The sequence below is a fragment of the Phormidesmis sp. 146-33 genome (assembly GCF_052939515.1).
Genome location: NZ_JBJPHU010000003.1, coordinates 1 through 56944, shown reverse-complemented (window position 1 = coordinate 56944; position 56944 = coordinate 1). Strand labels below are relative to the sequence as shown.

General features: G+C 49.5%; 59 protein-coding genes, 1 tRNA gene and 1 other annotated feature (1 of these 61 cut by a window edge). Of the genes, 35 read left to right on the top strand and 25 right to left on the bottom strand.

What is annotated here, in order from left to right:
• From ACJ2PR_RS02240 to ACJ2PR_RS02210, 7 genes are all read left to right on the top strand, one after another.
• On the top strand, positions 1-81 hold the 3' portion of the coding sequence (locus ACJ2PR_RS02240) for an O-antigen ligase family protein (RefSeq protein WP_446859102.1). Its footprint begins 1272 nt before the window's first position; only the last 81 of its 1353 coding nucleotides appear in the window; its start codon lies off the left edge, out of view; its stop codon occupies positions 79-81.
• Positions 82-132: 51 nt separating this feature from the next.
• Complete coding sequence (locus ACJ2PR_RS02235) at positions 133-1071, top strand: hypothetical protein (RefSeq protein WP_446875748.1); 939 nt, start codon at positions 133-135, stop codon at positions 1069-1071.
• Positions 1072-1523: 452 nt separating this feature from the next.
• Complete coding sequence (locus ACJ2PR_RS02230) at positions 1524-2096, top strand: YdcF family protein (protein WP_446875747.1); 573 nt, start codon at positions 1524-1526, stop codon at positions 2094-2096.
• Between the two features lie 637 nt (positions 2097-2733).
• Positions 2734-3651: a hypothetical protein gene (locus tag ACJ2PR_RS02225; RefSeq protein WP_446875746.1), complete on the top strand. Its 918-nt coding sequence runs from the start codon at positions 2734-2736 to the stop codon at positions 3649-3651.
• Positions 3652-4011: 360 nt separating this feature from the next.
• Entirely contained in the window at positions 4012-4767 is a 756-nt protein-coding gene (locus tag ACJ2PR_RS02220) for a glycosyltransferase family 2 protein (protein WP_446859098.1), read from the top strand.
• Positions 4764-5738 carry a UDP-glucose 4-epimerase family protein gene (locus ACJ2PR_RS02215; RefSeq protein ID WP_446875745.1) on the top strand — a complete coding sequence of 325 codons (975 nt, stop codon included), beginning with the start codon at positions 4764-4766 and terminating at the stop codon, positions 5736-5738. Before ACJ2PR_RS02220 ends, ACJ2PR_RS02215 begins: the two co-directional genes overlap by 4 nt.
• A 21-nt stretch (positions 5739-5759) precedes the next feature.
• Complete coding sequence (locus ACJ2PR_RS02210; protein WP_446869962.1) at positions 5760-6776, top strand: MraY family glycosyltransferase; 1017 nt, start codon at positions 5760-5762, stop codon at positions 6774-6776.
• Positions 6777-6944: 168 nt separating this feature from the next.
• Here ACJ2PR_RS02210 and ACJ2PR_RS02205 read toward each other — a convergent pair whose 3' ends face one another.
• Together ACJ2PR_RS02205 and ACJ2PR_RS02200 are read right to left on the bottom strand one after the other, a co-directional pair.
• A complete protein-coding gene (locus ACJ2PR_RS02205; RefSeq protein WP_446859095.1) occupies positions 6945-7817 on the bottom strand; it encodes an alpha/beta fold hydrolase in 873 nt (290 codons plus the stop codon).
• A gap of 213 nt (positions 7818-8030) precedes the next feature.
• Complete coding sequence (locus ACJ2PR_RS02200; RefSeq protein ID WP_446859094.1) at positions 8031-8756, bottom strand: hypothetical protein; 726 nt, start codon at positions 8754-8756, stop codon at positions 8031-8033.
• A 256-nt stretch (positions 8757-9012) separates the two neighbouring features.
• Here ACJ2PR_RS02200 and ACJ2PR_RS02195 point away from each other — a divergent pair, with 256 nt between their 5' ends.
• Entirely contained in the window at positions 9013-9531 is a 519-nt protein-coding gene (locus ACJ2PR_RS02195; protein WP_446859093.1) for a GNAT family N-acetyltransferase, read from the top strand.
• Positions 9532-9620: 89 nt separating this feature from the next.
• Here ACJ2PR_RS02195 and ACJ2PR_RS02190 read toward each other — a convergent pair whose 3' ends face one another.
• From ACJ2PR_RS02190 to guaA, 3 genes are all read right to left on the bottom strand, one after another.
• Positions 9621-10097, bottom strand: coding sequence for a DUF4332 domain-containing protein (locus tag ACJ2PR_RS02190; RefSeq protein ID WP_446875744.1), 477 nt, complete (start codon positions 10095-10097; stop codon positions 9621-9623).
• Between the two features lie 95 nt (positions 10098-10192).
• Positions 10193-10345 (bottom strand): hypothetical protein, encoded by a 153-nt coding sequence (locus ACJ2PR_RS02185; protein WP_446875160.1) that lies wholly within the window; start codon positions 10343-10345, stop codon positions 10193-10195.
• A gap of 79 nt (positions 10346-10424) precedes the next feature.
• Positions 10425-12053 (bottom strand): glutamine-hydrolyzing GMP synthase, encoded by a 1629-nt coding sequence (gene guaA, locus ACJ2PR_RS02180; protein WP_446859091.1) that lies wholly within the window; start codon positions 12051-12053, stop codon positions 10425-10427.
• A gap of 83 nt (positions 12054-12136) precedes the next feature.
• Between guaA and ACJ2PR_RS02175 the strand changes: the two genes are divergently transcribed.
• Together ACJ2PR_RS02175 and ACJ2PR_RS02170 are read left to right on the top strand one after the other, a co-directional pair.
• A complete protein-coding gene (locus ACJ2PR_RS02175) occupies positions 12137-12292 on the top strand; it encodes a hypothetical protein (protein WP_446875743.1) in 156 nt (51 codons plus the stop codon).
• 270 nt (positions 12293-12562) lie between these two features.
• Positions 12563-12994: an STAS domain-containing protein gene (locus ACJ2PR_RS02170; protein ID WP_446875742.1), complete on the top strand. Its 432-nt coding sequence runs from the start codon at positions 12563-12565 to the stop codon at positions 12992-12994.
• A gap of 130 nt (positions 12995-13124) precedes the next feature.
• Here the strand turns inward: ACJ2PR_RS02170 and ACJ2PR_RS02165 are convergent, their stop codons facing one another.
• Positions 13125-13790, bottom strand: a complete 666-nt coding sequence (locus ACJ2PR_RS02165) for an O-methyltransferase (RefSeq protein WP_446869959.1) — start codon at positions 13788-13790, stop codon at positions 13125-13127.
• Positions 13791-13899: 109 nt separating this feature from the next.
• On the opposite strand from ACJ2PR_RS02165, the gene ACJ2PR_RS02160 reads away from it, so the two are divergent.
• On the top strand, positions 13900-14346 hold the full coding sequence (locus ACJ2PR_RS02160; RefSeq protein ID WP_446875741.1) for a hypothetical protein: 447 nt from the start codon (positions 13900-13902) through the stop codon (positions 14344-14346).
• Positions 14347-14349: 3 nt separating this feature from the next.
• Here ACJ2PR_RS02160 and map read toward each other — a convergent pair whose 3' ends face one another.
• The 6 genes from map to ACJ2PR_RS02130 all read right to left on the bottom strand — a co-directional run bounded on the left by map (position 14350) and on the right by ACJ2PR_RS02130 (position 21551).
• On the bottom strand, positions 14350-15162 hold the full coding sequence (map, locus tag ACJ2PR_RS02155; RefSeq protein WP_446859087.1) for a type I methionyl aminopeptidase: 813 nt from the start codon (positions 15160-15162) through the stop codon (positions 14350-14352).
• 102 nt (positions 15163-15264) lie between these two features.
• Entirely contained in the window at positions 15265-18054 is a 2790-nt protein-coding gene (locus ACJ2PR_RS02150) for a M16 family metallopeptidase (protein WP_446875740.1), read from the bottom strand.
• A 327-nt stretch (positions 18055-18381) separates the two neighbouring features.
• Complete coding sequence (locus ACJ2PR_RS02145; RefSeq protein WP_446875739.1) at positions 18382-19236, bottom strand: energy-coupling factor ABC transporter ATP-binding protein; 855 nt, start codon at positions 19234-19236, stop codon at positions 18382-18384.
• A gap of 358 nt (positions 19237-19594) precedes the next feature.
• Positions 19595-20374 (bottom strand): cobalt ECF transporter T component CbiQ, encoded by a 780-nt coding sequence (gene cbiQ, locus ACJ2PR_RS02140; protein WP_446869955.1) that lies wholly within the window; start codon positions 20372-20374, stop codon positions 19595-19597.
• A gap of 35 nt (positions 20375-20409) precedes the next feature.
• On the bottom strand, positions 20410-20772 hold the full coding sequence (locus tag ACJ2PR_RS02135) for a PDGLE domain-containing protein (protein ID WP_446875738.1): 363 nt from the start codon (positions 20770-20772) through the stop codon (positions 20410-20412).
• Between the two features lie 35 nt (positions 20773-20807).
• The gene (locus ACJ2PR_RS02130; protein WP_446875737.1) at positions 20808-21551 is read right to left on the bottom strand and encodes an energy-coupling factor ABC transporter permease; all 744 of its coding nucleotides are present in this window, start codon (positions 21549-21551) and stop codon (positions 20808-20810) included.
• Between the two features lie 225 nt (positions 21552-21776).
• Here ACJ2PR_RS02130 and rplS point away from each other — a divergent pair, with 225 nt between their 5' ends.
• From rplS to ACJ2PR_RS02085, 9 genes are all read left to right on the top strand, one after another.
• A complete protein-coding gene (rplS, locus tag ACJ2PR_RS02125; protein WP_446875736.1) occupies positions 21777-22139 on the top strand; it encodes a 50S ribosomal protein L19 in 363 nt (120 codons plus the stop codon).
• Positions 22140-22255: 116 nt separating this feature from the next.
• Positions 22256-22328: transfer RNA gene (locus ACJ2PR_RS02120), tRNA-Trp, on the top strand.
• 221 nt (positions 22329-22549) lie between these two features.
• Positions 22550-22777 (top strand): preprotein translocase subunit SecE, encoded by a 228-nt coding sequence (secE, locus tag ACJ2PR_RS02115; RefSeq protein ID WP_446859080.1) that lies wholly within the window; start codon positions 22550-22552, stop codon positions 22775-22777.
• On the top strand, positions 22774-23412 hold the full coding sequence (nusG, locus tag ACJ2PR_RS02110) for a transcription termination/antitermination protein NusG (protein WP_446859079.1): 639 nt from the start codon (positions 22774-22776) through the stop codon (positions 23410-23412). The genes secE and nusG overlap by 4 nt, the downstream gene beginning before the upstream one ends.
• A gap of 25 nt (positions 23413-23437) precedes the next feature.
• Positions 23438-23863 carry a 50S ribosomal protein L11 gene (gene rplK, locus ACJ2PR_RS02105; RefSeq protein ID WP_446859078.1) on the top strand — a complete coding sequence of 142 codons (426 nt, stop codon included), beginning with the start codon at positions 23438-23440 and terminating at the stop codon, positions 23861-23863.
• 56 nt (positions 23864-23919) lie between these two features.
• On the top strand, positions 23920-24636 hold the full coding sequence (gene rplA, locus ACJ2PR_RS02100; protein ID WP_446859077.1) for a 50S ribosomal protein L1: 717 nt from the start codon (positions 23920-23922) through the stop codon (positions 24634-24636).
• Positions 24637-24708: 72 nt separating this feature from the next.
• Positions 24709-24855, top strand: a sequence feature (ribosomal protein L10 leader region).
• A gap of 53 nt (positions 24856-24908) precedes the next feature.
• Positions 24909-25457 carry a 50S ribosomal protein L10 gene (rplJ, locus tag ACJ2PR_RS02095; protein WP_446859076.1) on the top strand — a complete coding sequence of 183 codons (549 nt, stop codon included), beginning with the start codon at positions 24909-24911 and terminating at the stop codon, positions 25455-25457.
• Between the two features lie 142 nt (positions 25458-25599).
• The gene (gene rplL / locus ACJ2PR_RS02090) at positions 25600-25992 is read left to right on the top strand and encodes a 50S ribosomal protein L7/L12 (protein ID WP_446859075.1); all 393 of its coding nucleotides are present in this window, start codon (positions 25600-25602) and stop codon (positions 25990-25992) included.
• 301 nt (positions 25993-26293) lie between these two features.
• The gene (locus tag ACJ2PR_RS02085; protein WP_446869951.1) at positions 26294-26827 is read left to right on the top strand and encodes an alpha/beta hydrolase; all 534 of its coding nucleotides are present in this window, start codon (positions 26294-26296) and stop codon (positions 26825-26827) included.
• 32 nt (positions 26828-26859) lie between these two features.
• Here the strand turns inward: ACJ2PR_RS02085 and ACJ2PR_RS02080 are convergent, their stop codons facing one another.
• The 3 genes from ACJ2PR_RS02080 to ACJ2PR_RS02070 form a co-directional block, all read right to left on the bottom strand.
• A complete protein-coding gene (locus ACJ2PR_RS02080; RefSeq protein WP_446859073.1) occupies positions 26860-27084 on the bottom strand; it encodes a hypothetical protein in 225 nt (74 codons plus the stop codon).
• A 202-nt stretch (positions 27085-27286) separates the two neighbouring features.
• Positions 27287-27961 (bottom strand): low-complexity tail membrane protein, encoded by a 675-nt coding sequence (locus tag ACJ2PR_RS02075; protein WP_446875735.1) that lies wholly within the window; start codon positions 27959-27961, stop codon positions 27287-27289.
• A gap of 151 nt (positions 27962-28112) precedes the next feature.
• A complete protein-coding gene (locus tag ACJ2PR_RS02070) occupies positions 28113-28322 on the bottom strand; it encodes a hypothetical protein (RefSeq protein WP_446869949.1) in 210 nt (69 codons plus the stop codon).
• A gap of 257 nt (positions 28323-28579) precedes the next feature.
• On the opposite strand from ACJ2PR_RS02070, the gene thrC reads away from it, so the two are divergent.
• On the top strand, positions 28580-29647 hold the full coding sequence (gene thrC, locus ACJ2PR_RS02065) for a threonine synthase (protein WP_446875734.1): 1068 nt from the start codon (positions 28580-28582) through the stop codon (positions 29645-29647).
• A 123-nt stretch (positions 29648-29770) separates the two neighbouring features.
• Here the strand turns inward: thrC and ACJ2PR_RS02060 are convergent, their stop codons facing one another.
• Positions 29771-30220: a hypothetical protein gene (locus tag ACJ2PR_RS02060; RefSeq protein ID WP_446875733.1), complete on the bottom strand. Its 450-nt coding sequence runs from the start codon at positions 30218-30220 to the stop codon at positions 29771-29773.
• Positions 30221-30330: 110 nt separating this feature from the next.
• Positions 30331-30669: a cytochrome c6 PetJ gene (gene petJ / locus ACJ2PR_RS02055; protein ID WP_446859068.1), complete on the bottom strand. Its 339-nt coding sequence runs from the start codon at positions 30667-30669 to the stop codon at positions 30331-30333.
• A 119-nt stretch (positions 30670-30788) separates the two neighbouring features.
• Between petJ and ACJ2PR_RS02050 the strand changes: the two genes are divergently transcribed.
• Complete coding sequence (locus tag ACJ2PR_RS02050; RefSeq protein WP_446875732.1) at positions 30789-31286, top strand: sterol desaturase family protein; 498 nt, start codon at positions 30789-30791, stop codon at positions 31284-31286.
• A gap of 759 nt (positions 31287-32045) precedes the next feature.
• Here ACJ2PR_RS02050 and ACJ2PR_RS02045 read toward each other — a convergent pair.
• Entirely contained in the window at positions 32046-33239 is a 1194-nt protein-coding gene (locus tag ACJ2PR_RS02045; RefSeq protein ID WP_446875731.1) for a homospermidine biosynthesis protein, read from the bottom strand.
• A 618-nt stretch (positions 33240-33857) separates the two neighbouring features.
• On the opposite strand from ACJ2PR_RS02045, the gene cobO reads away from it, so the two are divergent.
• Entirely contained in the window at positions 33858-34493 is a 636-nt protein-coding gene (cobO, locus tag ACJ2PR_RS02040) for a cob(I)yrinic acid a,c-diamide adenosyltransferase (RefSeq protein WP_446875730.1), read from the top strand.
• A gap of 39 nt (positions 34494-34532) precedes the next feature.
• Here the strand turns inward: cobO and ACJ2PR_RS02035 are convergent, their stop codons facing one another.
• Complete coding sequence (locus ACJ2PR_RS02035) at positions 34533-34697, bottom strand: hypothetical protein (RefSeq protein ID WP_446875729.1); 165 nt, start codon at positions 34695-34697, stop codon at positions 34533-34535.
• Between the two features lie 387 nt (positions 34698-35084).
• On the opposite strand from ACJ2PR_RS02035, the gene ACJ2PR_RS02030 reads away from it, so the two are divergent.
• Entirely contained in the window at positions 35085-37778 is a 2694-nt protein-coding gene (locus tag ACJ2PR_RS02030; RefSeq protein ID WP_446875728.1) for an FG-GAP-like repeat-containing protein, read from the top strand.
• A 55-nt stretch (positions 37779-37833) separates the two neighbouring features.
• On the opposite strand, the gene ACJ2PR_RS02025 is transcribed toward ACJ2PR_RS02030, so the two are convergent.
• Together ACJ2PR_RS02025 and ACJ2PR_RS02020 are read right to left on the bottom strand one after the other, a co-directional pair.
• Complete coding sequence (locus ACJ2PR_RS02025) at positions 37834-38769, bottom strand: peptidoglycan recognition protein family protein (RefSeq protein WP_446875727.1); 936 nt, start codon at positions 38767-38769, stop codon at positions 37834-37836.
• A gap of 73 nt (positions 38770-38842) precedes the next feature.
• Entirely contained in the window at positions 38843-39175 is a 333-nt protein-coding gene (locus ACJ2PR_RS02020; protein ID WP_446875726.1) for a hypothetical protein, read from the bottom strand.
• A 315-nt stretch (positions 39176-39490) separates the two neighbouring features.
• On the opposite strand from ACJ2PR_RS02020, the gene ACJ2PR_RS02015 reads away from it, so the two are divergent.
• The gene (locus tag ACJ2PR_RS02015) at positions 39491-39652 is read left to right on the top strand and encodes a hypothetical protein (RefSeq protein WP_446859060.1); all 162 of its coding nucleotides are present in this window, start codon (positions 39491-39493) and stop codon (positions 39650-39652) included.
• A gap of 327 nt (positions 39653-39979) precedes the next feature.
• Here ACJ2PR_RS02015 and ACJ2PR_RS02010 read toward each other — a convergent pair whose 3' ends face one another.
• A complete protein-coding gene (locus tag ACJ2PR_RS02010; protein ID WP_446871282.1) occupies positions 39980-41095 on the bottom strand; it encodes a LuxR C-terminal-related transcriptional regulator in 1116 nt (371 codons plus the stop codon).
• 499 nt (positions 41096-41594) lie between these two features.
• Between ACJ2PR_RS02010 and ACJ2PR_RS02005 the strand changes: the two genes are divergently transcribed.
• From ACJ2PR_RS02005 to ACJ2PR_RS01980, 6 genes are all read left to right on the top strand, one after another.
• A complete protein-coding gene (locus ACJ2PR_RS02005) occupies positions 41595-44303 on the top strand; it encodes an HAD-IC family P-type ATPase (protein ID WP_446875725.1) in 2709 nt (902 codons plus the stop codon).
• Positions 44304-44824: 521 nt separating this feature from the next.
• Entirely contained in the window at positions 44825-45142 is a 318-nt protein-coding gene (locus tag ACJ2PR_RS02000; RefSeq protein ID WP_446875724.1) for an Mpo1-like protein, read from the top strand.
• Between the two features lie 45 nt (positions 45143-45187).
• Complete coding sequence (locus ACJ2PR_RS01995; RefSeq protein ID WP_446859056.1) at positions 45188-46588, top strand: amidohydrolase family protein; 1401 nt, start codon at positions 45188-45190, stop codon at positions 46586-46588.
• Between the two features lie 188 nt (positions 46589-46776).
• Positions 46777-48027 carry an FtsX-like permease family protein gene (locus ACJ2PR_RS01990; protein WP_446875723.1) on the top strand — a complete coding sequence of 417 codons (1251 nt, stop codon included), beginning with the start codon at positions 46777-46779 and terminating at the stop codon, positions 48025-48027.
• A gap of 232 nt (positions 48028-48259) precedes the next feature.
• The gene (locus tag ACJ2PR_RS01985; RefSeq protein ID WP_446859054.1) at positions 48260-49066 is read left to right on the top strand and encodes an ABC transporter ATP-binding protein; all 807 of its coding nucleotides are present in this window, start codon (positions 48260-48262) and stop codon (positions 49064-49066) included.
• A 189-nt stretch (positions 49067-49255) separates the two neighbouring features.
• Complete coding sequence (locus ACJ2PR_RS01980; RefSeq protein WP_446871287.1) at positions 49256-49477, top strand: chlorophyll a/b-binding protein; 222 nt, start codon at positions 49256-49258, stop codon at positions 49475-49477.
• Positions 49478-49708: 231 nt separating this feature from the next.
• Here ACJ2PR_RS01980 and ACJ2PR_RS01975 read toward each other — a convergent pair whose 3' ends face one another.
• Positions 49709-50521, bottom strand: coding sequence for an SGNH/GDSL hydrolase family protein (locus tag ACJ2PR_RS01975; RefSeq protein WP_446875722.1), 813 nt, complete (start codon positions 50519-50521; stop codon positions 49709-49711).
• A 517-nt stretch (positions 50522-51038) separates the two neighbouring features.
• Between ACJ2PR_RS01975 and ACJ2PR_RS01970 the strand changes: the two genes are divergently transcribed.
• Positions 51039-51632 (top strand): hypothetical protein, encoded by a 594-nt coding sequence (locus ACJ2PR_RS01970; RefSeq protein WP_446875721.1) that lies wholly within the window; start codon positions 51039-51041, stop codon positions 51630-51632.
• Between the two features lie 225 nt (positions 51633-51857).
• Positions 51858-52367, top strand: coding sequence for a L,D-transpeptidase (locus ACJ2PR_RS01965; protein ID WP_446871289.1), 510 nt, complete (start codon positions 51858-51860; stop codon positions 52365-52367).
• Between the two features lie 165 nt (positions 52368-52532).
• On the opposite strand, the gene ACJ2PR_RS01960 is transcribed toward ACJ2PR_RS01965, so the two are convergent.
• The gene (locus ACJ2PR_RS01960; RefSeq protein WP_446875720.1) at positions 52533-53471 is read right to left on the bottom strand and encodes a DMT family transporter; all 939 of its coding nucleotides are present in this window, start codon (positions 53469-53471) and stop codon (positions 52533-52535) included.
• Between the two features lie 391 nt (positions 53472-53862).
• Between ACJ2PR_RS01960 and ACJ2PR_RS01955 the strand changes: the two genes are divergently transcribed.
• On the top strand, positions 53863-54102 hold the full coding sequence (locus ACJ2PR_RS01955) for a hypothetical protein (protein ID WP_446871743.1): 240 nt from the start codon (positions 53863-53865) through the stop codon (positions 54100-54102).
• 65 nt (positions 54103-54167) lie between these two features.
• A complete protein-coding gene (locus ACJ2PR_RS01950; RefSeq protein ID WP_446875719.1) occupies positions 54168-55574 on the top strand; it encodes a tetratricopeptide repeat protein in 1407 nt (468 codons plus the stop codon).
• Positions 55575-55786: 212 nt separating this feature from the next.
• Here ACJ2PR_RS01950 and ACJ2PR_RS01945 read toward each other — a convergent pair.
• Positions 55787-56944: sensor histidine kinase (locus tag ACJ2PR_RS01945; protein WP_446875718.1), on the bottom strand; the 1158-nt coding region annotated here is incomplete at its 5' end.

Below are 56944 nucleotides of genomic sequence, written 5' to 3'. Positions count from 1 at the left end.
ATTACGTCTATTGGCGTTCTGATTGCTTACTTGCGGCTAGGAAAGAGGGCGATTCAAAACTCCCGCTGGGACGCATCCTAGTTCCTCGTTTGTTGTTTGTTTCACGATCGATGCCCCAATTGTACTATTTCCATGAGCTATTCCCCGATCGCCTTGTTTATCTATAAGCGCCCCGATCACACTCGACAGACGCTGATCAGCCTGATGCAGTGTCCAGAGTTTGCGGAGAGTCCTTTGTTTGTCTTTTGTGATGGAGCCAAAAAGCCAGAGGATGCTGACAAAATTCAAGAAACGCGCAGCCTGGTACGTGAGCTAGTCGGAGAAACTGCCAAGATCATTGAGGCTCCCCAGAATCAAGGTCTGGCAAACTCAATTATTTCTGGAATCAACCTGGTGTTTCGCACCTACGATCGCTGCATCATTATCGAAGACGATCTTGTGGTACATCCGCGCTGTCTAGGCTTTTTGAATGCTGCCCTTGACCAATATGAAGCAGAACCTTCTGTGATGCAAGTCTCGGCTCATATGTATCCGGTGCCCGAATTTACTCAACGCACAGAAGCGCTGTTTCTTCCAATTCATACCTCCTGGGGTTGGGCAACCTGGAAACGAGCCTGGGCGCACTTTGATCCGCAAGCAGTCGGCTGGGAAGCACTGGAACACGATCGCGATCTCCGCACTCGATTCAACTTTGACGGCACGTTTGATTACTTCAACACGCTCAAGATGCAAATGTCTGGGACGCTCGATTCTTGGGCGATCCGCTGGTACTGGAGTATTTTTAAGCAGCGGGGATGTACCTTATTTCCGCCGATTAGCTATATCAACAACATCGGGTTTGATGGAACGGGCACCCACGGTTGGCGATCGGCCCGCCGCTTTTTTAACCGGGCCAACCCTCCGCAACCCCCGATCGCGTTTCAGTTACCTGAAGAAGTGCGGCTATTAGACACTGAATTAGCGACGGTCAAAAAAACGCTGCGAAAGCTTCGTCCCAGAGGATTGGTCATCGTCAAAGGCCTGTTGTTTTTGCGAAAAATGAAACGGGCGCTCATCCCCGCGAGAGCCTGAGCGTGATCAAGCCTGCAAAGTTGCAACGTTCCCCTTAAGAAGCTACTGTGTACACACATCTCTTTCTCGCTTCGTTTCAGTCGGCTTCAGCCCCCTAAATCCCCCAAAATTGGGGGACTTCAAGCCCAGAATCCGAGTTCAAAGTCCCCCAGATTGGGGGATTTAGGGGGCGAAGATCTCGGCAATAAACGATTAAGCAACTTGTGTGTACACGGTAGCCTTAAGAAGGGAGGACTTAAAGAAGTTGCACGTCGCGTTCATTTCGGCTTCCTAAACAACACAAACGCAGCGATCGATGGGTCAATGCCGTATCTCTTTGGTCAAAACTGATGGATAAGTTCATGGAGAACAGAAAATTGCTGGAGGTAGAAATTTGAGGTAGGGTGCTGCCAGACTTCCCTAAACACAGTACAGTAGTCAGGAAAGGTGTCTACCATGATTAAGTTCCTGCTGTGTTTAAGCAACCCCGTCGTTTTTGGTGCGTCAGCGCACTGCTAACTATCGTTTGTGTTGGCTACATTCCTGCAAAACTCGCCCAGGCAAAGCAGCAAGCTCCTGAGCCGCAACTAATTTTATTTTTGGGAGGGGGAGCCGATCGAGAGCGATCGTCTGTGCCCACGATTCAAGCCCATTCTCAATTGGCGGTCTGGGTTTCGACAGGTTCGCCCCAGGCGGCGACGATCTTTGAGAGCGCTGACATTGCTCCGATGCGACTGCACTGGGATTGCCGAGCGACCGATACAGTGACCAACTTTACGACGGTGATCAAAGACTTGCGAAAACGCGACATTCGACATGTTTATGTATTAACGTCGGATTTTCATATGCCCAGAGCAATGGCGATCGCCACGATCGTTTTGGGAAGCCAGGGAATTGCGTTTACTCCGATGGTCGTTCCGTCTCACCGCCCTCCCGAATCAAATCTGCGGATTCTCAGGGATATTGGGCGGTCTTTTGTTTGGTTAGCGACAGGTCGCACGGGTGCCAGTCTAAAGCAGCATTGGGCTTGCCAAGACCAAGAGTAACCCCTACCTTCCGATGCCCTTAAGAGCAGTAGAAGCAAAACGCTGGTCACTTTGAATGACTACATATACGTTTTGTATAACCATTCCGAAAATAACCCCCTAACGCTTCCATCTACTCAGAAATTTGTAGCTCGAATGGTCTAAAGTCCCCCAGATTGTGGGGTTGGGGGGCAGAAGCGCTGAATAACGAAGCGAAGAAATTGAAGCAAATCTCTTTTAGCAGGGTGGCGAAGCGATTGCATATGTTTATACAAACATTCCGAAAATATTCTCACAATTGATTTAAGACTGCTATATCAGTGCTGAGAAATTGATATGAAGACAATTTAATTAGCCCCGTTATTTTAACGTCAGTTCGATGAGAGTGACTCGCTTCGTTTCAATCGGCTTCAGCCCCCTAAATCCCCCAAAATTGGGGGACTTTGAACGAGAGATCTTGTCCAAAAGTCCCCCAGAATTGGGGGGCTGGGGGGCTGAAGTGCTGAGTAACAGAGCGGAAAAACTCTATCGAATTCACGTTATTTTAATTCCAACTGCTTGATGATCGAGGCTCACTCGTCATTGATCAAAATGTAGCAACTATAAGTCACTTAAAGTTTACTGAATGTCACTAACTTCTGGGAATAGAGTGCACATTATGAGGTTTCGCTTCCTACGCCATAAAGCGTTCTGGTTCATCCTGTTTAGCGCTGGATTTCTACTGCCTTTGTTGCTAAACCTTGGTTTCTGGCATTCTTATTTCTACAAGACAACTAATCCTGCTCAACCGCAACCTGTCCAAACAGTCTCAACTTCCTCGTTCAAGGTGTTTGATTCGCTGTTGTATCCTAATAAGCCGTCGATCGGCATGGAGAAAATTTGGGTGACCCACTTAGGCTTTTGGCGAAACTACAAAGACCGGTCATCTCCAGACGAGGCCGCTTGTCGGCAACTAGCTCGCACCGCAGTTCAACAAGGGAATCGCTACTTTGTAGTTAACATTGAGCATTGGCCCTTTGATATTCGCACGGCCTCTACAGCAGACGTGCAGAAAACCATGCAAAAAATCATCCAGGTCATTGATTGGATGAAAAGCGAGCGCCCCTCCTTAAAGATTGGAGTCTATGGGTTTCCGCCTATTCGAGATTATTGGGTTCCTTTAGCTAAAGATGCCAATCGATCGACTAAATGGCAAGCAGCTAATGAATTTCTAAGACCTTTAACGGCAAAGGTCGATTTTATTGCACCTTCTCTCTACACCTTTTACACCGATCAAGATGCCTGGGCAGCCTACGCCCGCGCAAACATTGCGGAAGCTCAACGGTTTGGTAAGCCTGTGCTGCCCTTCCTATGGCCTCGGTATCACATGAGTAATCGACTGCTGGCCTACTCCTACATACCGGGAGATTTTTGGCTTAAGCAGTTACAAACGGTGCGATCGACAGGGGCACAGGGGGCGATTTTGTGGGACTGGAATGGATTTAGTCGTCCAGCCAGCACTGCTTTCAATCCCCAAGATAGCTGGTGGCAGAAAACGATCGAATTTATCCGCCAAAGCTCTAAAGTATCGGCTTAAACCTGACCCTGCAAATCGCAAATTGACGCAACTGTGTGGATCGTCAAACCTCGATTGTTTAAAGCATTCTCGATCACAGACTGAGTTGGAGATTGCTAGGCGGATCTTAAAGCGAGTCACCGACTAAAAATGTTGAGTTGCGATCGACTGAAATTAGTTCTGATGGACATAGGTGCCAGGGTTGCTGAGTTGGTCTGCTGAGTTGATCTAGGGCGTAGTTGATCTATTAAAGCAAAAAGAGTCAGCGTTCTGATTGCCTCGCGTTTTAAGAAAGATCCAGCGTGAGGAAAATCTCTATGCTTCAGAGATCAATTCAATAATGCCCGGATTTTTACACTACTTGTTGTATATGGGATCGTGATGAAAGTCTCTATCATTACCGTTGTCTACAACGGGCGCAAAACAATTGAAGATACAGTAAAGTCTGTGTTATCGCAAGACTATCCAGACATCGAACATATTATTATTGACGGAGCTTCGACAGATGGCACTGTTGCAGTACTCCAATCGTATCGCCATCAGATCGCTCAGTTTATTTCTGAACCCGATCGCGGCATTTACGATGCCATGAACAAGGGCATTAAGCTTGCATCAGGCGAAATCATCGGCATTCTCAACTCAGATGATTTCTACGCAGATACCAACATTATTTCTACCGTTGTTAAACAGTTTGAGCAAACTCAAGCAGATTCGGTCTTTGGGGATCTTGTTTTTGTTAAACCGGATGATTTGAATAAAGTCGTTCGCTACTACAGTTCAGCAAAATTTCATCCCAAAAAGTTTGCAGATGGATGGATGCCCGCTCACCCAACTTTCTTTGTTAAACGGTGGGCTTATGAGCGCTATGGACTGTTCAAAACCGACTACAAGATTGCCTCAGACTATGAACTGCTAACTCGCTTTTTGGCAAAGCACAAACTCTCTTACAGCTACATTCCCCAAGTCATGGTCAAAATGCGAGTGGGAGGGGTGAGTACGACGAGTTTGAAGAGTAATTGGGTGCTCAATCGAGAGATTGTTAGAGGGTGTGCCGAAAATCAGATTCGTACTAACTTAGTCCGGGTGTTTTCCAAATATTTCACGAAGGTTTTTCAACTCATTCAACGCCCGACATGAAAATTTTGGTAACAGGCGCAACTGGCTTTGTAGGGTCAGCACTGTGTCGATCGCCCCACTCAGATACTCAGTTTTTTGGCGTGGTACGCTCGCTCGATCACACATTGCCCAGTGAAGTCAAACCCGTTGTTGTAGAGTCTCTGACGGATCTTGCAACTCGTTCTGAGGTGTTGTCTCAAGTCGATTGCATTGTTCATCTAGCGGCTCGTGTGCATGTCATGCGAGACAAGGTGAGCGATCCTTTAGCTGCGTTTCGGGCTGTCAATACTGAAGCGACTAGAGAATTGGCGATCGCCGCTGCTCGATCGGGAGTGCGTCGATTTGTTTATCTCAGTTCGATTAAGGTCAATGGCGAAGGGCAATTAACCTGTCCTACTCCAGATGCTAAAACCTATTCGGCATCCAGTCAGCCCAACCCTCAAGATCCCTATGGAATTAGCAAATGGGAAGCAGAGTCTGCCCTTGAGCATGTCGCCGCCGAAACTGGATTAGAAGTGGTCATTCTCAGACCGCCACTGGTCTATGGGGCGGGCGTGAAGGCTAATTTTCAGCAACTCATGAAGTTAGTTAAGCAGGGTGTGCCGTTGCCATTTGGTCGAGTTGAGAATGCTCGTAGTCTGGTGTATGTCGGCAATCTGGTGGATGCCATTTTGACCTGTGCCGCTCACCCGGCCGCCAGTGGGCAAACCTTTCTAGTCAGTGATGGCGTGGATGTCTCTACGCCTGATTTAATTCAGCATCTAGCAATTGCGTTGGGGTGTCCTGCCCGCTTGTTGCCTGTGTCGCCAGAAGTACTAAAACGTTTGGGACAAATTACGGGAAAGTCTGCGGAGATCGCTCGTCTGCTCGGCTCTCTCACAGTAGACAGCAGCAAGCTTGGCCATACGTTGAACTGGCAGCCGCCTTTTAGTTTGCAACAAGGCTTAAAAGCGACGGCTGACGAGTATCTGCGATCGAGTTCTCACCTATAGCAATGTTTGCTTGAACCGCTCATGACACATACTTTTCCTAGCTTTCTCATTGCCAGTGGATTGCTTAGTTTTCTGCTGGTTGCGCTTATCCGTAACTATCTGAGTTCTTATTTGTTGGATGTGCCCAACGATCGCAGTTCTCATACAAAACCGACTCCTCGCGGGGGTGGATTAGGATTCGTAATTGCGTTTGCGCTGACGAGTGCAGCATTGCCTTTTCTCACCAATTCAGAGCATTCAATTCTAAAGCCGACGGATGCGCTACATATCTGGTCTGTGTTGTTGCCCTTGGCAATCGTCGGAATTGTTGACGATCGCTACAGTGTGCCTTCTGCGATTCGTTACTTAGTTCAGTTAATGTCCGCCAGCATTGCTGTATTTTGGTTTGGCGCATTTCCTCAACCGTGGCTGACTCCATTAGGACTAGCCGGAACCATCGTTGCAGTAGTCCTCACCATAATTGGGATGACGGCATTGATCAACTTCTACAACTTTATGGATGGCTTAGATGGTCTAGTAGCGGGTGTCACTGTTGTACAGCTTGGCTTTTTGGCTATCGAACTCAATCAGCCGATTCTGCTACTCCTGCTAGTTGCCCTACTAGGATTTTTGTGGTGGAACTGGTCACCCGCCAAGATTTTTATGGGAGATGTTGGTAGTACGGTTTTGGGCGCGACGGTGGCGATCGGGCTACTTGATCAGTCGCACAATGCCGTTCAATCCTGGTCAGCGTTGGCGATTACGTTGCCTCTAGTAGCGGATGCGATCTACACGCTAGTTCGCCGCTTACAACGACGCGAAAATATCTTTAAGCCTCACCGAACTCACATTTACCAAAGATTGCAGCAAGCAGGATGGAGCCATGCATCTGTCGCCTCTAGCTACATTCTGATGACGATGATCATTGCAGCTAACCTACATTTCTTTCATGAAGTCGGCGCTCTGATGAGTCTGATGAGTGGAGTCAGCGCGATCGGGCTTGCCGAAGTCTATCTAACCATGCAAAAAAGAGAGCGAGAAGCGATCGTTACTCAATAATCTCGCTTGTCCTCTACAAAGATTACGAGTCTAAAAACGCTCCCCAAATCCCCTACCCGTGAGAAACTTTAAAGCAAAACCTTGTCTTAAAGTCCCCCAAAATTGGGGGGTTTGGGGGGCAGAAGCGCTGAACAACGCAGCAAGAAACCTCATCGAACCTGCGGTCTACTAGATCTCGTGAACTTGGCTCCCCTGAACGATCGCCCTAATTTGTAGGGCAACGGCTTCTGTCTGCTCCACCATCGCCAAATGTCCGCAGTCAGCAATCTCAAACACGTTTTCTCCGCAGTCCCCAAAGAGAGCATGAAAGCTGGCTAGATGCCGGACATATTTTGGCTCCATGATCGGATCTTTTGACCCCGCAATGAAGTAGACGGGCTGCCGAAGTCGAGCCACCACTTGAGGAAGAGAATGCACTTCTGCCTCCGTCGTAGAATCTAACAGCGTCCCCAAAGCCGCCTCCGAGTCAGCCACCACAAAATCGATCAAGCGCTGTTTTGCCCAATGGCGATCGATAGCCTTGACCACACTCGCCCGCACAAACAACCGATCGATCAAGGGCATCCGACTCAGCCAGCGCGGCCGCATCTTGACAATTTGCTTCCCAGCGTTGCGAAACCGCTCAAACTCTTCTTTGAGGTAGATGCCGCCTCCCGCATTCACACAGATCACACCGCTGACTCGATCGCTCATCTGATCCGCCGCCCATAGCGCGATACTGCCACCCAGCGAATGACCCACTAGCCAAACGTTAGAAAGATTGAGCGCTTCTAGTAACAGTCCCAAATCCCTCGCGTAGGCTTGAAGGCTATAGAGCGCTGTCGAATGCTCCCAATCGAGCGAGCGACCCGGCTGAGATTCTCCAAAACCGCGCAAATCGTAGGTGAGACATTGATAGTCGATCGCCAGTTTCTGAGTCAGCGGTTGCCAATAATGACGACTCAAAAGCCAGCCGTGGACAAAAACCAAAACTTCACGCGAATCGGTGGGAGCCGTCAAGTCATAGCGATGCAGCACTCCCAAAACAGAGATGGTAGACATGTTTCTATCCTACCGTGAAGGCGATCTCAAAAAGTTTTGAGCTTTAAAACTTGGCTAAGGAATGAAGAAGGCACTCTCAAAAAGATGAACCTGACGAATCGCGACGATCGGAACAAAATCTGCCGCAGGTTAAACCGCTTTCCTGATGGTCGAAGGTAGACTTCGTTTTTGTAAGCGCTGATTGGAATCGCCAGCCAAAATCACAGAAATTCCCTAAAATCTGCGTCCCAGAAGTCTCTGTTTCACGCCTTCAGCAATTTTTTGCCCCAGATACTCTGGGATCAGACTCTCGTTGGGGCCTAATAGATAGAGAATCAGTCGCGTTCGCCCGCGCCACACCAGCAAATTGGCATTCACCACCAGCAGATCTTCTTGCCAGATGGCGTACATTACTTTGTAGAATAAACCTGGCTGGTTATCCGCTTCGATCAACAAGGCGGGCAGATGGAAAACGGGATCAACGTAAAATTCAGTCTCAACCTGCTCTAAGCCCGCATCTAGATTGAATTCGACCGCCAACATTTCCTCAACTTCAAACCGTCCCGCCAGCGCCTCTCGAACCGCCCGACAGACATTTTCTGCGGTCTTGTCTGTTAGCGCCTTGCCGCTGCGAGACACAATCAGCTTGATAAACACCAGCATCGGTGGGTAAATTTGCCCATATAAGCTGAGACTATGAATCGTCAGACCATAGGCCGCCAGAACGCCAAAAATATCGCTTAACAAAAAAGACTGATTTCGGTAAGCAAAATGCAGCGCACTCTTGCTTCCTTCCGCCTTTAACTCAATCACTGCCTGTCGAGTTTTGTAAAGCTGGTAGGCCAGCCTGAGATTTTGAAGCTGAATTTCGCTACTGACAAATTGCTCATAAAACTGAGGAAACGCCCGGTTGAAGCGCTTTAACAGTTCTAACGTCGTTGGTTTTAAACCCAGGGCCATATGCGTGAAGAGGGGACTTTCTCGTAAAATGAAGTTATGAATGAGACGATTAGGGTCGTCGATCGCAGAAGCTACTTAAGTTTTTCGACTACAAATTTGATATTGATAATATCTTCTTAGTTGATAACTAGTTAATAAATTGGGCGCTGAGTCCATTTGCTACCTGGGCGAATGCCTGAGAGAATGAAGATGCGAGAGAATCTGAGAGAGATACTCGCTATACTGATTTCACCTTTACTACCTCCACCACGTTTGCATGGGTTTTTGGAAAAGCTTATTCAGTGGTTCTGATGCCCCCTCTGCCGCCAAGGCAGCCCCATTAGAAAGATACGTTGCTGATGGTGCCGACGATCGCGCCAATCGCATATTTTTCAGCACCGAACGGGAAATCGACCTGTACGAGCTAGAAGAACTGTGTGATGCGGTGGGCTGGTCTCGCCGTCCCTTGCGAAAGGTGAAAAAAGCGATTCAGCACAGCTTCTTGGTTGTCTCCATGTGGGAGCAACGGGGCGTTCAACGGCGATTGATTGGGTTTTCCCGCGCCACCTCCGACCACGCTTTCAACGCTACCATCTGGGACGTTGTGGTTCATCCTGACTTCCAGGGGAAGGGGATGGGCAAAGCGCTGATGAAATTTATGATCAAGAAGCTACGGAGCGAAGATATTAGCAACATTACTTTGTTTGCTGACCCGCATGTGGTGAACTTCTACCGAAATTTGGGGTTTATGTCTGACCCAGAGGGGATCAAAGGGATGTTTTGGTATCCAGATTAACTCAAGGTTCCCTAGTCGGGGCTTTGAGATACCCAACTGAGACAAATCGTTAGGGGAAAAGGGCTATCAATCGATCGCCTTCATACCGCTCATTTTCCCTGATGACTCAGTAAACGGGCCTGCTGGCTCCACTGCTCAACGTCGGCAAAGGTCGGACACAGATCGCGCCGCTGAAGGTTGGTGACTTGTAGCCTCAACATTTGTCGATGTAGGCGATCGGGTGACATTTGCAGCAGATGATCCGGAGAGGCGACCCCCGAATGGAGCAGAAGACCACAATATTGACAGCCCACGCTAGGAATTCTGGCTAAGTCTGCCAACGCAACCCATTTGTTGATGTGTTTGATGTGAATTTGTAGGTGGCTGGAAAGGAGGGTTCGCTGTTCGAGGGTTTTGCCCTTTTTTAACAGTTCGAGCGTGGTATAAATGCCGCAAGCTGCCAAGCGAGTCTGATCGTCGGCGCTAAGTCCAGGAAGCTGGTCGATCGACCAATCTGCCGACAGACTTTTGGGTTGAGCAGGGTGCCCCTGAGAAGCTTGAGAAAGCCGCTTTGCGTTGGTTTCCACAGAATTTTCTCGCGAATGGGTCGTTTGCCGAAGAATCTTGGAGTCGTCTAGTCTGGCAGACCAGAACGCACAAGAGTTCCTAGTTTAGCGGACTTTCAGCCGTAAGGTTCTGCCCAATTGACCACACCCATTTGACTAAACGAACCCGCCAACTCCCCAAGTTTTCCACAACAAAACGTGGTTTTCCACAGAATTCCGCAAGTTTTCCACAAGATAAAGGGACGAAAGACGCTTAAATCATCCCTCATCCCTCCTCTCAAAGCAGATTACCCCCAAAGGGGGAACAGATCATCGAAGTTCTCCCTCATCCCTTTTTATAAAGCAAGACTACTCCCACTCGATCGTCCCCGGTGGTTTCGATGTAATGTCATAGACAACTCGATTTACCCCGCGCACCTCATTGACGATGCGATTGGAGATGGTTTCTAGCAGATCGTAGGGAACTCTCGCCCAGTCCGCAGTCATGCCGTCTTCGCTGGCGACAAACCGCAACACGATCGGGTAAGCATAGGTTCGCTGATCGCCCATCACGCCCACACTGCGAATCGGCAACAAAACGGCAAAGGCTTGCCATAGCTCGTGATACATTCCCGCCCGGTTAATCTCTTGCCGGACAATCAGATCCGCGTCTCGGAGAATGTCCAATCGATCGTCGGTGACTTCGCCCAAAATGCGGATCGCTAACCCTGGCCCAGGAAACGGTTGACGACTGACGATTTCTTCGGGAAGACCGATCGATCGTCCCACTTTGCGAACTTCATCTTTAAACAGTTTGCGAAGCGGCTCCACCAGTTTGAATCGTAGGTCTTTGGGCAATCCGCCGACGTTGTGATGGCTCTTGATCTTGACAGCGACTCGCTCACCCGTTTGGGGGTCAACATTTGTGTCTGCCGACTCGATCACGTCTGGATAAAGGGTGCCTTGAGCTAGATAATCGAATGGGCCAAGCCGCTTGGATTCTGACTCAAACACGCCGATAAATTCGTGACCAATGCGCTTGCGTTTTTCTTCGGGATCAGTGACTCCTTTGACAGCTTCTAAAAAGCGATCGCGAGCATTGACATACTGAACATTGATATGAAACTGCTCCTTAAACAACTTCACCAACCGTTCGGGTTCTAGCTTTCGCATAAACCCCTGATCGATGAACATGCAGGTAAGCTGATCGCCGATCGCTCGATGCAGCAAAAATGCCAGCGTCGAAGAATCAACGCCTCCCGAAAGGGCCAGCAGCACTCGCTTGTCGCCCACCTTTGCCCGGATTTCACGAATCGCTTCTTCGACAAAAGCGGCGGTTGTCCAGGTGGGTTCGCACTCACAGATGTGGTAGACAAAATTGCGAATCAGTGCCTGTCCGCCTTGAGAATGCACCACTTCGGGATGGAACTGCACACCATAAAGTTTGTGGTCATGATGCGCGATCGCTGCACAGGGCGTGTTAGCGGTATGGGCCAATAGCTCAAAGCCATCAGGCAGGCTCGATACCGAATCGCCATGACTCATCCACATGGTGGTGTTGTCTTCAACGTTGGTCAGCAGATCAGTCGGGTCGTCGATCGTCAGGCTGGCTTTGCCATATTCGCCGCGATCGGAGCGTTCGACTTCGCCGCCTAGCTGCTGCACCATTAGCTGCATTCCATAGCAGACTCCGAGGACAGGAATTCCTAGCTGCCAGATTTCTGGATCGGAGTGGGGAGCGCCGGGGTCATACACCGAGCTAGGGCCGCCTGACAGAATGATGCCCTTGGGGTTGAGTTGGCGCAGTTGTTCGGCGGTGGTACGGTACGACAGCACCTCAGAGTAAACCTGAGTTTCGCGAATTCGCCGGGCAATGAGTTCTGAATATTGGGAGCCAAAGTCCAGAATAACGATCATCTGGCGATTGAGCGGAGTCAGGCTGGGTTCTGTAGATGCAGAGGATTGTGAAAGAACGGACTGTTCTGTCTGAGGTGTCACGGGAGTAACCTGATGAAATTCTGAAGGTGGATAGTTAGCAGCCTGTGAAAGTTGATTTTACGAGGGGTTAGAAAATTTAGATTTTGGGTATTCTGGCTATTCTAATCACATTAGCAAACGTTACTCAAGTCATGGGGTCGCTTTTTTGTGAGTCAGCAGAATTTGGCGGGCGCGATCGCCACTTCTACAAAGGTTCGCCGATCTGTAACTTTTACAACGATGGCTTTGAGCTTTGGTGAGTGAGCCAATTTATTTTTTTGATGAAAGCAAGCTCCTCTCTCTTCATGACTTCTTCAAAAAATACTGTCTGATCTCACGGTACATTGGGGTGAGTTTTTTAATCGGCTCACAATTAGACGCGGTGATTTAAGACACACCCATTCAGTCATTTTCTCCTTAATCTTTCGGAAGGAGCTAGCCCACGCTAGAGAAAAGTGCGAGGTTATGCCTCGCAGCGATCGCGCCTTTACTGTCTGAGAACCCCTCTTGTCAACCGATCAAAGACTTGAATGAACACTACTGCCAGAGATCAAAGGACTTTGACGCTAAACGCCCAACCAGAGGACGCAATCGATACAGTCGTGCTGCAACCCTGTGGTCGGTTGACGGGGATTGGGGGAGCTACCTTTCGGACAACGCTGGCACGGGCGATCGCTCAGTCCAATTCGGTGGTGGTGGATTTGCTGTGGGTGGAGGCGATCGACGATCAGGGGGTGGCTACCTTGCTGGCAGGAATGCGACAGGCTTGCGCTGCGGGCAGATCGCTTGCTTTTTTGGGAATGGATGCCATCACTCGTACCGCTCTAGACAAAGGTTGGGAACAGCAACGAGACGTTGTTTCATCGACACAGATAGATTTGTTTTCGCCTGAGTTTGAGCAGTTTTTGGATGGCTACAAAGCGGCAAAAGCTGCAAGGGCGACGGCGTTCTTAAAGGGATGAGGGAGAACTTCGATGATCTGTTCCCCCTTTGGGGGTAATCTGCTTCGCGAGGAGAGATGAGTTTAAAGGTCTGTTGGGTCTGACTTTCAGTGTTTTCTAGTGTTTTCTACTCTTCTAACTCTGGCGACTGCTAGACAGATTTTTTGAGAGCCAGCGTTACTCCGTCGGCAATTGGCAACAAACTAATCGTGACGCGATCGTCCTGGGCCACTTTTTGATTGAAAGCCCGAATCGTCTTGGTAATCTTGTCTTGATCGGTCGGGTCGGCAACTCGCCCTGACCAGAGAACGTTGTCGATCGCAATCAGTCCACCAGGGCGAATTAGCTGTAGGGCGCGATCGTAGTAGTCAGCGTAGTTGCCCTTGTCCGCGTCGATGAAGGCAAAATCAAAGTCTGTCTCTCCTTGAGCAAGTAGCTGATCCAAAGTTTCGAGGGCGGGGGCCAGATGCAGCGTGATTTTTTGAGCGACTCCGGCGGCTTGCCAATAGCGACGCGCGATCGCCGTGTAGTCTTCGCTAACATCACAGGCGATCAGCTTGCCGTCTGCGGGGAGTGCCAGAGCGATGCAGGTTGAACTGTAGCCCGTAAACACGCCGATTTCTAAAACTTTTTTGGCTCCCATTAACTGGATCAAGAGCGCCATTAGCTGCCCCTGTTCTGGAGAAATTTGCATTCTCGCCTGGGGATGGTTTGCCGTTTCGTCGCGCAACTGAGTGAGAATTTCAGGCTCTCGCAGAGAATTGGCAACCACATACTGATAAAGCGATTCGCTCAATCCAAACGATTTTTTGTACATCCTGCCCTCTGATTCTTTCAGGACTCATGCTATCGCTGCTAATCTGAGAAGACAACTGGATCAGCATAGATGGATCAGCACAGATGGATCAGCACAGAGGGAAAGTAACGTGAGTCGATCTCTTCGAGTTACCCGCGAGGGGTCGCTTCAAGTTAACCGCAACAGTCCGCTCCGAGTTATTTTGGCGGTAGTTTTAACAGGCTTGCTAACGGCTTGTGGGGCGAGTGGACTGCCGAATACTAGCTTGGTGAGAAAGGCGATCGCCATGCAGGTCTCTCAAACTCAGCAGGAAATCAGTCAGCAGTTGCGCTTAGACCCGCCCAAAGTAGAGGTCGATCGCATTCAGATCAAGACTCGATCGCCGCTGACGATTCAAAACCTGACCGCCTATCGCATTGAGGGCACCTACGATTTCACGCTAAAGCTGCGCGATCGCAAAGTTGCTCAAAAAGACAATCCGTTTGAGGTTTATTTGCAGCGACAATCGGAGGGCAAAACCTGGCGAGTGGCCCAGCCGCGAAAAGAATCTGGTTGGATTACAACACTCGTAGAGTAGTGCTTAAACTTTGGTGCGATCGGTCAAGATTTCGTATCCGGTTTCTGTGACGAGAACGGTGTGTTCAAACTGGGCAGAGAGGGCGTTGTCTACGGTGACGGCTGTCCACCGATCGGGGAGAATTCTCGTATTTTTGGAGCCTGCGTTGATGATGGGTTCGATCGCGAGCGTCATCCCTGCCCTTAGCTTTACGTTGGGCATCTGGTGAGTGCGAAAGTTGAAGACAGAGGGTTCTTCGTGCAGATTGCGCCCGACCCCGTGACCTGTGAAGTCTTCGACGACTTTGAACCCGTTTGCTTCGACATAATCCTGGATAGCACCCGCTAAGTCGAGTAAAAAGGCTCCCGCTTTCACCTGCTCGATGCCTGTGTAGAGGGCTTGTTCGGCAACATGGATTAGTTTTGCAGCGTCAGGAGTTACTTGTTGAACGGCGATCGTGATACAGGAATCGCCGTGAAATCCTTCAAAAAAAGCACCTGTGTCAACTTTAAGCACGTCGCCAGCGCGAATTACTTTCTTGCGGTTAGGAATGCCGTGAACCACTTCGTGATTGATGCTGGAACAAATCGAGGCGGGAAAGCCGTGATAGCCTTTGAAGCTGGGAGTTGCGCCCATTTCACGAATGCGCTTTTCGGCGTGGGCATCCAGGTCGGCCGTCGTCATTCCTGGCTCAACCATTTCTGAAATTTCTTTAAGCACCGTGGCTACGATCGCCGATGCCTGCCGCATGATTTCGATTTCGCGCTGAGATTTGATCTCGACACCTTTGCGCTTTTTGGGCGTGGACTGAGGAATTAAATTACTGAGAATGTTCATGAGGTGGGCAGGTAGTTCAGCGAGTAGACGGGACTTAAATTGAAGCTTAATCAATCTCTAAGGTAGCTTAATTTAGGTCAACGGGCGTTGGAAAGAGGGGCATTACGGAGCGCTCTTGCCTCCCGCAGTAACGACAACGATCTGAGAGGGATGCAGGAGTTCTTGAATGGTTTCGCTGACCTGTGCCTGGGTGACTCCTTCGATCTGATTAGGATATTGACGCAGTTCGGTGGGGTTGAGTCCATACACTTCGTTCATCAAGATCACGTCTGCCAGATTGTTTGGATTGGCCAATTCAACCGGGTAACTGCTGGTGAGCGATCGCTGGGCATTTAAGACTTCGCTCATACTGACACCTTGATTGCGAATCTGTTCCAAAACCTTGAGGGTGCTGGCGATCGCTTTGTTGGCATCTTCGGGAGCAGTTTGCATGGAAACCAGGAAGGGGCCCTGATGTACGCCTGCTTGAAAGTAGCTGTAGATGCCGTAGGTGAGTCCCTGACGATCGCGAATTTCAGTTCCTAATCGGCTAGAAAGGGTGTCGCCACCAAGAATTTGATTCATCACGGCAGCGCTGTAGAATTTGGGATCTTTGCGATCAATTCCCGCGTAGCCGAGAAAGGTAACGGACTGCGTTTTGCCGGGAATCACCTGATCTTCACGTAGCACGTTGGCAGGCAGCGAGACAGACGGAAAGGTTACGGCCGGAGGTTTGCCACTAGCCTTCCAGGTGCCGAGTTCTTTTTCGATCAAGGCTTTCACCTCAGCGGGGTCAAAGTCACCCACGATCGCCAGCGTCGTATTATCTGGACGGTAGTGCGTTTTGTAGAAGGTCAGCACGTCCGATCGCTGAATTCCCTGCAAACTCTGGCTCGTGGGGAAGCTGTGAAACGGGTGATTGGAAGGGTAAATCGCCTGCTGGAAGATCCGCCGCGCTACATAGGCAGGGCTATCCATCTGTACTTTGAGCGCTGTCAGGGCACGTTGCCGACTCAGTTCGAGTTCGCGGTCTGGGAAGGCAGCATTTTGCATCACATCCGCGATCGTTTGAACGAGGACGGGTAAATTTTCTGAAAGCGCAGTCGCCGCTACCAAAACGCCTTCTCGATTGGTGTCGAACGATAAATTGATGCCGCGATCGTCCAAAATCTTCGCCAGCGTCAAAGCATCTCGCGTCTGAGTGCCGTTGATCAAGTTGTCAGCCGTCAGTTTTGATAAACCTGCTTTGTCGGTGGAGTCAAACAACGCCCCGGCATTGACGTGTCCATTCAGCGAAATGGTCGGCGTACTGGAATCTTTGAACAGCAGCAGTTTTAGACCATTGGACAAAACAACTTTTTGGGGCAGCGATTGAGTGGGACGATCGTTCGATCTCGCGACAGGCGGCAAGTACTTGGCAACTTCAGCCGGATCGACAGGTGGGCCGAGATTAAACTGTTCTGCGGTTTGACCTGCGTTGACCGACCCGCCCGCTTTGGCATCTAATTGAGTAGGTTCAAAAAAGCCCAACGTTTGTCGAGACGGATCAAAATAGGTTTTGGCGACCCGTTGGATATCAGCAACCGTGACGCGATCGACCCCAGCCAAGAAGCGATCGGTAAACTGATAATCTCCAGCAGTGGTCTGATCGTCACCTAACTGCATTGCCTGACCCGTAATGTCTCGATTTCGCAGCAATACCGAGGAGCGCAATTGCACTTTTGCCCGTGTCAGTTCTGCGGAAGTAATGGGTTTATTTCGCAGATCGGCCAGCGTCGTTTGAATGGTTTGATCAATTTTGGCAAGTTCCTGTTGGGGGGCGGCCGTCGCCGATAAGCCATACCATCCACCCGAAATCATATTGGCAGGATAGCCTCCAAAGTCACTGGCTAAACCAGATTCAATGAGGGCTTGATAGAGTCGAGAACTGCGTCCCTGAGTCAGCACTAAATCAAACAAGTGTAATGCTGGAACATCGGGGTGAGTAACATTGGGCAAGGGATAGACCGCCTGCAACAGAGAAGCGCTTCCGGGTTCTTTAAGCACGATCGCAGCCTTCGCACGATCTGATTTTGTTGTATTCGGTGCGCTTGCTTTTGGAATCGTCGGACGTTGTTTGTTGGATGACGGAACTTTACCAAACAGTTCTTTAACAGCGTTCAGCGTTGCATCTGTTTGAATGTCACCCACGACAATCAGCACAGCATTATCAGGGCTATAATAATTGCGGTAATAATCACGTACCTGCTCGACGGTGAAAGACTGCACATCCGCCTTGGTGCCACCGACCATTAAGCCATAGGGAGAATCCGGAAAAGCGGCTCTCATCACGGCTCGATCGAGTCGATAACCGGGACTATTTTCGTAGCCTTGCAGTTCTGAAATCACGACACGCTTTTCGCTCGTTAGCTGGTCAGCGCCAATCACAGCACTCTGCATCCGATCAGCTTCAAGGGTGAGGAGCGATCGCAGCTTGTCGCGTTCAACCGTACCAAAATAAGCAGTCTGATCGTAGCTGGTGAATGCATTTGACTGGCTCCCCAACGCGCTAAACAATCGACCAAACTGAATCGGCCGATCTTGGGTGCCCTTAAACATCAAGTGTTCTAACTGGTGAGCAATACCGTTTACGCCGGGGGCTTCGTTGCGCGACCCGACTCGATACCAGACTTGAACTGTGACCACAGGCGCAGTCGGCACCGCTTTGGTTAAGACAGTTAAGCCATTGTCGAGAACCGTTTTTTTCACCTGTTCGGTCGTCGAGATGGCTGAAGATTTGGCCGCAGCTTGTGGCGGAAGGGCGTTGGCTGACTGCAAAAAAGCTGTCTCACCTGATAAAAGAATGACGGTCAGGCACAAAGCAAACAAAAAACTTGGCAGACGATATCGTTTCAGGAAGGGTAGAAATGACATGGGGCAGTGGGATTAGGTTGGGCAATTGACGGGGCTTGAGAAGGCGGGAGAACTTCGATGATCTGTTCCCCCTTTGGGGGTAATCCGCTTCGCGAGAGGGAGGAGGGAGGGAAACAAGAATTGGACTCGCTTTGTTTTTAGTTTGGAGGCTGGGGCGTTGCTGAATCAGCTGAATCAGAGGATGAATTGCCCCAAAGCGGCGGGAAACCCAAGGTTCAAACTCCCCCATTTTTGGGAGATTTAGGGGGCGAAAAGATGGACACTTCCCCCAGATTCATCCCTCCAATCAGCAACGCCGAGGCTGGATTTTGAGTTTCTTTGCGCTTTTTAGTGAAGGTGGAAAGGCTTTTGAGGAGGATGTGATAGAGGAGGATGTGATAGAGGAGGATGTGATAGAGGAGGATGTGATAACTGTGACTCAGGGGCGTGTTCGAGTTGACAATAGGGGCGACTGTAGCTGAGAGGCGATTCTAGCGCATGTTGGGCTAGTAGGTCGGGGTCGCTCAAAACTCGCTCAGTTTCTCCGTCGTAAACGACTTCTCCTCGACCGAGAACGATCGTACGATCGCACAGTTCTAACGCCAGATCTAAATCATGAGTTGCGATCAGTTGGGTTAAGGGAAGGGTCGCTAATAAATCGATTAACTGACGGCGCGATCGCGGGTCAAGCTGGGCCGAGGGTTCGTCTAATACCAAGACTTGAGGCTGCATGGCCAACACGCCCGCCATCGCGACTCGTTTCTTTTCACCACCCGACAACCCACTGGCATTGCGAGAAGCGTAATGATCAGGATCAAGTCCTACACAGCGCAGCGCATGGATGGCTCGATGGTTCAACGCTTCGCCGCGAATGTCTTGATTTAACGGGCCAAAGGTGACATCTTCCCAAACCGTTGGCATAAATAGCTGGTCATCTGGATTCTGAAATACCAATCCGACAAAGTTGCGAATCTGCTTAAAGTTTTCGGGACGCATCCCCAATTCACCGACAATCACCTGTCCCGTTTGGGGAGCCAGCAGACCATTAAAGTGAAGCAGCAGTGTTGATTTTCCGGAGCCATTTGCCCCCACTAATGCCACCCGCTCAGTCGGCCGGATGGAGATATTAACGTGTCTGAGTGCTTGTGTACCATCTGGGTAGGTGTAGCTGAGATTTTCGATAACAATCGGATTGTGGTGCATGAGCGATCGCGCTTACCTAAAACAATATAGAAGTTTTGCCTAATCCCTTTCGCTCTTGGCTCACCGTAGATCCGGGTTGAGGCATCAACCTTCGAGAATATTTGGGCGAGAATATTTGGGAAGGTACTTTTCTAGTGTGACAGCCTTCAACTGCTCTAAATCTCCCGCCCTAATTTTCCCTTGTTCTTAAAGGGAGCCAGGGGGAATCTCCAAAACTTTAGTCTCCGATCAATCCCTTTTTAAACCTCCGCTTAGAACCTCCGCTCAGGCTGTTGGACTCGACAGAGCAACTTACTTAACTTGGGTTTGCTCATTCAACTCATGGAACCAACTCCTTAAAAGCGGAGAAAAGGGGAGATTAGAGAAACAAATAAATAGCCTGGCCTGCTAGAGCCAACATTGCCGTCAAAGTTAGAGCCAAAATGTCGCGCCGTCCCGGCTTGGGCATTTCTCTCAGGGGAGGCGACCCGGCATATCCACGAGACAGCATTGCTTGATGCACCCGCTCTCCTCGTTCATAGGTGCGGATAAAGAGAGAACCAATCATGTTGCCCACTACAAGTCTTTGCCAGCGCCGACTATTCATGAGATTGCGAGACAGGGCCGCCCGTCGCATCGCGTTAAATTCGTCAATCAGCACGGCGATATAGCGATACATCGATTCGAGAATGGCAACCAAAAGCGGTGGAGTTTTTAACTCAGTAAGGGCTTGAAGCAGCGCAGGCACCGAAGTCGTCAGCGTCAAAATATTTAACAGCAGCAACGATAACAGCGCTTTTGTCACCACACTGCCCAAAATCATCAATCCCGTGGTCGTAATTTTGAGAAATCCCCACTGCCAGAGGATCGTGCCGCCTTCGCGAAACAACGTGCCCAGCAAAACGACACTAACAAAGGCTGATTCCACCGCCACTCGCTTGAGCAAAACCGAAAACGTGATTTGACTGACCAATAGGGCGATCGCTACCGCACTTCCATAAATTGCCCAAGTCCACCAGCGCCCATTCGGAGTCAGCACGATCGCCAGTAATAACAGCAACACACAGAGAATCCGAGTTTTGGGCGTGAGAGCGTGCCAGGGCGTTTTTCGCTGACTGTCCACATCTAGATGAATTGCGCCAATGTGCAATAGCAGCATTCAAATCCTCTTAACTAATCTTCAAATCCTCTTAACTAATCAATGCGTGAATCCGTTTGTGAATCGCTGCGATCAGAATCGCCTTTAACGACCAGTTTGCCGATGCCCCAGGCTAGTCCAAAGGTTGCCAATGTGCCGACCAAACCCGCGATCGGTGTGGCCACCTGTTCCGGAACGCCTCTCAGCGCATATTCATCAAACACTTTGTAAAACGGCAGCTTTTCGGCAGGCTTTTCGGCGGCCTCTTTATCACCAAATTTCAAATCTTCAGATACCCGGTCTAGCCCGTCTGGATCTTGACTGGCGAATGGAGACAAAAAGACGGCAATTAGTAAGGCGATTCCTAAACCCGCGAAGATCATGGCTCGGTTGCGCGTTCTGGTTGCGTTCGTGTTCATAGTTTGTTCGAGTTGGGGGGTGAAGAATTCTTGGATTAGCGAGTCGAGAGCGATCGTGGAATTGACGACGTTGCTCTATGAGGTGGACGGTAAAACAAATCAGGTCGAGTCCGCCACACAAAGCTTACCGTTGCCACCGTAATCAGAGCTTCACCGATGCCGATCAGGATGTGCCAGCCGATCATCGCCACCATCGCCACCTGAAGCGGAACAGTGCCAGAAATCGCCAGTTGAAGCGCCGTTGAGACCGAGGCCACTACCACACTGACCCAGGACGCGATCGCCGACCCTGCCACCATGCCTGCGAGTTTGTCCTGCCCGATCGCCCGTCGAATTCCTCGAAACAAGTAATATCCTAAAAACGTGCCAATCAGTCCCATGTTGAAAATGTTGGCTCCCATCACCGTAATGCCGCCGTCTTGAAAGATGAAGCCCTGCACCATAAAGACACAAGCCATCACCAGCGAACCTGCCCACGGCCCCAACAAAGCGCCTGCCAAAGTCCCCCCCAGCAAGTGTCCCGAAGTTCCTCCTGGAATCGGAAAATTAATCATCTGTGCAGCAAAAATAAAGGCCGCACAAACTCCCATCAGCGGAACCGTTCGTTCCTGGTACTCCGCCTGAGCTTTTTGGAGCGAGACCACAATCAGAGCGATCGCCACCACCCAGGTCACCCCCATCACGGGCAAATTCAGGAACCCATCCGGGATATGCAGCGCCAATTGAGGAGCCGCCCAATGGAGCAGGGAACCAGATAAAACAGACGGTAGATCAGCCATAGTCATTTTGTAATGAGTAAAAACGTCTTCGAGTTTCAGTAAACTTGCGTACTCTAGAGAATTCAATCCTCTCCGGGGGCATTGAGCGGTAAACTTAAGCAGGAATTCAGGATTGTTACAAAGAGAGGAATCCTATCAAACAGGCTGAATTTTCTAGAAAGTTTTTCCTAGACTAAGTGCCGTCTTTTAAGTTAAAGTAAGCAATTGTGAGTTTTTTGAAGTCCTATGAAAGCGCAAGAACTAATCCGCTCGATCGAAGCGGAGCAGCTAAAGTCAGATCTTCCCGTCGTTCATATCGGTGACACGGTTCGCGTGGGCGTGAAAATTAGAGAGGGCGACAAAGAGCGTACCCAGCCCTACGAAGGAGTCGTGATTGCCAAGGGCAGTGCTGGCATTAGCCAAAACATCACCGTCCGCCGCGTCTTTCAAGGAGTTGGGGTTGAGCGGGTTTTTCTGATCCACTCTCCTCGAATTGAGAGCATCAAAGTGCTGCGTCGCGGTAAAGTCCGTCGCGCCAAACTCTACTTCTTGCGTGAGCGCACTGGTAAGGCAACTCGTCTCAAACAACGCTTCGATCGCCCTTTGTAAGCGGCTGGCGGTTAGCCCTTGATAAACTCACTTTCTGCTAATCGCTAAAAGCTACAGCGAACTGTCCATTAGCTGTTAGACTAGATAAGGCAATAAGTCAGGGTCGTTCGGCTCGTGCGCTCTTAGTTCAGTTGGTAGAACGCAGGTCTCCAAAACCTGATGTCGGGGGTTCAAGTCCTCCAGGGCGCGCTGGATTGCTCTGAGCTAGACAAATTGGTTAAGCAGTTGATGGACATTTTTGATGTCGGCCATGAAATGTTGAAATAACCCTTGCTTCCGAATCTGTGCGGGGTTGGATCAGCCAGGTTCTGTTGTTGAGTGACAGACTTTAAACTTCAAGAATTTACAGATTCGTTAGACTGTAGATTCAGACACACTCGTTATTAGACAGACGGGAGCGCTTGAGAACTGTGGCAAAAAAAGACGAAGCAACCCTGCCGGAGACAAAAGAAGCCGGATTTAACCCAAATTCCTTTGTTCAAGAAACGAAAGAGGAACTGGACAAAGTAGTCTGGCCCAGTCGTCAACAGCTAATTAGTGAGTCAGTGGCTGTTATTTTAATGGTGACGCTCTCGGCAACTCTCATCTACCTGGTCGATCAGTTCTTTCAGTGGGCACAGATAAAGGTGTTCGGATGACTTTTACTTCAGACGAATCGCAAGAATTAGCACAACGCAACCCAGCCGAGGACTCAGAAGAAAATCTGGCGCTGGAAAAAGCTCGTTGGTATGCGGTGCAGGTTGCCTCTGGGTGTGAAAAGCGCGTCAAAGCGAACCTGGAGCAGCGCATTCAGACGCTAGATGTCACCAACAGAATTTTGGACGTACAGATCCCTGAAACACCCATCCTCAGACCTCAAAAAGACGGCAAACCTAAAGAAGGCTCAGAAAAAGTCTTTCCGGGCTATGTCTTGGTGAGAATGCTAATGGATGACGAAGTGTGGCAGGTAATCAAAAACACGCCCAACGTGATCAACTTTGTGGGAGCAGAGCAAAAGCGCCGTTATGGACGGGGGCGCGGTCACGTTAAACCAATGCCCCTGGGTCACTCAGAAGTTGAACGCATCTTCAAGCAGTCCCAGGAGCAGGAGCCAGTCAGAAAAATTGACATGGCAGCAGGTGACAAGATTGTCGTTCTCTCAGGGCCGTTTAAGGACTTTGAAGGCGAAGTGATCGAAGTCAGCGCCGAGCGCAACAAACTCAAGGCTCTGCTTTCAATCTTTGGGCGGGAAACCCCTGTGGAATTGGAAGTGAACCAGGTTCAGAAAGTTTAATTCGGAGTCGAAGAGATTACGATCGATGGCAAAAAAAATCACGGCGGTCATTAAGTTGGCAATCAACGCCGGAAAAGCAAACCCAGCCCCTCCGATTGGCCCTGCACTGGGTCAACATGGGGTAAACATCATGATGTTCTGCAAGGAATACAACGCAAGAACTGCTGACCAAGCAGGGATGGTGGTTCCGGTAGAAATCTCAGTTTACGAAGACCGCAGTTTTACCTTCATTCTCAAAACACCTCCTGCCTCCAAGCTAATTGCCAAAGCGGCTGGAATTGAGACAGGTTCGGGTGAGCCAAATCGTAAAAAAGTAGGGTCGATCTCCCGCACCCAGTTAGAAGACATTGCCAAAACCAAAATGCCTGATCTGAACGCCAATGACATTGATGCGGCGATGAAAATCATCGAAGGCACCGCTAAAAACATGGGCATCACAATCAGCGAATAAGCAACGCAAACATTACGGGGGAGAGAAGATTCTCGCCAATACCCCAGGAGAGTGACATGACTAGAAAAGTATCGCGACGACTACAAGAGTTACAAAAGAAGGTCGAGGAGCGGCCTTACGAGCCACTTGAGGCGCTCAACCTTCTCAAAGAGACTGCAACCGCAAAGTTCCCCGAATCGGCGGAAGCGCACCTGCGTCTCGGCATCGATCCCAAGTACACCGACCAGCAGTTAAGAACGACGGTTTCCTTACCCAAAGGGACGGGGCAAACGGTCAGAGTGGCGGTGATTGCACGTGGCGAAAAGGTCAACGAAGCCACTGTTGCGGGTGCTGACTTGGCGGGTTCTGAGGAGCTGATCGAAGACATCCAAAAAGGGATGATGGACTTTGATTTGCTGATTGCCACGCCGGACATGATGCCGCAGGTCGCAAAATTGGGACGACTGTTGGGGCCACGCGGGTTGATGCCTTCTCCCAAAGGGGGAACGGTGACGTTTGATTTGGGGCCAGCGATCGCCGAATTCAAAGCAGGGAAGCTAGAGTTTCGAGCAGACAAGACAGGAATCGTTCACGTTTTGTTTGGAAAAGCGACTTTCTCGGCTGAGGATCTGTTGGCGAATCTGAAGGCGCTTCAAGAAACGGTCGATCGCAACCGGCCTTCTGGCGCAAAGGGTCGCTATTGGCGCAGTGTTTACGTCTCTTCTACGATGGGGCCGTCGATCGAAGTTGACATTAGTGCCCTGCGTGACCTTAAGATAGGAGACGCTGCTTAATCGAGTTCTGAGCAACTTTGAATTAGCACAGACCTGTATCTTGTTTCAGGAGAAGCACATCCAAAATTTTGTCTGAACTAAATAGCCAAGCCGGAGACAGCAGGGGCTTTATGCTTAATGTCCTGCCTAGGTTTGATTTTTGACTCTCACGATGTCCTTCAGCACCTGAGTCAGATGTCATGTCACCCCGGCCAATCGCTGGGGTTTCTTTTTGGCTTGGCTTTTAGAGACAACCATCAGATACCAATCTCAACTTAAGGAGGTGATTACGAATGGGTAGAACGCCAGAAAATAAGCGACAGATCGTTGCCGAACTCAAAGAAACGCTGAATGACTCTCAACTGATGTTTATCATCAACTACAGTGGCTTGACCGTTTCCGAAATTGGCGATTTGCGAAACCGTCTGCGTCCCAAGGGCGCGGTGTGTAAGGTGACCAAAAACACCTTTATGGGAATCGCGACTCAAGACGATGAGCGGTGGCAATCAGTCGGCGAAATTCTCAAAGGCGACTCTGCTTTTGTGATGGTCAAAGATGACCTGGGTGGCGCAATCAAGGCTTACCAGGAATTCCAGAAAGCCAGCAAGAAGACCGAAATTCGCGGCGGCGTGATGGATGGTCGAGTGCTGAATGAGGCGGATTTGAAAGCGATCGCTGACCTCCCCTCCAAGGAGCAACTCATCGCTCAAATTGCAGGCGCAATCAACGGTGTGGCAACTCAACTAGCCGTGGGTATCAATGCAGTACCTTCTGGTTTGGCGCGTGCGATTCAGCAGATTGCAGACAAAGACAATGCAGCGGAAGAAGACGTAGCTGCTTAGAAAGGATGAGCGAGAACTTCGATGATCTGTTCCCCCTTGGGGGGTAATCCGCTTCGCGAAGAGGGATGAATTGATTGGTCAATTTTGAACTCGAAACTCAAAGCTCGACACCCCAAAACTTTTTTCACTTAGGAGATCAACTATGTCTGCTGTTACCGACGAAATCGTTGAGAAATTGAAGGGTCTGACCCTGCTTGAAGCCTCTGAACTGGTTAAGCAAATCGAGGAAGCGTTTGGCGTGAGTGCTGCGGCTCCGGCTGGCGGCATGATGATGATGGCTCCTGGCGCGGCTGCGGCTCCCGCTGAAGAAGTCGAAGAAAAGACCGAGTTTGATGTTGTGTTGGAAGAAGTCCCTGCTGATAAGAAGATCGCAATTCTCAAGGTCGTGCGGACAATCACGGGTCTGGGTCTGAAGGAAGCAAAAGACTTGGTAGAGGCTGCTCCTAAAGCAGTTAAAGAAGGGGCTGCCAAGGGAGAAGCTGAAGATATCAAGAAGCAACTCGAAGAAGCAGGCGGCAAGGTTTCTATCAAGTAGCCGTTTCTTTGTGTCTCAACTTAGCGTTAATTTGATTCAGTTTTTTCAACTCAACTTGTTTTGGTTTTTGATGCTCAGTTTTGAGGAGCTTCAATCCAAAGTTTTTGGAGAGTTGAGGCGTGTTTCTACTGAAGTCAGTAAAGCTAAGAAACTCATCAATTTGCGTCTAAGTTATCTTTTCTGATGATGTTAGGGGTCTCTTAGGAGGCTCCTTTTTTGCATCGTCTGACTTTTTCACCCGATGCAGAACTTTTCACTCATAAAATCGTCCTAAAGTGGAAACCTTTGCAAAGTTACCGTAATGAAAGTTCAGAGGTTATGGAATTATTTTTGGGTAGTCTCCATTAGCACAGCCACCTTGTCGAGTTCTGCGCTGGCAGCGGAGCAAGTGATTTTGAAGTATGGCGTTTTGCGGGAGTCGATTTCGGTCAGCGAACTCACCGCCTTTGCTGATAAAGGTGATGTTTCTCCCGCCCTTCAAGCCCATTTGCGACTTTCAAAACAAGATCCCGTCGTGGTGCGCCGATCGCTCACCCAAACTGTCACCCTTAATCCCACACTTCTAGATCGCATCCTTAACAGTCCGATCGGCAATAGGCTACTCGATCCGCTGAGTCAAGCCATTCGCACACCCAAAGGAGGAGCCGATCGTCAGGCATTGCGGTCTGCCCTGATTCTCTCTGCAACTGGAGACAGCAAGCTTTCTATTCTAGAAGTCCTGCAAAAGTACCCGACTCAAGAAGTTATGCTGGATGGCGATCGACTCGTTGATGCCTACAAACGGTTGAGCGAACTCGCCGATCGCCTGCAAAATCCCCTGAGCAGCTTTTTTTAGGTTATGGAATTTGAATCTTCAGTACGCCAGAGTTAGTACGCCAGAGTTTCTAACGTTTCGCGTAAATAATTGTGAACCAGCGTGTCTAAGCTAAGATCCTGAATCTGCTTGTCTGTGTCACGTTCAATTCGCCAACTCTTGAAGCCAGAACTGTCTGCGATCGCTCGCTTTAGACTATCCCAAACTTGAAGTTCGGCCATTAGCGGACGCACTTGGGCATCACTTTCGGACGGCGAAGAAGCAGAAGGATTTACCATAGTTCACCTGACAGTTAAGGAGTCGCGACTTGAACAATACTAAGCTTTTACGAAGCGCAATTTCAGGCATCCATTGGTTGCCCGGTTTCTATCTCTAGAATAACTTAAGATATTTTTGCATCTGTGATGTGGACAACACTTTACAGCCACCAAGACGCTAAATTTGGCTATGTTTGGATAAATTGCACTCTGTACACTTCGGCTAGTCAGTATTGGCTTCAGTATCAGTTGGCTCCGTTAACGGGGAAGGCTGAGGCACGGGAATATCCGTAGAGGGCTGTGTCAAGCTGTCTGCAATCAGAGGCGGCACGATTTGATTGACTCGCAGCCCAAAGATCGAAAAACTTTGTGGAATATGGGCCAGCGCAAAGGGGGCAGTCGCGTCAAATTGAGCATCGCTGGTCAGCAAGACTTGTGCCACACTCAAAGGCACCTGCAAAAACAAATTACTCGCTAGAAATCCGATCGCCGCGACTAACAACCCCAAGCCCCGCCATGCTAAAAATGGCGATAAGTCAGCCGTGATCGGCGCGACAAAATAAATCTGACGCAACAATATAACTAGCAGCAGCGCTCCCAATCCAATCCAAATGGGGTTCGCACGCGCCTTAAAGAGGGTAAGCAAGCGACGCTGATCTTCTGTAAGCTTTTCTGGCTTGATAGCGACGGGCACCAAACTAAAGATGTAAAAAGGTTTTTTCCACTGCATCCAAGCGATCGGAGCAGTGCCAACCAGAGCAACCAGCCCCAACTCCACGCTCACAGGCAAAATCGGATCACCCGCTAACCCCAGCAAGCACAACATCAAGCAAAGTGGCACCGCAGCCAAGCCAGCCGCATGAATCCACAAATACGGATCAGACCAGAAAGCACGCATAAGTTACACTCGCGTTAATCCCACCATCATTGTAGAGGTGAGTGGGATCTGGAGCGGTGGGCGTAGAAGATGAAAAAGGCTCCCTGAGTCGAAGTGGTGACTAACAGCAGATTCAGAGAATTTTATCTCTCCCACACCCCAACTCGGTTCTTTAGTCAATCACCTGAGCGCGCTGCTGTTTGAGGCTTTGAAGCTGTTGTAGCAATGACTCGGTTTCTGCATGAAGATTGAGAAACTTTGCTTGCTGATCAGCCTGATAAATTGCTTTCATTTTTTCGAGAGAACGCAAATCTGAACAATCGCTTTGAGGCTCACAGACCGCTACACCACTGAATTGAGCGTTTGAATTTCGGGATGTCATAGTGATTAGGAATTTGTACTTACTCACACCGTCGTTTATCTTAACCTAAACTTTACACGAGATCAGATAAAGAGGCTCACTTTTGTGGACGGATCGAAAATTCTTTTAGTTTCCTAGCCCCTGGCTCGACATGCTTCGACACAAATCACCGTCAAAGAAAGCCCTCACGGTAGACTAGGATCTACACTTGTTGCATTCAAGAATTGACTCCTGTGACCCTAAGCCTGTCTACTTCCGATAAATCCCTTCGTGAGGCAATGCCCAAAGTTCAAAACTGGCGTGGCTTGATTGAGGGCTACCGTCGCTATTTGCCTGTTTCTGAGACGACTCCTATTGTGACCCTTCATGAAGGCAATACTCCTTTGATTCCGGTGCCGACGATCGCCGCGCAGATTGGCCGACAGGTACAGGTATTTGTCAAATATGATGGGCTAAATCCGACGGGGAGCTTTAAAGATCGGGGCATGACGATGGCAATCTCCAAAGCTAAGGAAGCGGGAGCCAAAGCCGTAATTTGTGCCAGTACGGGCAATACGTCAGCCGCTGCGGCTGCCTATGCAAGACGAGGTGGGATGCGGGCGTTTGTGTTAATTCCTGATGGCTATGTGGCATTGGGTAAGCTGGCTCAGGCGCTACTTTATGGGGCAGAAGTTCTGGCAATTAAGGGTAACTTCGATCGCGCCCTAGAAATCGTACGAGAGATGTCAGAATGCTACCCGGTGACGTTGGTCAATTCGGTTAACCCCCATCGTCTAGAAGGGCAAAAAACCGCAGCTTTTGAAGTGGTGGATGTGTTGGGTGACGCGCCTGACTGGTTGTGCATTCCGGTAGGTAACGCGGGCAATATTAGCGCGTATTGGATGGGGTTTTGTCAATATCATCAAGAAGGACGATCGACCAAACTACCTCAGATGATGGGCTTTCAAGCGGCAGGGGCGGCCCCGTTAGTGACAGGTCATGCTGTGAGTCAACCCGAAACCCTGGCCACTGCTATTCGCATCGGCAACCCCGCCAACTGGGGAAAAGCGATCGCCGTCCAAGACTCCAGTCAGGGCAGCTTTAATGCTGTCACGGATGAAGAGATTTTGGTCGCCTATCGAATGCTGGCAGGCGATGAAGGAATCTTTTGTGAACCCGCCAGTGCTGCGTCGGTTGCAGGTCTGCTCAAAGTTAAGGATCAAGTTCCTACAGGGGCAACGATCGTCTGTGTGCTTACAGGCAACGGCTTAAAAGATCCCGATTCTGCCATCAAATTTAGCGAAAACAACTTCAGACAAGGAGTTGAGCCAAACCTGGAGACCGTTGCGAAGGTGATGGGGTTCTGAAGAAGGGATGAGGGGTGAAACGGTTTGGTAGAGCGGTTGAGGCGCTGACTCAAAAACTTGGATTCAATCCTGGCTTTACCTTCACAGACACTCACCTCACCCAAAGACTCAAAGTTTAATACATCATTCATCCCTCATCCTCTGCTTCGTCAACATGTCCACCGTGTCTCCCAGCGCCGTCGTTAGATTTTTGCGGGTCTGAACATGATTCGCTTGCTCAATCTTCAAATCTTGGGCCAACCGATCGCGCTCACTCCAGACTTCCAATAGCTTTAGTTTGAGTTCTTCAATGGTTTGCAGGGCATCAATCGATCGCTCAATGCTGGAGGACAAAATCGGAGTATCGGCTGAGGGCTGGGGCAGGCTTTTGAGGTGATTGACTTCTGCGGTGAGGGCAGCGATCGTTTGACGGGTGAGCATGGCTTCCGTTCGACGCTGTTGGGCTTCGGTTTCGTATCGTTTGCGCCAGTTGTCTGCACTCGCGTTGGCAGCGTTTTGTGCGTCCTGGGCTTCTTGCAACCGTTGCTTAAGCTCTTTGATTTCGTTGAGCCATTGAACCACCTGATCAGACATGCTCGATCCCTCTCAACCCGCTTAAATTCCACTGCTTAATCTCCAAAGATACACCCAGAATGAAGGATGCGGGGATGAGAGAAAGGACAAATTTGTTAGGTTCTCGATTCTTACTTCCAGCCTTTGCGCGCTTGCTCCAACACGTAAGCAGAAACGTCTTCAACCTGAGACTTCGTTAACTTTGTTTTGTAGGCAGGCATGTTGTTTTTGCCGTTGAGGACGAGTTGACCGATCGCCGCTACGGTTGCATAGCCATTTTGCTGGAGTGCCTTCAGTTTCAGGGTTTTGTTGCGTCGCACGATGTTGCCTCCGTTAGCGTGACAGCCTGCACAGTTGGCTGCAAAAACCTGTGACCCGTTCTTAAGGTTGGCGGCCAGCGTCGGCGGAGTCAGCAACACAATTCCTAAAATGAACCCAACCAGACCGATCGTTAGAAATCGCTTCAGCATTTTATTTACCCATTTGTATTCCTGATCCTGACATATCTTCGCCAACACTCATTCTTTTGAGACAATAACAAAAGAGAATGGCAGAATATCAAAGTGTTGTCAGAAGAGGAGTTTGCTCTGTGCTAGTGCAACTTGGAGTGGGGGCGATTTGTTTTGCGATCGCGTTTGTCTTGGCCAGTCTGGTGGAGTATTGGATGCATCGCCTGATGCATGTTTCGCCCAAAATTGGAGAGCGGCATCGAGATCACCATCGGCGCAATGAGGGTCAGGGCGTTTTGTGGGAGTTTCGCGACTATGTAAAAAGCACGGTAATTATTCTCTGTCTAATGTTTTTTCACTCATTTGCAGCAGGAATGGGCTGGTTTCTTGGCGGCATGATCTACGCAGCGTTTTCCTCTTATGCTCATCAACTCCAGCACGAAAATCCATCAAAGTGCTTTTGGATGAAGATGCCCGTCCACTATGTCCATCACAAGTATGGAATGTGGCACCACAATTTTGGGCTTGCAGTCGATTGGTGGGATCACATCTTTGGGACGTACAAGCTGGTTGAGTGGGTCGATGAAACTGAATTGAGTCAACCCGATCGCTCTTATCTACAGTTGCGCTGGTGGTAAAAGAACTGTGGATTTGATGAAATCTCTGAGTGCAAGCTTACGCCGACGAGCTTTACCTTCTAGAAATCGGCGGCGCATCTAATCGGGGTTTTGACGTTGGGTTGCTGACTGACAAAACTTTCTGTCTGGTGATTGGTTCCGCAAGTTCTTTCGGAAACGCGATTGCAGCGACCAGAATAAAATTTGCTGTGTATAAAAGCTCCCTAAATTCGATTCGCCAGCGTTAACAATCGTAGAGTTTCAGGACTTTTGTCAGTCAACCAGCGTTGAGTTAACTAGATTTTTCATCACAAAGACAACAGGTAAAAGAATCTCGGAGGTGCAGGTCGATCGCATTAGTAAGGGATGGCGTTACCCAGTTTGCAATCGATCACCCAAGTTAATTACCTAAATGCTTCAAGAAATTTAAAAAACAAAAGCCCAGTAGCGCGACACCACTGAGCTTGGTAGCTGTGAAAGTTGATACTCTCTAATGAAATGACTTATGTGAGAATCATCTCAAAGTGTTTCATGAAGTTCATCTGTGTTTTTACTGGAATAAGTTGCGTTTTACGCAAGGTCGTGAGGGATCGCTCCAGAACAACCCGTAAACTTACGGTTGATATCTAATCAGGAAGATTTTCGACACAAAGGGAAGAAACTTGCCCTGCGTTACCAGCAAGAATCAGATTAAAAAAGGGACGATCGCTCCACTTATGAAGCAAACCACCCCTTACAGATCCCTGATTTTTTAAAAGGTCAGGATCTCAACTGTTCTAGCTAGTGACGACGAATCGGCGTGCCACAGGGATAAGTTGCCACAGGTTCACGCATTGAGGAAGCTACGGAAATCGGCTCTGTGACAGGGTGATCAGGTTGCAGCTTCGCAGCTTCGTAGTCTGCCTTGAGTTTTGCCAAGATCTCATCGCGGCGATCGTACAGTCGCTTGAGCGGACGAGGCGCACATTGATTGGTCACATAGGCGGTGAGAATGGGCAACGCGATCGTACTGTCGGTATAGCAAACGATCGTATTAGGCAACTCATCGGGGTCAACTTTGCCCCAGCTTACGGCTTCGTTGGGCGTTGCGCCAGACAATCCACCCGTATCAGGACGAGCATCCGTCACCTGAATAAAGTAGTCGTGTCCCCGCTCTTCCAATCCCAACACTTCATGTAACTGAGGTTGAGTTTGCAGCAGGAAATTTTTGGGACTGCCGCCACCAATGATTAGAGCCGCACTCTTGCCTTCGACATCAGGGATGCCGGATTCACGCGCTGAGTAAGCGATCGCCGCTGTTTCATTGACATCCAGCATTGGGTCGATCATCAGTCTGGAACCTTCGAGGGCCATCGCTGCAATGTTCATGCCGATCGAGCTATCACCCGGTGAAGACGTGTAAATCGGAACGCCACACTCATAAGCCGTCGCCAGCAGAGAGGAATGCTTGACCCCTAACTGCCGCTCGACCTCATAGACATACTTGCCTAGCAGATGGTGAAATTCTGCTGTTCCCATGCGTTTTTGAAACGGTTCGGCTTTCAGAATCTGGCGGATAAACGCATCGGTTCCCAACAGCACGTCGTAGTCAAAAATGATGTCATAAATGCGAATTCGACCTTCTTGACGCAGCTTCACATCATCGACAAAGGGATTGCTGGCATAGAGATCCAGTCCCAAACCATAGTGCATATCGTGGTAAAGATTGGCTCCGGTACTGATGATCCAATCGACGAATCCGTTTCGCATCAAGGGTGCAATCACAGAAGTCCCCAATCCGGCTGGGGTCATCGCTCCTGAGAGGCTAAGGCCGACCGTTACGCCTTCTTGCATGACTTCGCGCGTCAGCAGATGACAAATTTCTCGTAGGCGAGCCGAATTGTATGCCGTAAAGTAGCCGTCAATCAGATCTACTACGCTGATTTCGGCAGGCATGGGGGAGGGCGCAATTTTGTGACTGAGAAGTTTGGACATTTTTCTACTCCAGAAAGAATCAAACGCATAAAGAAAGGGCTAGACAGTGAATAACAGTCCACGTTAAATCGCCAGGCTACTGGGATATGCGCTTTTTTCTTAAAACTCAGCGCAAATCAAAGCAACCGCGATCAACGCAGCAATGCCTCTTGTGGTCAAATGCGGCTTAGTTCTTACAGCCCCAGAACTCGCTAACCACTTCGGCAATAAGTTTTGAAAATTCTCCTAAAAGAGAACTTGACCGATCCAGTTCGCGAAGGCGTTGAAAGCGATAGGACTTTACAACAAACGCAGTGCGAACCTTAAGTTACAGATCGGTCAGTTCATACTGGGCGCTTCACAGCGATCAACCAGCGAGAGAGCTGGATCACACTGCCGCTTGCGCTTTAACTTCATGTCCAGATACCAGAGAGGTCTCCAGGGGTATCCAGTAAACGAGAAAAGTTTCAATGCTTTTTACGCAACCTTGTGTAAACACAGACGATTTTATCCTATCACTCCTTCCCAGAATGTCACTCATCTGAAATACTGAGATTTTCTCAAGGGCGACCCAAGAGCGGACTGTCTCCTGATAGGCTAGGAGCAATACTTAGAATGTTTCTAGAAAGCGTCTCGTCCATGATTGACTCTCAGCCCGACATCAATTCTCCGATCGCGGATTCCGAAAAGCACCGCCAAAAAATGCAGCGACGCAAAGAAGTGCAGGATCAGCGACTGTCTAATATGGCTGCCGAAAAAGGGTTAGTCATTGTCAATACAGGCAACGGCAAAGGCAAAACCACGGCGGCTTTAGGAATGGTGCTGCGATCGCTCGGTCACGGTTACAAGGTGGCAATCGTTCAGTTTATTAAAGGAGCCTGGGAGCCTGCCGAAAAAGCGGCCTTTGCCCATTGGGGCGACCAGCTTCAGTTTCACGCCCTGGGAGAAGGGTTCACCTGGGAGACGCAGGATCGCGATCGCGATATTCTCAAAGCAACCGAAGCCTGGGAGACGGCTTTATCCTTCATCCACAACCCTGACTATCGGCTGGTACTGCTTGACGAAATTAACATCGCGCTCAAGTTGGGCTATCTAGGCGTAGAAACGGTGCTCTCAGGATTGGCAGAAAAGCCAGAAGCGTCTCACGTCATTCTGACGGGTCGAGGTGCCCCTGCGGCCCTGATCGATCGCGCCGACCTAGTTACAGAAATGACATTAATCAAACATCCATTTCGAGAACAAGGCATCAAGGCCCAGCCTGGAATCGAATTTTAACTGCTGTTCTGTTTATAGAGTTTATAGAACTGAGGCTTGTCAGAGGTCTGAATTGCTACATTGAGCCGCATGGATTTGATATTTAGAGGCAACCTGCGTATTTTCAAATTCACAGGACTGAGTTTGACTGTGAAATGCAGCAGGGGCGGCGAGTTTGAGGGATTTAAAGAGCGATCGCAAACTTTTCTTCTCGATGTAAGGCACAACCGTGGCTTGACCGTTCTAAAAGACGACTCTGGTGGTAATGCGGACGATACTTCGTTGAACAATGTATAAGATTTTATTCAAAACCATCACTTTTAGTTGCAGTGAATCTCACAAGGAATCGTTGCGGATTCGTGTAAAATGCTGCTTTGACTTCGCTTCTAATCTTTAAATACTGAATTTTTGGCTAATGCTTTCTAAAAAGTCATCAAATCCTCTCTAGCGAAGAGTTTGACGGCTTCATGCTGGCATTTTCTAGCATAAGCTGAAATCTTTGTTTAGTAAGGGTTCCAGCTTCCCAGACAAGCTTTAGTCAAAACTTCAGTAAGTAGGGAACACTACTCCCAGAATCAATCGAAAATTGTCAGCTCATAACAGAGTAACGCTATGCCTCCCATCCTTGGTAATAACTCGTTCGAGACCGCTAAAGAAATTCTCTCGCCCGCCCTTTCCACCAAAGAAGAATTAGGTTCACTTAGTAGCGCTACGGGGGGAGACCTGACCGACTACTTTAAATTCACCCTTACAGGCAGCAGCAGCATCAGTCTTTCGCTAACCGGATTAACTGGAAATGCACGCCTGAGAGCTTTTTCTGCACCCAACGAAGCGAGTGAAATTACCCCATCAGGCACCAGCAATCCCCAACGTCTCTCAGAGTCCATCATTCTCAACAACGTCCAGCCCGGAACTTACTACGTCAAAGTTGATCTAGACTCCACCGATTCGACGGCGACCTCTGCTGACTACTCACTTAAAGTGGGTGCCAACACCAGCCTCAACTCCAGCAGCATCCTATGGCGCGCAGCCGACGGCACAAATGGGGTGTGGTTGATGAATGGTAAAGATTACAGTGAGGTTGGCTTTACTCCACAAAAAACGAGCAACTGGCGACCGACGGTTGGTGACTTTAATGGAGATGGAGAAGATGATGTCTTTTGGCAAAACACAACGGATGGGTCGCTCGAAATCTGGCTAATGCAGGGCAAAAGCGTGCTAGAGGTTGGAACGCCCAAATTCAACAACCAGTCTCTCTTTTTGGATGCACCCTGGAAATCCTATGTCGGTGATTTTGATGGAAACGGCAAGTCAGACATCTTCTGGCACAACCAGTCCACCGGAGTGACCGCTGTCTGGCTGATGGATGGCATTAAGATTGCCGATGCTAACCTCACGCCTGCATTTCCCGCACGGTCAACTTGGGCACCTGAAATCGCTGACTTTGACGGCAATGGCAACGACGACATCCTCTGGCGAAACGCCCCAACTGGAGAGTTAGCCATCTGGATCATGAAAGGCAGAAACTTGGACACACCGACGAGTTTTAGCTACTTTTCTGGCGTTCCTCGCGAATGGGTGCCCACAGCAGTTGACTTGACTGGAGACGGAGGTGCAGACCTGCTCTGGCGCAACACCTCCACAGGCGACAACGTTGTTTGGCTCATGACAGGCAAAGACCGCCAATCGTTTGACTCCTTGTTTAGTTCTCCAGCTTTGACCTCCTGGACTCCTCAAACAGGGGACTTTAATGGCGACGGAATTACTGATATATTCTGGCGCGACTCCTTTACTCGCAACGGGGTCACGTCAGGGTCTGGCACCAACGGCATTTGGAACCTGGACGGCAATCTGGGCATGGGTCAAAAACTCACCAGTTTTGGTTTCTTGTTGACTAATGAGGTTAGCTGGAAGATTGAAGCGATTACTGACTTTAACGGTGACGGCAAAGACGACATGCTGTGGCGCAACTCAGATGGAACGGTCGGCGTGTGGCTGATAGACACCACAGGTACAAAACTGACCGAAGGAAAAGCCCTTGCTGACTTTGCGATCGCTCCCTCTAAAGTTCCACTAGATTGGAAAATGGATGGAATTCTCAAGCGCAATCTCACCAACAAGCCCCAGAGCATTAGCGGCCCTTCCGAGGCCACTGCTTTTGATGTTGGCACTCTCAACACCGGGACGAATGTCAGTCCTGCTACACCAGGAGTCTATCGAGATACTGTGACGGCGACAGCTCCTGACTTCTTTAAGTTCAATATTGCTACCCAGTCGAATTTTACGATGACTCCGACGGGCAGCGTAACACTGCAACTATTTAGACAGGGAGCAGCGGGCACTCCATCGACTTTAGTTGCTTACACAGCAGGAATGGATTTAGGAGTCGGCACCTACTTTGTCAAAGTTAATACGACTGCAAATACCTCCACTGCTTACAGCTTGACTCTGTTGGGGACACCTCAAATCGTCAATCTCTTGGGTGAAAGCTTTACGGCTCCGGTTCAGATTCCGCTAGACGAACCCTCAACGGCTACGCCAAATCCCGCAACAAAGGTCAATGTCAGCTACAGCATCAGAAATGGTGGAACTGTCTCTGTGAGCGGGGTCAAGGTGAACTTTGTCATCTCCAGAGATAGCGTGATTGATGCCAGTGATCGCCTGATCGGAACAGACCTCGTACAACAGACGATCGCAGCAGGCAGCCCCTCCACAGTCCGAACCAGCCAAGTGACCCTGCCTAATATCGAAGACACTTTCTGGACAGTAGACAAAAACTATTACATCGGCGTGATCGTTGACCCAGACAATGCCTTCACAGAGACCAGCGAAACCGATAACTTTAATGTCGCGATCGCCAAGGACAAGTTTGAAGTTAATGTAACAAGAACAATCACGGCTGATCCCAGAGCCATCAGCTTGAGCGTAACCCCATCGACCTCGATTCCAATTACCTCATCAAGTAGCAGCACTCTATCAGCGACCTATGCGATCGGCAACGCTGGCAATAAGGCAATTCTTGACAGTGAGACGATACTCACTAAGTTCTATCTCTCAGAGGATAACGTTTTTGGCCCCGGCGATCGAGATCTCAATGAGATTCCGAACGCAATTCCTGCTAGAACTGACCTATCTCCTGCTCAAATCAATTTAGCATTACCACCTAAAGGGGATACGGTTTGGCGGAACCTGACAGGAACACAACAGTTCTACATCATTATGGTGGTCAACACAAATGGTATTCCTGAGTCAGATCCCACCAATAATCTGACATCGAGTGCGATCACGGTTGATTTGGGTGTCTAAGCTGTTTTGATTCTATTTGTCGTCAGGGGTGCAAATGTGTGCCCCTTTTTTGTGGCTACTCTACTTCGACGGCGGGGGTCGAGCATTGGGTTGAGATGTCGTTAGTTTTGGGATAGGCGCTCAGGAGCCGCAGAAAATATTCACTGTCAAAGCTGCGGGGATCTATCCGTTGGCGCGATCGATCCACCAGTCGATGAGTCGTAATTCGGGATTGTGGCACTCCTGTTTTGGCGACGAGCCACGCTAGAGATTGATATTGTGCTCTTGTGTAGCCACTGTGTCGAGTCGCATCGTCGCGCCCGTCGGGAGGGGTGACGAGAGAAATGTGATAGGCAAAGTTATTCACAGAGGGCGGAAAGTCAGGATTAGTTCTGACTGCCTCAATGCCGATCGCGCTTTCAAACACAGAATTTCCGGCTCCAAAGGCGCGACGATCGGGCGGCACCAGATAAGTCACGGTTCCATCTTCTCTAATTAAGGTGTGATAGCTGACCTGATCGTTATCGTTGGGATGGGGCGTTTGAAAAAAGCTGATCGTGCCCTGACCAGAGCCAACGGTTTCGTGGAGAACGACGATCGGCTCCTGGTTAACGGGGTTGCCAGCGAGGTCTTGCAAAAAACGCCGCCCAAAGTTGGTGGGGTGTGCCAGTGCGACCACTTCTCTGGGTGTGTAGATCGGCTGAGTTTTGGGCAAGTCGTCTTTAGTGGGAACGATCGCGCTAGAGTCCTGTCTAAATCGACTTAGGGGAATTTGTTCTCGAATCGCCGGGGGCACTTTTGTCAATTTGTTCTTTTTGGCGATGGGTTTGAGGGCACAGGCACTAGAAAGTGTAGAACCGTCAAAGGATTGTGAGGGCTGGCTGAGAGCAGGGGGAGTAGAAAGGCGAATTTTGATTCCTTCGACCACTTCGGTATGACCAGAGTAGGCTCCCAGAACGATCGCAATTACGCTCAACGCCAGGATGATGAGAGTTTGTAACGGTTTTTTCATGCCAGTAGGGTTCATTCGGAGGGGGGCGATCGCAAAAGGAGCCTTTCATGACTCATGCTTAGAGAGCAATTTATTACTGTCGATCGATTTTGGCAAGTCGTTTTTCTAACTGAGTAACGCGCTCTTTAAGTTCGATGACAAGTGTGGCGAGTCGGTCAAACTGGGGATCAGCAGAAGCAACCCGTGGACGGCTTTGTGGCACTGGGTTTGAAGGAAGTGAGGGAGCAACGCTCGATCGAGGAATGCGAGACTCAATCTGACTCAGGCGACTTTGTAGCCCAAAAAAATCAGTTTCCAGGCGCGACACACGAGAGTCTAACCCCGCTTGCGCTTGTGCCGGAGAGCAGCTTTGTAAAGGGAGCATACAGAGGATAGCAAGGGCGATCGCGAAAAATTTACCCATCATTTCTGAGGCGGTTTCTGAATCTGAGGTCTGTTGCTTAAATTAAAATAGAAGATCATCTTCAGTGCGTGAACCTCTAGCTGAAGAACGAACTTACGCGCTAAATCGTTGTTGGAGAGCGAGGAGGGAGAACTTCGTTACAACCAAATTCTTACAACCAAATTCTTACAACTCAAATAGTCATCGTTCAAAGGCCAAAATCCTATATCGAGAGTCTTAAGTTCTTCCCGTTTCTGTCAACGCTTTGAGATGAGTCAGTCACAACGCTGTCAAATGAGACTCATACAGTAATAACACTGGACGTTTTTACAACCTGCCATGTTCCCTTTTCCTGTCGCGGTTCTCGTTGTTGGGTTCGTCGTCGCTTCTGGGTTTGCAACAATCCGCTATTTGTTTCCGCAGGGTGCCGAAAGAAAGGAAGCAGAGGTGAGAGATGAGATGAGTGTTGGGAGGCCGGAGCGATCGCACTCAATCCGCTAAGGTGACGTAAATTGAATTCAGTTTTTTTGCTTTGTGGATTGGCACCTCAACTCCTTAATTTTGGGGAACCTTCAGGCAAAGTTTTTGGTGCGTGATGCTGAAACAGGGGCAATAGACAATTGATGTTCAGTTGTCCAGCTTTCTCCCTCTTCCCGCCATATGAAAGGTTCTCCCATTTGGTTGTCCAGCATTTATCTTCAAGCGGCTTACTGGGACGATCGCTTGCGGTAGTGCTGATTTGTGATGGGTTGGGGAGTTGATTTAATTGACGATTGCAGTAGGAATTTTTGCGATCGCAGGGTCAAAAGGTCAAGGTTTTGCTATTGCCTACCGACAGTTTTGTTGATGGTGTAGTGGGGTAAATCGTTCGGCAAAGTTGGGATAGCGCTGTTTGACCCAGTTGGGGAGTGCGGTGTGCGGATGCTCAATGAGTTGGCGCTTGAGAAGTTCTGTAATATCGTCTAACTCGTTGACTAAATCAAAGACAAAAATGTCAAAGGGCATTCGATCGTAAGTATTAAAATCTAGTTCTAAAAAGTGTTCGATATCCAAATCTTTGCCAACCCCTAATACAAAAATTTTGATCATTTTATGGTGTTCGATCTGAGTACAAGCTTTAGCAATACAGTCAATAAACTGAGTTTCGTCATTAAATAAACCATCCGTATAAATGAGAAAAAAAGCACCTCGATCGTTTCTTTTTCCTTCTGCTACCCAGGTGTCTAAGCAGGTTTGAAGTGTGGGACTAATGACAGTATTATTTCGAGGTGGATTTTGGGTAAACAGGGTTTGAATCTGTCCAGCATCAGTGACGATCGTTGGAGTGGCGGGGGCTTGATTACGATTAAAAAAGTAGACTGAGATACGATCGCAAATCTTTTGGGCTGTTCTGCGACAGGGTTTGTTTTGAGCCGAAAGAATGGCAAATACGTGGCCTTCGATAATCTCTTGTAAATAGCTGTAGCGTGTTTGATTTCCGGTATCTGCGTCTTTTCGCACCATTGAGCCACTTTGATCAATCAGAATAAAAACATCGCGATCGTAGATCGTTTCAAATTTGCCTTCTTTAACTGATTTTGTGACCGATTCAAATGAATTAATTAGTGAGGGGAACTGTAGCAAATTGTTCGATCGAACCTCTGATTGAGTGTGTGGCTCTTCTTCTGAAGAAGTTGCTGTGTCTGAAACTTGCATTACTAATTCAGGTTTATAACGAGCAAACAGCGCAATCAAATCAGGACGTTTTGAAAATCTTTCTCCGCTTTGGTTAGCTAATTCAAAAACCTCGCAAATTTTCTCAATATGCTTTCTAACGGTCGCTTCTACAATGTGTAATGACTGAGCGATCGCCCGATTGCTTTCCCCAGCCAAAACCTTGATCAAAACCTGTCGCTGTCGAGATGAGAGGCGATTAAATCGGTCAATTAACTTTTGCTGATTCATACGATAGATTCCTGATTATTGATACAAACTCAGCAGTTAGCTGCGCTAATTAATAGAATAGACTTCGCTCAATTTATGCCATTGTTTTATTGCTATTGTGTAGTCAGATCATACACATTTGTGAGTTCTATTCTAAGCTGAAATCGACGCTACACACATGAGTAACCCAACGAATTGCTGTGAGTGTTTTTACACAAAAGTCAAATTTTTAATTAAGTTGAATTAATTTAAATTTATGAGCGATGAGTCAGCCGATCGACAAAACAAAGCGTTTGGTGATCGACCCATTACCCGTGATCAAAGTTCAAGAGTTGTTTGACAATTTCAGTTCTCCTTGCAGGGGCACTTCTCACTTGCCCAGAGGAATAAAGAACCTTGAAACCCTCTCCTACTTGGGAGGATCAAACAATCTCTCAAAGCCCATCACTGTAACAAGCTGACTGTCATTGCAGTTGTTCCTTCTCACAAAAATAATATGACCTCTCAAACAGTTTCTTCTGTGTCATCTCCTCTATGGCACCACCTTTCTGCATCTCAGGTAACTCAAACCTTGGGTAGCGATTTACAAACAGGATTAACCATTCAAGAAGTTTTAGATCGACAAAAAAAGCATGGTGCAAATGAGTTAACAGGCAAAAAATCAAAGCCAGGTTGGTTAAAATTTATTCTGCAATTTAATCAGCCTTTAATTATTATTTTGGTCGGTGCAGGTATTATCAAAGCCCTGATTGGTGAATGGTTAAATGCCAGCGTCATTTGGGGAGTTACGACAACCAACGCCACTATTAGTTTTTTGCAAGAAGCCAAGGCCGAAGGAGCGATCGCCGCGCTTGCCGAGTCCATGAGTACCGAAGCGACTGTAATTCGTGAGGGCAAAAAGCTCAGAATTTCTTCAAAAGAATTGGTGCCCGGAGATCTGGTGCTGTTGACATCGGGCGATAAGGTGCCAGCCGATTTACGACTGATCAAAGTGCGGGATTTGCAAATCGATGAATCAGCCCTAACCGGGGAATCGGTAGCGATCGAAAAAGAAGCCGAAAACACTGGAGAACCGCCGATTTTAGAACCCGAAACGCCCCTCGCAGAACGCGGCAACATGGCTTACGCTGGCGGATTTGTCACGTTTGGGCAGGGCACTGGATTGGTCACGGCGATCGGCAATGAGACTGAAACGGGCAAAATTTCCCAACTCCTAGAACAGCGAGTCGATCTAACCACGCCATTGACGCGCAAGTTCAATCAATTTAGCCAAAACTGGTTGTTTTTTGTGTTGGGGATGGCGACCCTTACCTTTGCGGTTGGTCTGGGGCAGCGCAGTTTTAGTGATGCGATCGAGGCCGCCGTTGCTTTAGTCGTTGGGGCGATTCCTGAAGGGTTGCCTGCGGTGATCACGGTGACGCTGGCGGTGGGGGTTTCTCGCATGGCAAAACGACACGCCATTATTCGCAAATTGCCTGCGGTCGAAACGTTGGGCGGCGCGACGGTGATCTGTTCTGACAAAACGGGGACGCTGACCGAAAATCAGATGACAGTGCAGGAAATCTATGTGGGCGGCGAGTCTTATACAGTCACAGGCGGCGGTTATAGTCCTGATGGCGAAATTTTGCTAGAAGAGCGATCGCTGCCTCAAATTCCACCCGTCTTGCAGGAATGTCTGGTCGCGGGGGTCGTGTGTAATGATTCTCACCTAGAACATGAGGCGGCTCGCTGGATGGTGGTGGGCGATCCGACTGAGGGGGCGCTCTTGACATCGGGGAGCAAAGCAGGATTGGATCAAGCAAATTTGCTGCGATCGCTCCCTCGTCTCGATTCCATTCCTTTTGAGTCTCAGTTTCAATACATGGCTACGCTACATCAGGGTAAAGGCGAAAATTTGCTCTATGTCAAAGGCTCTGTTGAGTCGATGCTGTCGCGCTGTCAAGTGGCGCTCAATGCAGAAGGACAGACCGTTGACCTCGATCGCACCCTGATCGAGCAGCAAGTAGACGCGATGGCAAAACAAGGATTGCGGGTGCTGGCCTTCGCTAAGAAACAAGTGAGCGATCGCCAAACCACCGTTGACCATTCTGACCTCGAAACCGGGCTGGTCTTTTTGGGACTGCAAGGCATGATCGATCCGCCTCGACCAGAAGCGATCGCCGCCGTTCACGCCTGCCAGTCTGCCGGAATTCAGGTGAAGATGATCACCGGGGATCATATCGGGACGGCAACCGCGATCGCTCGTCGTATGGGCTTTCGCAAAGATCGCAAAGTTAAGGCGTTTACCGGGGCTGCTCTAGCTGAGATGAATCCGTCAGAGTTGGCCAACGCCGTCGAAGAAGGGGTCGTCTTTGCGCGAGTCGCTCCAGAACAAAAGCTGCGATTGGTAGAGGCGTTGCAGTCTAGAGGCGAAGTGGTGGCAATGACGGGAGATGGAGTCAACGATGCACCCGCTCTCAAACAAGCCGACATTGGAATCGCGATGGGCAGCGGCACCGAAGTCTCTAAAGAAGCGGCGGATATGCTGCTTACAGACGATAACTTTGCGTCGATCGCGGCGGCCGTCGAGGAAGGGCGATCGGTCTACAAAAACCTGATCAAAGCTATTTGCTTCATTCTTCCGGTCAATGGGGGCGAGTCGATGACCATTTTGATCAGCACATTGTTGGGTCGCGAATTGCCCATTTTGTCGCTACAAATCCTCTGGCTTAATATGCTCAACTCAATCACGATGACGGTGCCTCTCTCCTTTGAGCCAAAGTCGGCCGGCGTGATGAAACAGGCACCCCGCCCCGTTAACGAACCCTTTCTCACCACCAATCGGATTAAGCGCATTCTCGCCGTGTCGCTCTACAATTGGACGCTGATCTTTGGCATCTTTGAATGGGTACGTCAGGCTCCCTGGGGCAGTATCGAACTTGCTCGGACAATGGCGATTCAAGCATTAGTCATGGGGCGCATCTTTTACCTCTTAAGTATTAGTCAACTAATCCCTTCTCTGCTGGCTAAATGGAGCGGTGCTAAAGAAAAAGTTAGTGGTGCCCCAGCGCTTGCGGTTGGGATTGGTCTAGCGATTATTCTGCAAATTATCTTTAGCAACTCTACCTTTATCAATCAAATTTTCAAGACGGCTCCGATGTCTTTGGATCAGTGGCTGGTTTGTTTTGGAGCCAGTTTGCCGATGATTGCGATCGCCTACTATGTCAATCGATTTGATCCACCCAATTAAAGGCCAATTAAAGGGATGAGGGAGAACTTCGATGATCTGTTCCCCCTTTGGGGGTAATCCGCTGCGCGAGAAGGGAGAACTTTGTTCCGCTTCGCGAGGAGGGATGAAGGATGGGGCGTTGCTGAATCAGGGGATGAATTGCCCCAGAGCGGAGGGAACCCCAATGCTCAAAGTCCCCCATTTTTGGGGGATTTAGGGGGCGGAAAGATTGACACTTCCCAACAGATTCATCCCTCCAATCAGCAACGCCAAGGATGGCATCAATTGATTTTGAGCGTCCAACATTCCTCATTTCGTTTCTGGATCAGTCCCCACTAGATAATTGAAACGTTTGGAGAATTGTGCGTCTCTCAGGTAAAGTTTTGAGTATTAAATTGAGGAAATATTGAGAAATCAAAACTGATACCTCACAAATCCAGGCGATCGCACCCAATTCCGAAGAATTTCGATCGCTCTCTGTCCTCTCCAAAAACTCCGTGATATCGTTCCAAGAACCCATAAGACAACGGGGAGGAGGCACCTTGAGCTACTTCCAAGATGCAAAAGCGCACTTCATTCAATCTCATCAAAATCCGATCAATCAGGCGCTCCATCATCTGACCAATGTTCTGGCGATCGCCGCTGTGATCTATCTGTTTTACGACTGGCGAGTTACCGTTTTCTGTCTCGTGTTGACTCAGGTATTTGCCCTCGGTGGACACGCTTTTTTTGAGAAAAATGAACCCGCTTTTGTCAAATATCCCGGCATTACGATTTTGGCTTCTCTTTCCTGGTCAGCCGAGCATTGGTTCGGAATTCGTCAACTCTGGCAACATTTTCGCCACAAAGTTTCAGCCTAAAAGCTAACAGCTATCCGCTAAAATATTCACGCCACGGAGACTCTAATGTACGAAGGTTTACTGGTCATTGATGCTGATGCCCACAAGCTAGAAAATCCCCTCGTGATTCGGGATTATATTGAGCCAGAATATCGCGATCGTGTTGGCTTAATTGTTGATAATCTGGGCGACCAAAGAATGCGCGTCGTAGACTTTAATCCTGCAACCGGAGAAAATGATCTCGTTCGGCTGTTTCCCCAACCTCAAGGATTAGGGAAAGGCGGCTTTCGCAATCTCCATCCCGAAACGACCCTTGGCGCAATGTTCAATCAGACGCGCATCCAACACATGGACGAAGAAGGCGTTGACATTCATGTGATCTTTGGAACGTGGAATCTCAGCTTTGGCAGCTATCTCGATAAGGATATGGCGATCGCCCTCTGTCGTGCCTACAACAACTACATGGCTGAAGACTGTCGCGGATATGGTGGACGACTGAAGCCGATCGGCGTTCTTCCCATTCAAGACGTAGCCGAATCGGTCAAAGAAATGCACCGTTGCGTCAATGAATTGGGCATGGTCGGCGTGATGGTGCCCCCTAATCTGGCGATCCCGCATCCCAAAGCGCCGGATGCTTTCCCAGAGATCCGCACTTGTAAAACAATGAGTCACCCTGACTTTGCCCCGATTCTGCAAGCGGCGGTTGACCTCGATATCGCGCTGAGTATTCATGGCGGGCCGGGTTCCTACATGGTCGGCGGCATTTCTGACCACACCGATACGTTTGTGTTGAGCCACGTTTTCGTGCAGCGTAACCAGCAGCAGTTAGCGTTAGCCAGAATGGTTTTTGACGGAGCCTTTGAGCGCTTTCCGACTTTGAGAGTAGGCTTCCTTGAAGGCGGCTGTGGCTGGCTCCCGGATCTGGCTCACTCCTTCCACGAGCATTGGGAAAAGCGGATTCGGGACTTTGACCCCACCCAACCCTATCGCCCTTCGCTGATGGAATTCACCAAACTGATGATTCAGGAGCGCGGGGTTCACAACAACAGCAACATCATCAGTCAGGCCAAAAACCTGTTTGACCTGATGTGGAACAAGCAGCACGATCCCACCAAGATCACCGACTCCAGCCTCTACGAACACTACGATTTGCGCCACCGCGACCCGCTGGAATACTTCTCACGCGGACAGATCTTTACCTCCTTTGAGTCTGACGATCCCGCGCCCGCCTATCTTCCTGCCGCGATGGGTGAAGTCGGCAAACACCTGGCCTGCTTCTCTGGCGACTACGGTCACTGGGATGGCGTTCTCAAAGATTGCGTCAAGTCAGTGGCTGAAACTGCCGAGTACGATCGCGATCACCTCGCCCTGCTCTTCTCTGGTAACGCGCTGGATCTATATGGCGATCGCCTGCGTCAGTCTCTCCCCGAAAACCTCACGAGTGCAGCCCTGGTAACGGCAAGTTAGGGATGAAGGAGGAGGGAGGGCTTTGCCCCGCGTTCGCGAGGAGAGATGAAAAAGGCTGAGATCTTGCGTCTTGTGATCAGGAACGCAGAAAATACATCCTTCGTCCTGAATAAACTAGAGAGAGATGCAGGAAGAAGGAAACCCCCTTGCCCTTCATCCCTCCTCCCTCATCCCTCATCCCTCTCCCTATGGCTTCGATCGCTCGCAAAAATCTCTTTGAAGACATTCCTCGATTCATGGTTGCCCAGGCGGGCATTATGTTCGCGGTGAGTCTGGTGACGATTCAACTTGGTGTTCTCAAAGGCTTTACTCGCTCAACCGCTCTCTTGATTGATCACTCCAGCGCTGATCTGTGGGTCGCCTCCAAAGAAATGGTGCATCTGGAACTAACTTCTGCGATCGTGGCCGAGCAAGTGGTACGGGCGCAAAAAGTTCCGGGGGTCGATCGGGCAGAGGCGCTGATGATTCGCTCTAGCATCTGGCGCAACAGTGCAGGGCAAATCACCCCCATTAGAATTTTTGGCTTTAATCCCAATAGTCGTCTGTTTGCGGGATGGAACGTCTCCCAGGGCAATCTGAAGGATCTCAACCAGCCCTACACCGTTATGGTCGATCAGGGCAGTTTGCGAAATGCCGGACTTCAGAAGCTAGGAGATCAAGGTAAGATAGGGTCACTTCCGGCTCGATTGGTGGGCATGTCATCAAATACGCAGTCAAATGCGTCCAGCGTGTTTATCTTCACTTCATTAGAAAACGCCAACGCTTACTCCACTGCGGGACTCAACACTTCAGTCAACTGCACCCGCGATCCCGAAGGCAGTCTCGCCTGCACCAACGCTTTTGAGAATGTGCCCCTCAATGCCGCGCCTGTCACGCCACCCACCCCCAGAAACCTCAACGTGGCTGACCCCATCTCTTATGTCCTGATTCGAGCCAAATCGGGCGAAGACTTATCTCAGCTAAGACAACGCCTCGAAGCCACCTTACCCAACACGCGCGTCTACACCCAAGCCGAAATCGCCAGCCAAACTCGCGAATATTGGACAGAACGCACGGGTGTCGGATTTATTCTCGGACTAGGGGCGACGGTTGGCTTTATTGTCGGCATGGTGATTGTTGGTCAGATCCTCTACTCCTCCGTCTCCGACCACCTGCGCGAGTTTGGAACACTCAAAGCAATGGGCGCGTCAAATTGGGTAATCTACAGCGTCATTCTCGAACAAGCGCTGTGGATGGCGGTTTTGGGGTATCTGCCCAGTATGGCACTCTGTCTCGGACTGGGCGCTTGGACGCAAGCCGCGAAAGGCATTATGATTCTCATCACTCCAGCGACTGCCGGGGGCGTTTTTGTCCTCACGATCGTCATGTGTGTCGGGTCGGCCCTGTTTGCAGTTCAAAAAGTGACCCGTGTTGACCCAGCGATCGTCTTCAAGGCGTGATAATGGATTGTAATGATCCGTAATATTTATCAAAGTTACTGGGTTCAATCTTGAAGTTCAATTGTTACCCCAAAGGAAATCTGGGCGCAATCTGTAGACTAGATCATAAGGTTGATTTTGATCCTCATCTGGATTTGAGTCAACCTACGATGAACTTACTCTAAGACCAGCGCTTCCCAACGACTCCCCACATACCGCCGTCTAACCGATCACCTATCAAACTTTTTAAAGAATGACTGCTACCCAAATTGATCTACTGCAACGTGCCGGGAGTCAGGCAACCTCTACCCTCACACCCCGCAAAGGCAAGATTGAGGTGACGACGGTTTCGCCCGGAAGCTGTGACGCAATTTCTTCAGAAGCCTGTACGGCGATCGCGGCACGGGGCGTAGAAATGGTCTACCGATCAGGGAGGGAGCAGTTTCAGGCACTCAAGGGTGTGGATCTGGATGTAAAATTTGGCGATGTCCAACTTTTGATGGGGCCGTCTGGGTCTGGTAAAACGACGCTTCTTTCAATTTTGGCTGGCATTCTCACACCGACTCAGGGCAGTGTACGTCTGTTGGGAGAAGAAATCACTCGTCTGTCTAGCGCCAAGCTGGCCCAATTTCGCCTCGAAAACATTGGTTTTATTTTTCAGGGCTTCAACTTGTTTCCCGCTTTGACTGCTTTAGAAAACATAGAAGTCGCCCTCAAGCTCAAGGGAATCCGGGGAGCCACAGCCCGTAAGCAAGCGCTGGATCTGCTCGAACAGGTTGGTCTCGTCGATAAAGCCAAACAACACCCTCAAGATCTCTCAGGAGGGCAAAAACAACGAGTCGCGATCGCCCGCGCCCTAGCGGGAAATCCTCAACTAATCATGGCCGACGAACCAACTGCCGCCCTCGATTCTCACAACGGTCATGCGGTGATTGACTTACTTCGCAACCTGGCTAAAGAAAAAAGCCGGACTGTTCTAATCGTCACCCACGATCCCCGCATCATTGATGTAGCTGACAGCGTAGCCTACCTAGAAGATGGCGTTTTGCAAGCAAGATAGACGGGATGGGGCAGCACGATCGTCCTTACTTGTAGAAAAACTTGTAGAAAACAATTGCTCCACTCAGACGATCCATTCAACGGTCTTCCTTTAGAACGACTCCTAAATTGACCCCATAGAGGGAGAGCAAAACCAAGCTTGACCCATACTATAAGAAATATAACGAGTTGTTGTTAAAGGACTAAAAAAATGCAAAGCAAAGAAACCCGCGCCACCACTGATTTGCCCCCTGTCGCAACTGAGTACAACGGTGTCGATCGCAACGCTTTCCTGTTTGGCTTTAATCCTCAAGCAGAAATCTGGAACGGTCGGTTTGCAATGATTGGTTTTCTCGCATATCTGCTGTGGGACTTAGCTGGCTACAGCGTCCTGCGTGATGTGTTGCACTTTGTCAGCTACACCGCCAAGTAGTATTGAGAACGCTGCACGCCAGGGTAATTTTTTCTGAAAGTGGCAGATTTATTCCTGGGCTGGTTATGACTTTATAGATTTCAAAACGCATAGCTGGTTTTAGGGGGACGTGTACAACAGATACGCCCCCTATTATTGTGGGATTGTTTTTGTCCACAAATCCTTTGAAATGGAACGATCGTAAGCCCAAGGATCGTGAACAAAATCATTATCGACGTAATCTCTTGTTTACTAGATCTTCCCAGAAGGAAGATTGAATGAGAGTTTGGTTTTTAGCGCAGAAGTGGCTCTTTCTGCCAAGACACGATGGGCCGCGGTGGTCGGGTGAATGCCATCCCAAAAGAGAAACCGATCGGGCTGAAGACAAGAACCGTCTAAACAAGCACTCGTGACATTTGTAAAACCAAACTTAGCTGGATTCTCGATCGCCTCCCGGTACAGCGCGTAAGCATCCATTTGAATCAGCGTCGTATCAGGCTGCAATTTTTGACTCAATTGGTTTAACCTGTCAGACAAACCTGAATTGTGGGTTTTAGTAAGCGCACTCAAAGCCCCAGAATTCGCATTGTTGCGCGTCGCTGGAAGCTGCCCCAAGTCAGGTAAATTGGCTATCAGAATTTTCTTTGCCCCCTTGTTGGCGATCGCTGTAATCGCTTGAGACAGATTTTCTAGCACGATCGTTGGGTTGGTTGCCCCATAGAGATAATCGTTTGCGCCTGCCCAAACCACATACAGCCCGGTTGGATCTAATTTTTGGTTGGCTTTGACAAAGTTTTGAATTTGTCCTCCCAGTCCTGGAATGCCGTTGAGACTGCTGGTTCCTGTGGTTGCTCCACCGCAGGCAAAATTGGTATTGCGATCGGGAGTCAGCGCCAATTGAGCGGCGAGGTGCTCGACCCAGACCTGACCATTTGAGTAGCGCCCTTCAAAATAGGGAGGATTGGGCGGATATTGCCCCCCTGTCGCCCGAAACACTACCCCCACGTCAGAGAGGCTGTCGCCAAACACATACAGTTGATTGATTTTGTCAGAAGACTTGTGCATTGAAGTTGTTGCAAACACCATGATGAAAGCTAGGAACGAAAGTCCCGCCGCGAAGATCAGTTTTTTCACACGCGATCGCAAATTGGGGCAGCAGACTTGGAAAAATTTTGGATGAATACAGAATTGAGGATCGATCCAGCGTTCTGTAATATCACTTTACTTAGGCTAACGGACTGAAGCGCGATCGTGCGTCGGTAAACCCGCCTCCTCTAGTCCCGATTTCCGAAGCGCAAAGGCCAACAGACTTTCAGGTTCACCCCTGTCAACCTACACGTTGGCTGATTGGATGATCCCTAACTTTTGGTAGATGCTCTTTCAAAACAAACGGCGTTAGTCTCCAAGGGCGGCAAACAGAGACGCTACTGTAACGATCTATTAAGCCCTTTCAATCATTCACCCCCTTGTCTAGAGCGGTTTTGAGGTTGATTCACCCCAAGGTATTCTAGACAAATCTGCAAGCTGATAGATTTGAGAACCGCTTTACCTGCCTACCATCACTACTGTTGAGGAGATAGCTATGAATTCAAAAAATACTCAGATTCTTGCTGGCATTATCGGAGTTGCTGGTGTCAGCGCTCTACTGAGTTTGCCGTCGTTTGCTTTGCGCCAACCTTCCAATAACGGGGCCGCTCAAAGTCAAGTCGGTCAGTCTCAACTCCTCCAATCTCAAGCGACCCCAGGCAGCGCAACTCCGGGCAGTGCGACTCCGGGTAGTGCAACCCCAGGTAGTGCAACTCCAGGTAGTGCGACTCCAGGTGGCACAAGTGGGACGGATACAACGACTCCTGGTACAGGCACTACGGATACAACGACTCCTGGTACAGGCACCACAGACACAACGACTCCTGGTACAGGCACCACGGACACAACAACTCCTGGCACAGGCACCACAGACACAACGACTCCTGGTACAGGCACTACGGACACAACAACTCCTGGAGCAGGCACCACCACAACGCCCGATAGCACCATCACTCCTGGCGGGACAACGGATACGACGACAACCCCCAGCACGGACGGTTCGACTGACACCACGCCTAACACGGGCACCTCAACCACTCCAAGTACCACAAATGGAAGCGCGTCAGGTGGCGTTCGGGCCCTCTGGTAGGAAGTTAAGCGATCGCTTCCGGTCGTGTTAACAGCCGTCGATTTTGCAGAATGGTGAACAAAAGATAATGATCAGATTCATCATTCTGCATTCTCAGGGTGGAGTAGAATTTTTTGAAAAGCTAATTCTGATCTCTTTGGGAAGAAGATGGGAAAATTTTTGTGGCAGCGATCTCTTCGAGTTACTTGCAGGGAGTCGCTTCGATTACTCGCACTGAGTTGCCTTTTGCAAACTGCGGTTTCATGTCAGCCAAGAGTCAATTCTGAAAGTGTACCGCCGCCTTCACAACCTATCTCGACTCCCAGCCCTCAAAAGTCTGAAGCACCCGCTGAGACGGCAAACGAACCCATTCGTCTGGTAATTTCTCTAAATCGGCGTGAGGTGGGCGTTTATTCGGGCAAAAAGCGGCTCAAAACTTACCCGATCGCGATTGGGCGTGAGGGTTGGGAGACTCCGACGGGTCAGTTTCAAGTCAAGCAGATGATGCAGAATCCGACTTGGATTAATCCGATGAATGGCAAAGTGGTGCCAACGGGTGACCCAAACAATCCTTTAGGAAATTATTGGATTGGCTTTTGGACAGATGGCACCAACTGGATTGGCTTTCACGGAACGCCTGACACAAAATCCGTGGGCAAGGCTGCGTCTCATGGCTGCATTCGGATGTACGCCCGCGATGTGGAAGATTTGTACTATCAAGTAGGTTTGGGTACGCCTGTATCTGTGGTCAATTAGTCAGTTGTGGAGTTACTCCAGTTTTTCGCGATATTTGGTAGTTCTGCCCTAAGCTCTCACTTTACGAGACTTGAAGTAAGATTTCCAGTTGAAAGTTCTTGGGTTGATCTAAATTCGATAAAATCTCTACTTGTAATCGAAGTAAAGCGTTTTCTTAAATTCACGTTAATCAGCTGAGGAACGCTGCGTTTTCGAAACTGCGATCGTCATTGATCCCACAACCACAAATATGGCACCAATGACAGCAAGAACGCTAAGTTGATGAGGAAATTTTAGCCCTGGAAACAGCAGCGATAAGGTGAAGACCGAGACGATCGTTACGATCGGCGTTAAGGAAATTACAGCGCTGACTCGTGACGCATCTAGATGCTCTAATGCTTCTGCGAATGCCCCGTAAGCAACTAACGTGTTGAGACTGCAAAACAAAAGAATCGCCCACTGGAACGCAGTGAGGGTCAGAATTTTTTGAGGAACTGCGATCGGTGTAAACAACAATGCCGAACCTCCATAAATCACCAGCATGATTGCTGAAGAGGGAAGTCGCTGTAATAGCTGTTTTTGGGCCAGCGCATAGATAGCCCACAAGATTGAAGCGATTACTAGCAGCCCACCGCCCAGGATATAGCGATCGACTTGACTCACCAAAACCCGCAACTGCTCCTGAAAAAACAGTGCCATTCCTGCACAAAGAACCGTCAATCCCAGCCATTGCAAAAGGGTGTATCGTTCCTTAAAAATCACCAGAGCGCCCAGCCCCATCAACGTTGAAGAAAGCTGATTAAAAACGCCTCCCGTCGCTGGTGAAGTTCGGATTAAGCCCTGCAAAAATAGCAGATAATTGAGCGCGAGGAATCCAGTCGCGATCGCCAATAATTTCCACACCTGAACGGGTAGACTTCGTAGATTTGGCAACCGACGAGCCGCCGTTAGATAAATCGCCAACAAGCTAAAGGAAACGACAAAGCGAAACCACGTAAGCGTGTAAGCATCCAACGACTGAAGGGCGATCGTGAGCGCGATGGGCAAAACACCCCAAAGAAGTGTCGTCGTCAGCGATAGCCCTAAACCAAGTTGCCAGCGTCCTGAACTGTGATGAAGGGGCATTAGAAAGTTTAGTAGCAGTTTTTCCCTTCAGTACCATACCTTGCATTTCTTAAGCCCGCTCTATACCTAATGTCAGGACTTGGTTAGGACTTGCTCAAAAAAACTTGAAGCCGTCTCAAAGCACACTTTTTCGGAATTTTCATAAAGTGAGTGTGAGGCAGAACAGTAGAAATTTTTCAACTAAGTAAAAACTTTGTGAACGAAGTTGACGATCGCCGAGCGATATACGCAAAATCACTTAAGTCGAGTTAAAAAAGTTCTATCTCCACGTAGCCACCCTCAAATAGGTCAGGGTTGCCAGCTCACCGCTTTATGACTGACCTGACACCTCGCTACTCTGGTTGATATCCATCACAGAATCAGTTCGGATTGCCCTCCTAACGATTTTCGTATGATGACGGTTGACGATCAATCTGCCTCCTCCCCTACCCTTGGGCAGGTCATCGATCGCATCTTATCCACCGGATACATCACCAGTGCTGATCAAAATTACCTGCGGCGAGCAGTTTTGTCAGAAATACCACTGAGTCAAACAGAGCAAAGTCAAGTCAGACGGTTGACCCTCTGGGAATGGGTCTTGTCAGAGTCATGGAGTAAGCTTTTCAATCAGGTTGCATCACCTTCAACGTAAATAGAGACTTCGGTGTTGAATCATCCCTTAGTGATGGTTGAGTGCCGAGCATTTGGAGGTGTACTTTGGTCAATTTAAGCTGTAAAAATCGCGCCAGTGTCTCAGACACAGTTCCGTTAGACATTGACTCAATGGAGTCGGGAGGATGGTATTCCAAAGGCATTGTTTTGAGCGAGTTGGGCTGGCATGAAGCCGCGATCGACTGCCTTGACAAAGCGTTGGTAACCCATTCAGATAAATCGCGCACCTGGAACTACCGAGGGTATGTGTTGGGCAAGTTGGGGCGCTATGAAGCTGCGATCGCCAGCTACGAACAAACTTTTACGCTCAAATCTGACGACCCCAAAGCCCGATACAACTGCGGACGTGCGCTAGTCAAACTGGGACGCTACGAATCTGCTCTCACTCACTTTAACAAAGCGATCGAACTCGCCCCCGACCGCCCAAAATTTTGGTATCAGCGCGGCAAAATTCTAGCTTTGCTCAACCGTCCCCAGGAGGCACTTGCCAGTTTAGAGCAAGCGATCGCCCTTCAGCCAGAGTTTCCCAAAGCATGGGGGCATCGAGGTCGAATTTTGGGTCAGCTTGGCGCGCATCGGCAGGCGATCGAGAGCATCGATTGGGCACTGCACCTCAACCCGCAAGCGATCAAACTCTGGAATATTCGCGCCTACAGTCTGTGGAAATTAGAACGCTTCTCTGATGCCCTGGAAAGCCTTGAGACCGCCATCAGCGCCAAACTTGATCATCCTCATACGTGGGGAATGCGAGGCGTTGTTTTGGGATCGCTGGGTCGGTTAGAAGAATCGCGATCGAGCTTTGAACGAGCACTCAAGCTTCAGCCTGACGACCCTTATTTGCTGTGTAACCTGGGCATTGTGCTGAGAAGACTGGGGCTATTGCAAACTGCGACTGAGTGCTTTGATCGAGCCGTTGTCGCCCATCCTCAAAACGTTAAAGCCTGGGTCATGCGCGGATTGGCGTTCTGGCAACTCGATCAAATTGAAGTAGCCCTCAAAAGTCTCGATCGGGCCTTGATGCTCCAATCCAACCACGCCAAAATCTGGCAATATCGCGGCAACCTGTTGGACAGCGTGAGACAATATGAAGAAGCGATCGGCAGCTACATTCGCGCCTTGATGCTAGAACCTTACAATCAGCAAGGATGGCTTTCTCTGGGGCTGGCGCTCCAACACGCAGGTCACTACACTGAGGCGATCATCAGCTACGACAAAGCATTAGGAATCGTCCCCAACGACCCGATCGCGTTTTATCAAGAGGCTTGCTGTTACGCCTTGCAAAATAATTCGGATTGGGCACTAGAGCATCTAAGACGAGCCATTAGTTTAGCGCCTCGCTATCGAGAGGTTGCCAGGGGCGATCGTAACCTGGACAGTCTGCGCCAAGACTCCCGATTTCAAACACTCCTTTCCCTCAGTTCCGCATCTGCGTCTAATACCAACTCTCTCTGACGTGAATTCGATGAAATCCTTCGCTGCCGTTACAAATCCGGGCAGCCCCCTAAATCTCCCACGAGTGAGGGACTTTGAACGAAGAATAGTATCTAATAGTCCCCCAGATTGGGGGGTTGGGGGGCAGAAGCGCTGAAGACCGAAGCGAAAAACTCCCATCGAATTCACGTCTCTGTGAAGCTGCACAAAGAATCGGTCTAACGTCCAAGAATCTACATTTCACGCGCGATCGGCAGCGAAAATCGAAACGTACTCCCTTTACCTAATTCGCTGTCGGCGGTGATAGTGCCTTTTTGCAATTCAACTAAGCGGCGAGAGATGGCTAACCCAATCCCAGTGCCGCCAGATGAGCGATCGCGGGATCGATCCGATCGCCAAAATCGCTCAAACACATGGGGCAAATCTTCGGCTGAAATGCCTTGCCCGGTATCGACGACCGCAATCCAAATTTTGTCTGACTGACTCCAGGCCCGCAGAGTAACCCTGCCATCGGGCGTATAGCGCAACGCATTGCCAATCAGGTTGATGAGAATTTGTTCGACTCGTTCGGGGTCGGCGATCGCCATCGGTAAATTGGTCGGACAATCCAATCGTAAGATCGTGCCCCCTTCTAACAGTTGGTCAGAAAATCTCAGGACGAGTGCCGCCATCAAAGGACGCAGATACAGCGGTTTTGCGTGGATAGGGAGGTAGCCTGCCTCAGCTTTAGACAGTTCTTGTAGGTCGTTGACGAGCCGATTGAGACGAGTGGTTTCTTTGGCGAGGCGTTGATAGATGTCCGGGGAAGCGTCGATCGTGCCGTCTGCCAGCCCTTCAAGGTAGCCTTCCAGAACGGTGAGCGGCGTTCTCAACTCGTGGGTCAGGTCACCCACCAAATCACGACGGCGTTGTTCGACTCCCTTCAACTCTTCTGCCATGTAGTTAAAGCTTTCTGCCAGCCGATTTAACTCTGGAATTTCATGGGGGGGCACTCGTTCTTCTAAATTGCCGGATGCAAATCGACGGGTGATGTGTTCCATCTGGATCAGCGGTTTGACAATACGTTTTGAAACGAGATAGCTCAATCCTCCGGCTGTCGTCCCGCCGACAATCACTGACCAAAACGCTCCCCGACTCCACGCCGAATCAAACCCATCGACAAGCTGCCGCCGAAAATAGCGAACATCCAACCCCCGTTCTTGCAACTTTTCTAGATGCAGCACAAACAGCCAGGGCGAGTAAAACTTGCCGATCGCCAGTAGGGTGAACAGTCCCACAAACATGACGATCGTATGTGAAAGAAACAGTCTGGCTCGTAGTCCGAGTTTTGCCATACGGGAGGGATGAGGGATGAGGGATGAGGGATGAGGGATGAGGGATGAGGGATGAGG

Bases quoted from the DNA above. Each gene is read 5' to 3' on its own strand.
- ACJ2PR_RS02235 (WP_446875748.1), top strand. From the start codon at position 133: ATGAGCTATTCCCCGATCGCCTTGTTTATCTATAAGCGCCCCGATCAC.
- ACJ2PR_RS02225 (WP_446875746.1), top strand. From the start codon at position 2,734: ATGAGGTTTCGCTTCCTACGCCATAAAGCGTTCTGGTTCATCCTGTTT.
- ACJ2PR_RS02220 (WP_446859098.1), top strand. From the start codon at position 4,012: ATGAAAGTCTCTATCATTACCGTTGTCTACAACGGGCGCAAAACAATT.
- ACJ2PR_RS02215 (WP_446875745.1), top strand. From the start codon at position 4,764: ATGAAAATTTTGGTAACAGGCGCAACTGGCTTTGTAGGGTCAGCACTG.
- ACJ2PR_RS02210 (WP_446869962.1), top strand. From the start codon at position 5,760: ATGACACATACTTTTCCTAGCTTTCTCATTGCCAGTGGATTGCTTAGT.
- ACJ2PR_RS02205 (WP_446859095.1), bottom strand. From the start codon at position 7,817: ATGTCTACCATCTCTGTTTTGGGAGTGCTGCATCGCTATGACTTGACG.
- ACJ2PR_RS02200 (WP_446859094.1), bottom strand. From the start codon at position 8,756: ATGGCCCTGGGTTTAAAACCAACGACGTTAGAACTGTTAAAGCGCTTC.
- ACJ2PR_RS02195 (WP_446859093.1), top strand. From the start codon at position 9,013: ATGGGTTTTTGGAAAAGCTTATTCAGTGGTTCTGATGCCCCCTCTGCC.
- ACJ2PR_RS02185 (WP_446875160.1), bottom strand. From the start codon at position 10,345: ATGAGGGATGATTTAAGCGTCTTTCGTCCCTTTATCTTGTGGAAAACT.
- ACJ2PR_RS02170 (WP_446875742.1), top strand. From the start codon at position 12,563: ATGAACACTACTGCCAGAGATCAAAGGACTTTGACGCTAAACGCCCAA.
- ACJ2PR_RS02165 (WP_446869959.1), bottom strand. From the start codon at position 13,790: ATGTACAAAAAATCGTTTGGATTGAGCGAATCGCTTTATCAGTATGTG.
- map (WP_446859087.1), bottom strand. From the start codon at position 15,162: ATGAACATTCTCAGTAATTTAATTCCTCAGTCCACGCCCAAAAAGCGC.
- ACJ2PR_RS02150 (WP_446875740.1), bottom strand. From the start codon at position 18,054: ATGTCATTTCTACCCTTCCTGAAACGATATCGTCTGCCAAGTTTTTTG.
- ACJ2PR_RS02145 (WP_446875739.1), bottom strand. From the start codon at position 19,236: ATGCACCACAATCCGATTGTTATCGAAAATCTCAGCTACACCTACCCA.
- cbiQ (WP_446869955.1), bottom strand. From the start codon at position 20,374: ATGCTGCTATTGCACATTGGCGCAATTCATCTAGATGTGGACAGTCAG.
- ACJ2PR_RS02135 (WP_446875738.1), bottom strand. From the start codon at position 20,772: ATGAACACGAACGCAACCAGAACGCGCAACCGAGCCATGATCTTCGCG.
- ACJ2PR_RS02130 (WP_446875737.1), bottom strand. From the start codon at position 21,551: ATGGCTGATCTACCGTCTGTTTTATCTGGTTCCCTGCTCCATTGGGCG.
- rplS (WP_446875736.1), top strand. From the start codon at position 21,777: ATGAAAGCGCAAGAACTAATCCGCTCGATCGAAGCGGAGCAGCTAAAG.
- nusG (WP_446859079.1), top strand. From the start codon at position 22,774: ATGACTTTTACTTCAGACGAATCGCAAGAATTAGCACAACGCAACCCA.
- rplK (WP_446859078.1), top strand. From the start codon at position 23,438: ATGGCAAAAAAAATCACGGCGGTCATTAAGTTGGCAATCAACGCCGGA.
- rplA (WP_446859077.1), top strand. From the start codon at position 23,920: ATGACTAGAAAAGTATCGCGACGACTACAAGAGTTACAAAAGAAGGTC.
- rplJ (WP_446859076.1), top strand. From the start codon at position 24,909: ATGGGTAGAACGCCAGAAAATAAGCGACAGATCGTTGCCGAACTCAAA.
- rplL (WP_446859075.1), top strand. From the start codon at position 25,600: ATGTCTGCTGTTACCGACGAAATCGTTGAGAAATTGAAGGGTCTGACC.
- ACJ2PR_RS02085 (WP_446869951.1), top strand. From the start codon at position 26,294: ATGAAAGTTCAGAGGTTATGGAATTATTTTTGGGTAGTCTCCATTAGC.
- ACJ2PR_RS02080 (WP_446859073.1), bottom strand. From the start codon at position 27,084: ATGGTAAATCCTTCTGCTTCTTCGCCGTCCGAAAGTGATGCCCAAGTG.
- ACJ2PR_RS02075 (WP_446875735.1), bottom strand. From the start codon at position 27,961: ATGCGTGCTTTCTGGTCTGATCCGTATTTGTGGATTCATGCGGCTGGC.
- ACJ2PR_RS02070 (WP_446869949.1), bottom strand. From the start codon at position 28,322: ATGACATCCCGAAATTCAAACGCTCAATTCAGTGGTGTAGCGGTCTGT.
- thrC (WP_446875734.1), top strand. From the start codon at position 28,580: ATGCCCAAAGTTCAAAACTGGCGTGGCTTGATTGAGGGCTACCGTCGC.
- ACJ2PR_RS02060 (WP_446875733.1), bottom strand. From the start codon at position 30,220: ATGTCTGATCAGGTGGTTCAATGGCTCAACGAAATCAAAGAGCTTAAG.
- petJ (WP_446859068.1), bottom strand. From the start codon at position 30,669: ATGCTGAAGCGATTTCTAACGATCGGTCTGGTTGGGTTCATTTTAGGA.
- ACJ2PR_RS02045 (WP_446875731.1), bottom strand. From the start codon at position 33,239: ATGTCCAAACTTCTCAGTCACAAAATTGCGCCCTCCCCCATGCCTGCC.
- cobO (WP_446875730.1), top strand. From the start codon at position 33,858: ATGATTGACTCTCAGCCCGACATCAATTCTCCGATCGCGGATTCCGAA.
- ACJ2PR_RS02030 (WP_446875728.1), top strand. From the start codon at position 35,085: ATGCCTCCCATCCTTGGTAATAACTCGTTCGAGACCGCTAAAGAAATT.
- ACJ2PR_RS02025 (WP_446875727.1), bottom strand. From the start codon at position 38,769: ATGAAAAAACCGTTACAAACTCTCATCATCCTGGCGTTGAGCGTAATT.
- ACJ2PR_RS02020 (WP_446875726.1), bottom strand. From the start codon at position 39,175: ATGATGGGTAAATTTTTCGCGATCGCCCTTGCTATCCTCTGTATGCTC.
- ACJ2PR_RS02015 (WP_446859060.1), top strand. From the start codon at position 39,491: ATGTTCCCTTTTCCTGTCGCGGTTCTCGTTGTTGGGTTCGTCGTCGCT.
- ACJ2PR_RS02010 (WP_446871282.1), bottom strand. From the start codon at position 41,095: ATGAATCAGCAAAAGTTAATTGACCGATTTAATCGCCTCTCATCTCGA.
- ACJ2PR_RS01995 (WP_446859056.1), top strand. From the start codon at position 45,188: ATGTACGAAGGTTTACTGGTCATTGATGCTGATGCCCACAAGCTAGAA.
- ACJ2PR_RS01990 (WP_446875723.1), top strand. From the start codon at position 46,777: ATGGCTTCGATCGCTCGCAAAAATCTCTTTGAAGACATTCCTCGATTC.
- ACJ2PR_RS01985 (WP_446859054.1), top strand. From the start codon at position 48,260: ATGACTGCTACCCAAATTGATCTACTGCAACGTGCCGGGAGTCAGGCA.
- ACJ2PR_RS01980 (WP_446871287.1), top strand. From the start codon at position 49,256: ATGCAAAGCAAAGAAACCCGCGCCACCACTGATTTGCCCCCTGTCGCA.
- ACJ2PR_RS01975 (WP_446875722.1), bottom strand. From the start codon at position 50,521: ATGCACAAGTCTTCTGACAAAATCAATCAACTGTATGTGTTTGGCGAC.
- ACJ2PR_RS01970 (WP_446875721.1), top strand. From the start codon at position 51,039: ATGAATTCAAAAAATACTCAGATTCTTGCTGGCATTATCGGAGTTGCT.
- ACJ2PR_RS01960 (WP_446875720.1), bottom strand. From the start codon at position 53,471: ATGCCCCTTCATCACAGTTCAGGACGCTGGCAACTTGGTTTAGGGCTA.
- ACJ2PR_RS01955 (WP_446871743.1), top strand. From the start codon at position 53,863: ATGATGACGGTTGACGATCAATCTGCCTCCTCCCCTACCCTTGGGCAG.